Origin of the sequence: Collinsella sp. TM05-37, assembly GCF_003436455.1 — a bacterium.
GTDB lineage: Bacteria > Actinomycetota > Coriobacteriia > Coriobacteriales > Coriobacteriaceae > Collinsella.
In genome coordinates, this window is the sequence record NZ_QSPN01000015.1 from 3,563 (window position 1) to 47,911 (window position 44,349).

At 58.4% G+C, this 44,349-nt stretch carries 42 protein-coding genes and 1 tRNA gene; 29 read left to right on the plus strand and 14 right to left on the minus strand.

The window, feature by feature from the left end:
• The first annotated feature begins 240 nt into the window (after nt 1–240).
• The 10 genes from DXD48_RS07860 to DXD48_RS07905 all read left to right on the plus strand — a co-directional run bounded on the left by DXD48_RS07860 (nt 241) and on the right by DXD48_RS07905 (nt 10,471).
• A complete protein-coding gene (locus DXD48_RS07860; RefSeq protein ID WP_233502324.1) occupies nt 241–1,047 on the plus strand; it encodes a double zinc ribbon domain-containing protein in 807 nt (268 codons plus the stop codon).
• A 10-nt stretch (nt 1,048–1,057) separates the two neighbouring features.
• Nucleotides 1,058–2,167 carry a hypothetical protein gene (locus DXD48_RS07865; RefSeq protein WP_117564740.1) on the plus strand — a complete coding sequence of 370 codons (1,110 nt, stop codon included), beginning with the start codon at nt 1,058–1,060 and terminating at the stop codon, nt 2,165–2,167.
• A gap of 750 nt (nt 2,168–2,917) precedes the next feature.
• Nucleotides 2,918–3,910, plus strand: a complete 993-nt coding sequence (locus DXD48_RS07870; RefSeq protein ID WP_158548962.1) for an ABC transporter substrate-binding protein — start codon at nt 2,918–2,920, stop codon at nt 3,908–3,910.
• A 316-nt stretch (nt 3,911–4,226) separates the two neighbouring features.
• Nucleotides 4,227–4,811, plus strand: coding sequence for a ribosome hibernation-promoting factor, HPF/YfiA family (gene hpf, locus DXD48_RS07875; RefSeq protein WP_035137685.1), 585 nt, complete (start codon nt 4,227–4,229; stop codon nt 4,809–4,811).
• 79 nt (nt 4,812–4,890) lie between these two features.
• Complete coding sequence (locus DXD48_RS07880) at nt 4,891–5,844, plus strand: DegV family protein (RefSeq protein WP_089572413.1); 954 nt, start codon at nt 4,891–4,893, stop codon at nt 5,842–5,844.
• A 98-nt stretch (nt 5,845–5,942) separates the two neighbouring features.
• Nucleotides 5,943–7,022 carry an NAD(P)-dependent oxidoreductase gene (locus tag DXD48_RS07885; RefSeq protein WP_117564742.1) on the plus strand — a complete coding sequence of 360 codons (1,080 nt, stop codon included), beginning with the start codon at nt 5,943–5,945 and terminating at the stop codon, nt 7,020–7,022.
• Nucleotides 7,023–7,027: 5 nt separating this feature from the next.
• The gene (locus tag DXD48_RS07890; RefSeq protein ID WP_055310425.1) at nt 7,028–7,456 is read left to right on the plus strand and encodes a hypothetical protein; all 429 of its coding nucleotides are present in this window, start codon (nt 7,028–7,030) and stop codon (nt 7,454–7,456) included.
• Nucleotides 7,457–7,471: 15 nt separating this feature from the next.
• A complete protein-coding gene (locus tag DXD48_RS07895) occupies nt 7,472–8,170 on the plus strand; it encodes a HEAT repeat domain-containing protein (RefSeq protein ID WP_117564743.1) in 699 nt (232 codons plus the stop codon).
• A gap of 6 nt (nt 8,171–8,176) precedes the next feature.
• Nucleotides 8,177–9,262, plus strand: a complete 1,086-nt coding sequence (locus DXD48_RS07900) for an isocitrate/isopropylmalate dehydrogenase family protein (protein ID WP_117564744.1) — start codon at nt 8,177–8,179, stop codon at nt 9,260–9,262.
• Between the two features lie 126 nt (nt 9,263–9,388).
• A complete protein-coding gene (locus DXD48_RS07905) occupies nt 9,389–10,471 on the plus strand; it encodes a hypothetical protein (protein WP_117564745.1) in 1,083 nt (360 codons plus the stop codon).
• Nucleotides 10,472–10,583: 112 nt separating this feature from the next.
• Here DXD48_RS07905 and DXD48_RS07910 read toward each other — a convergent pair whose 3' ends face one another.
• Together DXD48_RS07910 and DXD48_RS07915 are read right to left on the minus strand one after the other, a co-directional pair.
• The gene (locus DXD48_RS07910) at nt 10,584–10,820 is read right to left on the minus strand and encodes a helix-turn-helix transcriptional regulator (RefSeq protein WP_117564746.1); all 237 of its coding nucleotides are present in this window, start codon (nt 10,818–10,820) and stop codon (nt 10,584–10,586) included.
• Nucleotides 10,821–10,829: 9 nt separating this feature from the next.
• Nucleotides 10,830–11,468 carry a DUF2975 domain-containing protein gene (locus DXD48_RS07915; RefSeq protein WP_117564747.1) on the minus strand — a complete coding sequence of 213 codons (639 nt, stop codon included), beginning with the start codon at nt 11,466–11,468 and terminating at the stop codon, nt 10,830–10,832.
• 700 nt (nt 11,469–12,168) lie between these two features.
• Here DXD48_RS07915 and DXD48_RS07920 point away from each other — a divergent pair.
• From DXD48_RS07920 to nagA, 8 genes are all read left to right on the plus strand, one after another.
• Nucleotides 12,169–12,612: a PTS fructose transporter subunit IIA gene (locus tag DXD48_RS07920; RefSeq protein WP_117564748.1), complete on the plus strand. Its 444-nt coding sequence runs from the start codon at nt 12,169–12,171 to the stop codon at nt 12,610–12,612.
• Nucleotides 12,612–12,893 carry a preprotein translocase subunit YajC gene (gene yajC, locus DXD48_RS07925; protein WP_117564749.1) on the plus strand — a complete coding sequence of 94 codons (282 nt, stop codon included), beginning with the start codon at nt 12,612–12,614 and terminating at the stop codon, nt 12,891–12,893. Before DXD48_RS07920 ends, yajC begins: the two co-directional genes overlap by 1 nt.
• A gap of 36 nt (nt 12,894–12,929) precedes the next feature.
• Nucleotides 12,930–13,412 (plus strand): PTS N-acetylgalactosamine transporter subunit IIB, encoded by a 483-nt coding sequence (gene agaV, locus DXD48_RS07930; protein WP_089572404.1) that lies wholly within the window; start codon nt 12,930–12,932, stop codon nt 13,410–13,412.
• A gap of 90 nt (nt 13,413–13,502) precedes the next feature.
• A complete protein-coding gene (locus DXD48_RS07935; RefSeq protein ID WP_089572403.1) occupies nt 13,503–14,303 on the plus strand; it encodes a PTS sugar transporter subunit IIC in 801 nt (266 codons plus the stop codon).
• Nucleotides 14,293–15,375, plus strand: a complete 1,083-nt coding sequence (locus DXD48_RS07940) for a PTS system mannose/fructose/sorbose family transporter subunit IID (RefSeq protein ID WP_055251210.1) — start codon at nt 14,293–14,295, stop codon at nt 15,373–15,375. Before DXD48_RS07935 ends, DXD48_RS07940 begins: the two co-directional genes overlap by 11 nt.
• A 185-nt stretch (nt 15,376–15,560) precedes the next feature.
• Complete coding sequence (locus tag DXD48_RS07945; protein WP_117564750.1) at nt 15,561–16,292, plus strand: GntR family transcriptional regulator; 732 nt, start codon at nt 15,561–15,563, stop codon at nt 16,290–16,292.
• A gap of 114 nt (nt 16,293–16,406) precedes the next feature.
• The gene (locus DXD48_RS07950; RefSeq protein WP_117564751.1) at nt 16,407–17,573 is read left to right on the plus strand and encodes an SIS domain-containing protein; all 1,167 of its coding nucleotides are present in this window, start codon (nt 16,407–16,409) and stop codon (nt 17,571–17,573) included.
• A 118-nt stretch (nt 17,574–17,691) separates the two neighbouring features.
• Nucleotides 17,692–18,861: an N-acetylglucosamine-6-phosphate deacetylase gene (nagA, locus tag DXD48_RS07955; RefSeq protein ID WP_117564752.1), complete on the plus strand. Its 1,170-nt coding sequence runs from the start codon at nt 17,692–17,694 to the stop codon at nt 18,859–18,861.
• Between the two features lie 75 nt (nt 18,862–18,936).
• Here nagA and DXD48_RS07960 read toward each other — a convergent pair whose 3' ends face one another.
• Nucleotides 18,937–19,521 (minus strand): flavodoxin domain-containing protein, encoded by a 585-nt coding sequence (locus tag DXD48_RS07960; RefSeq protein ID WP_229089801.1) that lies wholly within the window; start codon nt 19,519–19,521, stop codon nt 18,937–18,939.
• Nucleotides 19,522–19,677: 156 nt separating this feature from the next.
• Between DXD48_RS07960 and DXD48_RS07965 the strand changes: the two genes are divergently transcribed.
• Genes DXD48_RS07965 through DXD48_RS07980 form a run of 4 tightly spaced genes read left to right on the plus strand, consistent with a single transcriptional unit; the run spans nt 19,678 to nt 22,232 of the window.
• Nucleotides 19,678–20,559 carry an aldose 1-epimerase family protein gene (locus tag DXD48_RS07965; RefSeq protein ID WP_117564753.1) on the plus strand — a complete coding sequence of 294 codons (882 nt, stop codon included), beginning with the start codon at nt 19,678–19,680 and terminating at the stop codon, nt 20,557–20,559.
• Nucleotides 20,560–20,618: 59 nt separating this feature from the next.
• Nucleotides 20,619–21,554 carry a hexose kinase gene (locus DXD48_RS07970; protein ID WP_117564754.1) on the plus strand — a complete coding sequence of 312 codons (936 nt, stop codon included), beginning with the start codon at nt 20,619–20,621 and terminating at the stop codon, nt 21,552–21,554.
• Nucleotides 21,555–21,558: 4 nt separating this feature from the next.
• Nucleotides 21,559–21,726, plus strand: coding sequence for a hypothetical protein (locus tag DXD48_RS07975; protein WP_199407932.1), 168 nt, complete (start codon nt 21,559–21,561; stop codon nt 21,724–21,726).
• A 32-nt stretch (nt 21,727–21,758) separates the two neighbouring features.
• Nucleotides 21,759–22,232 carry a YhcH/YjgK/YiaL family protein gene (locus tag DXD48_RS07980; RefSeq protein WP_117564755.1) on the plus strand — a complete coding sequence of 158 codons (474 nt, stop codon included), beginning with the start codon at nt 21,759–21,761 and terminating at the stop codon, nt 22,230–22,232.
• A 135-nt stretch (nt 22,233–22,367) separates the two neighbouring features.
• On the opposite strand, the gene DXD48_RS07985 is transcribed toward DXD48_RS07980, so the two are convergent.
• Together DXD48_RS07985 and DXD48_RS07990 are read right to left on the minus strand one after the other, a co-directional pair.
• On the minus strand, nt 22,368–22,733 hold the full coding sequence (locus DXD48_RS07985) for a hypothetical protein (protein WP_117564756.1): 366 nt from the start codon (nt 22,731–22,733) through the stop codon (nt 22,368–22,370).
• A 780-nt stretch (nt 22,734–23,513) separates the two neighbouring features.
• Nucleotides 23,514–23,589: transfer RNA gene (locus DXD48_RS07990), tRNA-Thr, on the minus strand.
• Nucleotides 23,590–23,805: 216 nt separating this feature from the next.
• On the opposite strand from DXD48_RS07990, the gene DXD48_RS07995 reads away from it, so the two are divergent.
• Both DXD48_RS07995 and DXD48_RS08000 read left to right on the plus strand, forming a co-directional pair.
• Nucleotides 23,806–24,288 (plus strand): PTS sugar transporter subunit IIB, encoded by a 483-nt coding sequence (locus tag DXD48_RS07995; protein ID WP_117564757.1) that lies wholly within the window; start codon nt 23,806–23,808, stop codon nt 24,286–24,288.
• Between the two features lie 455 nt (nt 24,289–24,743).
• The gene (locus tag DXD48_RS08000; protein WP_158548963.1) at nt 24,744–26,009 is read left to right on the plus strand and encodes an ATP-binding protein; all 1,266 of its coding nucleotides are present in this window, start codon (nt 24,744–24,746) and stop codon (nt 26,007–26,009) included.
• A gap of 194 nt (nt 26,010–26,203) precedes the next feature.
• Here DXD48_RS08000 and DXD48_RS08005 read toward each other — a convergent pair whose 3' ends face one another.
• Complete coding sequence (locus DXD48_RS08005) at nt 26,204–27,256, minus strand: aldose epimerase family protein (RefSeq protein ID WP_117564759.1); 1,053 nt, start codon at nt 27,254–27,256, stop codon at nt 26,204–26,206.
• Between the two features lie 206 nt (nt 27,257–27,462).
• Here DXD48_RS08005 and DXD48_RS08010 point away from each other — a divergent pair, with 206 nt between their 5' ends.
• Nucleotides 27,463–28,227: a DeoR/GlpR family DNA-binding transcription regulator gene (locus DXD48_RS08010; RefSeq protein WP_233502325.1), complete on the plus strand. Its 765-nt coding sequence runs from the start codon at nt 27,463–27,465 to the stop codon at nt 28,225–28,227.
• Between the two features lie 110 nt (nt 28,228–28,337).
• On the opposite strand, the gene DXD48_RS08015 is transcribed toward DXD48_RS08010, so the two are convergent.
• The 4 genes from DXD48_RS08015 to DXD48_RS08030 all read right to left on the minus strand — a co-directional run bounded on the left by DXD48_RS08015 (nt 28,338) and on the right by DXD48_RS08030 (nt 32,473).
• Complete coding sequence (locus tag DXD48_RS08015) at nt 28,338–28,643, minus strand: type II toxin-antitoxin system RelE/ParE family toxin (RefSeq protein ID WP_117564760.1); 306 nt, start codon at nt 28,641–28,643, stop codon at nt 28,338–28,340.
• Complete coding sequence (locus DXD48_RS08020) at nt 28,633–28,899, minus strand: type II toxin-antitoxin system Phd/YefM family antitoxin (RefSeq protein ID WP_117564761.1); 267 nt, start codon at nt 28,897–28,899, stop codon at nt 28,633–28,635. Before DXD48_RS08020 ends, DXD48_RS08015 begins: the two co-directional genes overlap by 11 nt.
• A 297-nt stretch (nt 28,900–29,196) precedes the next feature.
• Nucleotides 29,197–30,618 (minus strand): 6-phospho-beta-galactosidase, encoded by a 1,422-nt coding sequence (gene lacG, locus DXD48_RS08025; RefSeq protein ID WP_199407933.1) that lies wholly within the window; start codon nt 30,616–30,618, stop codon nt 29,197–29,199.
• Nucleotides 30,619–30,694: 76 nt separating this feature from the next.
• Nucleotides 30,695–32,473 carry a PTS lactose transporter subunit IIBC gene (locus DXD48_RS08030; protein WP_117564762.1) on the minus strand — a complete coding sequence of 593 codons (1,779 nt, stop codon included), beginning with the start codon at nt 32,471–32,473 and terminating at the stop codon, nt 30,695–30,697.
• Between the two features lie 283 nt (nt 32,474–32,756).
• Between DXD48_RS08030 and DXD48_RS08035 the strand changes: the two genes are divergently transcribed.
• Nucleotides 32,757–33,758: a LacI family DNA-binding transcriptional regulator gene (locus DXD48_RS08035; protein ID WP_117564763.1), complete on the plus strand. Its 1,002-nt coding sequence runs from the start codon at nt 32,757–32,759 to the stop codon at nt 33,756–33,758.
• A 173-nt stretch (nt 33,759–33,931) separates the two neighbouring features.
• Here the strand turns inward: DXD48_RS08035 and DXD48_RS08040 are convergent, their stop codons facing one another.
• Together DXD48_RS08040 and lacG (DXD48_RS08045) are read right to left on the minus strand one after the other, a co-directional pair.
• Nucleotides 33,932–35,692 carry a PTS lactose transporter subunit IIBC gene (locus DXD48_RS08040; RefSeq protein ID WP_117564764.1) on the minus strand — a complete coding sequence of 587 codons (1,761 nt, stop codon included), beginning with the start codon at nt 35,690–35,692 and terminating at the stop codon, nt 33,932–33,934.
• Between the two features lie 175 nt (nt 35,693–35,867).
• Entirely contained in the window at nt 35,868–37,316 is a 1,449-nt protein-coding gene (gene lacG, locus DXD48_RS08045) for a 6-phospho-beta-galactosidase (protein WP_006234822.1), read from the minus strand.
• Nucleotides 37,317–37,660: 344 nt separating this feature from the next.
• Between lacG (DXD48_RS08045) and DXD48_RS08050 the strand changes: the two genes are divergently transcribed.
• Complete coding sequence (locus DXD48_RS08050; protein WP_055310566.1) at nt 37,661–38,689, plus strand: LacI family DNA-binding transcriptional regulator; 1,029 nt, start codon at nt 37,661–37,663, stop codon at nt 38,687–38,689.
• Between the two features lie 267 nt (nt 38,690–38,956).
• Here the strand turns inward: DXD48_RS08050 and lacG (DXD48_RS08055) are convergent, their stop codons facing one another.
• On the minus strand, nt 38,957–40,396 hold the full coding sequence (gene lacG / locus DXD48_RS08055) for a 6-phospho-beta-galactosidase (protein ID WP_117564765.1): 1,440 nt from the start codon (nt 40,394–40,396) through the stop codon (nt 38,957–38,959).
• 66 nt (nt 40,397–40,462) lie between these two features.
• Nucleotides 40,463–42,238 carry a lactose/cellobiose PTS transporter subunit IIB gene (locus tag DXD48_RS08060; RefSeq protein ID WP_117564766.1) on the minus strand — a complete coding sequence of 592 codons (1,776 nt, stop codon included), beginning with the start codon at nt 42,236–42,238 and terminating at the stop codon, nt 40,463–40,465.
• A 356-nt stretch (nt 42,239–42,594) separates the two neighbouring features.
• Between DXD48_RS08060 and DXD48_RS08065 the strand changes: the two genes are divergently transcribed.
• Complete coding sequence (locus tag DXD48_RS08065) at nt 42,595–43,599, plus strand: LacI family DNA-binding transcriptional regulator (protein WP_117564767.1); 1,005 nt, start codon at nt 42,595–42,597, stop codon at nt 43,597–43,599.
• 214 nt (nt 43,600–43,813) lie between these two features.
• Nucleotides 43,814–44,152, plus strand: a complete 339-nt coding sequence (locus DXD48_RS08070) for a PTS lactose/cellobiose transporter subunit IIA (RefSeq protein WP_055252615.1) — start codon at nt 43,814–43,816, stop codon at nt 44,150–44,152.
• Nucleotides 44,153–44,349: the final 197 nt, after the last annotated feature.

Sequence of the window (44,349 nt, forward strand, 5' to 3'; positions counted from 1 at the left end):
GAGGATCGCGGTGGCGAGGGCTCGGCCGACCAGGGTCAAAAGCGCCGTCGTCGTCGCCGTTCCCGCAAGCCGCGCCAGGATGGTGGCGAGGGCTCGACCCCGTCTTCGGCCGCACCACAACCGCCCGCCGGCGAATAACGCCCGCGAGCGGATTTAACCCGCCTTACCCCAATCGCGTCGGGGTACCATAGCGCTGAATCAACAACCCTCCCTGCGACCGAATGTAGGGAGGGTTGTGTCTTGAAGAGCCATCTGAACAAATTGAGCCGTCTGCAGGGTGCCGGCGCCCTACCGTTTGCGGACGAATTGCTGCCGTTTGCCGAGCGGGCGGCACGCGAGGCACTCGAGGCATTGTCGCCAACACGATGTGCCGGCTGCGAGCGCGCCGGTGCGCTTATTTGCCAAGACTGCCTGGCCGCGCTCACGCTCATCGACCCACGTCATAGCTGCACCCGATGCGGCGCCCCGTTTGGGGATTTGCTGTGCACTGAGTGTTCGGTCGAGGGCACGTCCTCGGCAATGGCGGAGGCGCTCGACCGCTGCCTGGCGTGCTCCGTCTATGCGCATCCGCTGCCGCGCATCATTAAAGCGTACAAGGACGCGGGCGAGCGACGCCTGGCGCCGTATCTGGCGGAGCTGCTCTACGACACCGCCCTGCATGCCCAGGTCGTAGCGCCCGATCGCTTAGGAGGTGTGCTGTCCGGTGCGGATGCGGTGGTGTTTGTGCCTGCGACGGCGGCAGCGTTTCGGCGGCGTGGCTTTGATCATATGGAGGCCATTGCGCGCCCATTTTGCGAGCTGTCGGGCGTTCCCCTGCTCGATGCCCTCGTCAAGTACGGGCATGGCGACCAGCGCGAACTCGGTCGTGAGGAGCGTCGCGAGCGTGCCCAAGGCATGTACGAGACGGTTGAGGACGTGCGCGGCCGCCGTCTACTGCTTATCGATGACGTTATCACCACGGGCGCGACCATGGCAGCGGCCTCGGCGGAGCTCAAGCGTGCCGGCGCTGCGGCAGTCGATGGCCTTGCTATCGCACGTGTTTGGTAGGGGTGGTTTTGTGGCAGTGAAGATTGAGCGGCGCAACGAGCCGACAGGCGAACAGCTAGCGGCTTCCGTAATCCTAACAGGCGCTTCAGCGCTGCGCATGATGCGCGCCGAGCGCCGGCAGATGGGCTATATCAGCTGGAAGGACCTTAATCCCGATGAAGAGCGCCGTGTGCTGCGCACGTCGTCGCCCTCGACCGAGGATATCTATCTTCCTGACTTGGTGCGAATTGGAGCCGCAAGCGGCGAGGTGCAAGAGGATTTGTGCTTGCTGGTGGGATCTGCGGCGCAGCGCCGCCGCATGCCTAGCGTAGGCTGGTCCGTGTGTTCCGGGTTGCCCGCCGGCTCGATTCTAGAGGTGGAACCGGGGGTGTACAGCTTGTCTCCCGAGGCCCTCTGCCTTGCCGTTGCGCGCGAACTTGGCTGTATCCAGGCATTTGCCCTGGCCCAGGAGCTGTGCTCTAAGATTTCACTGAGCGACCGCGGGAAGTATCTGCCTCCCTACACCTCGCCTGTTACGAATAAACTTGCAAAGGACAAGGACCAGCCAGCAGACGTGGGCTACTTTGAAGTCGAGCCGGTGCTGATGCCCGATCGTCTGGCAGATTACCTTGCGGCATGCAAGGGGAATGTGGCCAAACAGCTGCTGCGTCTGTGTCCCTATCTTTCGGAAAACCTGCTCTCGCCCATGGAGTGCATCATGCTCGCCCTGTTTTCGCTTCCGTTTTCCTATGGCGGGTTTGCCTGCGGACCTTTTAAGACCGACTACAAGATCGAGTTCGATGACCGTGCGCAGGCAATCTCGGGGATGCCCCATGCAGTTTGCGATGCATATCAGGAGGCAGCCCGGTTTGACCTGGAATACAACGGTGAGCTGGGCCATTCCTCTCGGAGGGGACGTATCCATGATGAAAAGCGCAACACGGGCTTGATTACTATGGGAATCGAGGTCGCGACGGTCAACAACGAAATGCTCTGTGACATGGAAGCGATGGAAGCGCTCGCATGGCGCATGCACCAGCGTATGCGAAAGCGGTACCGGAATCGTGTCGATGCCCGCAGGAAGAAGCAAGAGGCGTTGCTTAATACGCTGCGGGCGTGTTTTGGGCTTAAGCCGGTCTAATTCACGTCGAAAATAGGGGGTTAATCATATGCCCTGGCCAAAATATGGCAAATATGAGTACTGTCACTAAATCAGTAACAGCAAAATCAAGGAATTTAGGACTCGGAGGCGTCATAAAGTAAGAAGATAATAAACAAATGTAGAATAACTAAGCATCAGGTTGGCGACACTGAGCGCAAAATCTGTCCGAGAGGCTAAAACTGCCTGTTACTAAATTGGTGACAGTACTCATATTTGCCATTTTTTGGCCACAGCACCCTAGGAAGGGTGCCCCGGAGCTCCCCATAGGGGAGCTCCGGGCTTCACAGGGGCACGAATAGCCCACTCCGACCTGCGAAATCTGTACTCGCGATGCGAATGACGCCCCTAACCTTAAACTTTAGCTTGAACTTAGCTATAATGCGCTACGTTCCTACCAGGCTGTGGTTGCGGACGGACGAAATGCCCGTCCTAGTCCAAGACAGACGCGGTCAAAGGGATCCACGTAAGCGACCGCGTGCGCGCGGCGCGATCATGGCGCGTCCTAGATGTAAGCCGCACCGTCCGTTCTACTTTCTTTGGGGCAATACCGCCTCGCGGGCGAGCGGGCCAGTCGTGAAGGTGGCTGCGGCCTCCCGAGCAAACACCCCGGTGCGCAAGTGTGGGGTCAAATACCAGGTCAGCTGGTGGGAACAATCTGATATTCCGCGCATCGCACGGATCGTATACGACACAGAAGGCAGGGTAGTGGACATGGTGAGGGGCAGCTTGATGCACGCGGCTCGGTTAGGTGCTGGGACCGCAGCGGTCATCGCCGTTTTGGGTCTGAGCGGATGCGCGTTCAACCCGCTGTCTACGTTCACGACTCCCACGATCGACCAGATCGAGTACGAGACCGTCACGCCCACGGTGTCGGATGATGCCCTGGTCACCCCCGGTACCCTGACGGTCGCCCTCGATACTTCCGATGCGCCGCAGGCCATGCAGGGCACCGACGGCGAGCTCACGGGGTATGCGGTCGACGCCGCCCGCGCCCTCGCAAGCCGCATGGGCCTTAAGGTCGCCTTTGTCGATGCGTCCTCGGCAGGTTCCGCGCTCGGCGACAAAAAGGCTGATATCTTTATCGGCGAGATCAACTCCACGGACGGGGACGTTAGCTCGCTCGGCACCTGCCTGTACGATGCCGCTTCCGTGTTCGGTAGAACCAGCGATGGTGGGTCGCTAAACGTTTCCACCGATACCCTTAACACGTCTACTCTGGGTGTCCAGATGTCCTCGGCCTCGCAGGAGGCGCTTGCTAAGCAGAGCATCACCGCCAACCAAAAGACCTACCCCAACATCAACGAGTGCTTTGAGGCGCTCGAGTCCGGCGAGGTCGACTATGTGATCTGCGACTCCACGGCCGGCGGCTACCTTGCACGCCTGATGAGCGAGATCTCCTATGTCGGTGCGCTCGAGGCGCCCTCGACGCTTGGTGTTGCGGGCCTCTCGTCCAATGACGAACTGTGCCGTGCCGTGAGCGATGCCCTCGACGGCATCACGGTCGACGGTACGCTCGAGGCGGTCCACTCCGTCTGGTACGGCACGATGCCCTATGACCTCACCACCAAGACGGTCTCGGGCGCCGACGTGCAGCCGACCGACACCGGATCCAGCGAGTCCGCATCCTCCGATTCGAGCAGCGATGGTGCATCCTCCGAGGATAAATCGTCCAGCCAGGAGGGCACTATCACCGACGACGACATTAACAAGCTCAATAGCTAGTTATTGCTAGGGGTGGCGTCTCCTATGCGCTAGGAGGGACGCCTCTTCACGGTTTCAACACGCATCGCCGGGCTCTCCCAACAGGGGAGCCCGGCTTTTTCGTTTCCATAAAACCAGCAGGTCAAAGACATTTTTTAGGTGCAAAACCAAAGTCGCCTCGCTCTTCCATAGCGCACTTTGCCACAGAAAAGTGCGAGACTTCGGTATGCGGTATCAAGCAGTCGTTATTCGGGTCTTTAGGAATCCGCGTGATTAAATGCACGGCAATGGGTACATAGCCAGTACAGTAAGTCCCCGAGGCAGATTGGAGCCACGTATGGATATCAAGGTTTCTGGACGCAAGACGACGGTAACCGATGCTCTGCGTGCGCATGTGGATGAGAAGATCGGCGAGGCGCTCAAGGTTTTCGATATCGAGCCCATGACGGTCGACGTTGTACTTCGTTATGAGAAGAACCCCTCGAACCCCAACCCGGCAATCGTCGAGGTTACGGTTCGTGCCCGCGGTTCGGTGATTCGCGTTGCCGAGCACGGTGCAGATATGTACGCCGCCATCGACCTCTCCGCCGATAAGGTCACCCGCCAGCTGCGTAAGTTCAAGACCAAGGTCGTGGACAACCGCCAGGGCGGTGCCAGCGCCGCGGATGTCGCACCGGTCGAGCGCGTCGAGGATCTGGCCGACCTGCTGCTGCCCGAGGAGGAAGACGACCTGCTCGTCCGCGAGAAGGTTATCGACGTCACTCCGATGACTGAGGAGCAGGCGCTGGTGCAGACCGATCTGCTCGGTCACGACTTCTACGTGTTCGAGAACGCGACGACCGGCCTTATCAATGTGGTGTATCACCGTAAGAATGGTGGATATGGCATCATCAAGCCCCGCATCGAAACACTTGACGAGTAAAATACGTTAACTTGCATGAGTTAACGGCTGGCGGCCATCCCATGCGGGTGGCCGCCTTTTTACGTAAGGAGTCGCTTTGATGGACAAGGCCGCATCCGCCGGTCATTCGGACCGTTGCCGCATCGTCGTCGATACCTGCTGCGACTTTAGCCCCGAGGTCGCCGCGAACCTCGATGTCGATATCTTGGGTTTCCCCTTCATTATCGATGGCGAGGAGCGCACGGATGACATCTGGTCGAGCATCACACCCAAGGAGTTCTACGACCGCATGCGCGCCGGTGCCCGCGTGTCCACCTCGGCTGTGTCGCTCGGTCGCTATATCGAGTTCTTTACCGAGTGCGCCAAAGAGGGTACGCCCACGGTCTACCTGTGCTTTACCTCGGCGCTGTCGTCGAGCTACAACTCCGCGTGCCAGGCGGCGGACGCCGTGCGCGCCGAGTATCCCAACTTTGAGCTGTACGTGGTCGACAACGCTCTGCCCTGCGCGACCGGCGAGCTCCTGGCGCTCGAGGCCGTGCGCCAGCGCTCGGCGGGACTGACTGCTAAGCAGCTGGTCGATTGGGCAAACGAGGCCAAGACCTACGTGCACGGTTACTTTACGCTCGAGAGCTTCGATGCGCTGGCTGCCGGCGGCCGCATTCCGCCCGCGGCGGCGCAGCTCACGGCAAAGCTCGACGTCAAGCCCGAGCTCTCCTACGACCTGGCCGGCTCGCTGTCGCTGATCGGCGTCAACCGCGGTCGCAAGAAGGCGCTCAAGTCCATCCTCAAGTCGTTCCGCGAGAACTACGTGCCCGATCGCACCATGCCCATCGCCATTATGACGGCCGATGCCGAAAAGGACGGCGACTGGCTCGAAGCCGCCATCCGCAAGGAGGAGGGTTGCGCCGACGTCACGATCATTCGCAGCTCCGTCGGTCCTACCATCGGCTCGCACGTGGGCCCCGGCATGGTGGCCTGCGCGTTTTGGGGTAAGAACCGCGCCGACAAGGCGTCGCTTTCCGACCGTATCGCCCGCCGCGTGCGCGGTCAGTAGGCAAGTAACGCGGCCGTAATCGATCCCAACTCACAGCCCAAACGCTGGCACCGAGTATTCAACCTGGTAATAACACCCAACCCAAAAGGAAAGGCTTCATGGCAAACAAGCTCTCTGTCGCATTCATCGGCGCCGGAATCATGGGTGCCCCCATCGCCGGCCACATCCTGGATGCCGGCTATCCCGTCACGGTCAACAACCGTACCAAGTCCAAGGCCGCCGCGCTTATCGAGCGCGGTGCCGTTTGGGCCGATACGCCGGCAGATGCCGTGGCGAACGCCGACGTCGTCTTTACCATGGTGGGTTATCCCTCCGAGGTCGAGGAGCTCTACCTGGCGGGCGACGGCCTGCTCGCGTGCACTAAGCCCGGCGCGGTCCTGATCGACCTCACCACAAGCTCGCCCGAGCTGGCGCGCGACATTGCCGAGGCCGCCCAGGTTTCCGGCCGCATGGCGTTTGACTGCCCCGTCACCGGCGGCGAGTCGGGCGCTATCGCCGGTACGCTCACGGCTATCGTGGGCGCTACCGAGAACGACATCGCGCCGGTCCGCGACATCCTTGCCACCTTTGCGGCCAACATCTGCTGCTTCGACGGCGCCGGCAAGGGCCAGGCTGCCAAGCTCGCCAACCAGGTGTCGCTGGGCGCCTGCATGGTCGGCATGGCAGACGCCATGGCATTTGCCGAGCTGAGCGGCCTTGACCTGGAGAAGACCCGCCAGATGATCCTGGGCGGTACCGGCAAGTCCGGCGCCATGGAGAGCCTGGCTCCCAAGGCGCTTGACGGCGACTACAAGCCCGGCTTTATGGTCGAGCACTTCATTAAGGACCTGCGCTTGGCGCTCGCTTACGCCGATGACCGCGAGCTCGCGCTGCCCGGTGCCGACGTCGCTTTTACGCTCTACGACATGCTCGACGCCATCGGTGGCGCCAAGCTGGGCACCCAGGCCATCACGGTTCTCTACAAGGAGGAGGCCGACGCCATCGCCGCCGGTCTGGACTGGTCGCAGTATCGCCCCGAGGAGCATGGCGCTCACGAGGAAGGTTGCGGTTGCGGCGAGCACGGCGAGGACCATGAGTGCGGCTGTGGCCATCACCATGGCGAGGACCACGAGTGCTGCGGCGGCCACGGCCATGACGACGGCCACGAGTGCTGCTGCGGCCACCATCACGGGGAGTAGCGCCCATGAGCTGGACGTTCGTGGTGCTTGCGCTGGTACTCTTTCTCTTTGCGATCTACATCGGCTTTCTGTGCGGCCAGTGGGCGTGCGAAAAGCGTGTCATCACCAAGCGCGACTACTGGATTGCCAACTTTGCAGGAGCGGCGGCGGTCGTCCTACTGACCTGGGTGTTCTCGCTGTTCCCGCTGGTGCAGTTTGCGCCGATCGGCTGGCTCGGCGGCTTTATCGCCGGCCTTAAGATGAGCTTTGGCGAGTCCGTCGGTCCATGGCGCAAGCACGACGAGGTTTTTAACGTCAACAAGGCTCATCGCGCCGCCGCCGACGCGGGCGACGCCGAGGAGCGCCGCCGTGCACGTCGCAATGGCGCGGCCGACCGGCAGCTCATCTCGGTCACCGATGACAGCAAGGGTGCTGGCAAGCACGCCAAGAAATAAAAAGAAGAGGTAACTATGGCAGAAAACAAAGACGAACAGCTCACCGACGAGGAGCTGGCACAGCTCCAGCTGGCGGAGGAGAACGAGAACGCCGTCGACCGTCTGGTCCAGGAGCTCGGCTGCCCCACGCGCCGCATCCGCCAGTTTGCCGCCCGCGTGCTGCACCTGCTTGCCGAGCGCGATCCGCAGCGCGTCGTGCCCTGCGTGCCCGCGTTGATCGAGGCGCTCGACCGCCCCGAGGCGCAGACCCGCTGGGAGGCCCTCGATGCCCTGACGGCGCTCGCCACCACCTGCCCCGAGCAGCTGGGCGATGCCTTTGAGGGCGCCGAGACCGCACTGTTCGACGAGATCTCCTCCACGCTGCGCTATGCCGCCTTCCGCCTGCTGTGCGTGTGGGGCGCCACGAGCGTCGAGCGTTCGCGCGAGGCTTGGCCCATCCTGGACGAGGCCATCCAGTGCTACCACGGCGACCTTGAGTATCGCGACATGCTCGGTTGCCTGTACGAGTTTTGCCAGGGCGAGATCGACGCCGAGGTTGCCGAGAAGCTTGCGCTGCGCCTTAAGTTCGATGCCGAGAACGGTAAGGGCAGCTATCTTAAGGCCCGTTCGAGCGAGATTTGCGAAATGCTTGTTAAACGTTTTGGCCTGGATCTCTCCAAAAAGAAGAAGCGTGCTAGCGTAAAAAAATCTGACGACGCCGAAGACGAGGAGTAACAGATTATGGCGCACGATGTAGTCCTGATTCCCGGTGACGGTATCGGTCCCGAGATTACGCAGGCCATGCGCCGCGTGGTCGAGGCCACCGGTGTCCAGATCAACTGGAACGTCCAGGAGGCCGGTGCCGGCGTCATGGACGAGTTTGGCACGCCGCTGCCCCAACATGTGCTCGATGCGGTCGCCGAGACCAAGGTTGCCATCAAGGGCCCCATCACCACGCCGGTCGGCACGGGCTTCCGCAGCGTTAACGTCGCCCTGCGCAAGCACTTCGACCTGTACGCCTGCGTGCGCCCCTGCCTGTCGCAGCCGGGCGACGGCTCGCGCTTCCGCGACGTCGACCTGGTCATCGTGCGCGAGAACACCGAGGACCTCTACGCCGGCATCGAGTTCGATGAGGGCGCTGCCGAGGTCGAGGAGCTCTCGCAGCTTGTCGAGCGTTCGGGCCAAAAGACCTTCGCCGCCGATTCCGCGATCTCGATCAAGCCGATCTCCATCGCCAAGAGCCGCCGCATTGTGGAGTATGCCTTTGAGTATGCCCGCCGCTGCGGCCGCAAAAAGGTGACGGCCGTGCATAAGGCCAACATCATGAAGGCGACCGACGGCTTGTTCCTGCGCGTAGCGCGCGAGGTGGCCTCCAACTATCCCGATATCGAGTTCAACGACAAGATCGTCGACGCCACCTGCATGGGCCTGGTCCAGAACCCCAACGACTTCGATGTCTTGGTGCTGCCCAACCTGTACGGCGACATCGTGAGCGACCTGTGCGCCGGCCTGGTTGGTGGCCTGGGTATGGCTCCGGGTTCCAACATCGGTGCCGATTGCGCCATCTTTGAGGCAACGCACGGCTCCGCGCCCGATATCGCCGGTCAGGATATCGCCAACCCCACGGCCGAGATTCTCTCTGCTGCGATGATGCTCGATCACCTGGGCGAGAACGACGCCGCCAACCGCATTCGCGCCGCCGTCTCCGCCACGCTTGGCGAGGGCGAGCAGGTTACCGGTGACGTGCGCCGTGCTCAGACCGGCTCCGTCGAGGGGGCCGTGGGCACGCAGGCCTTTGCCGATGCCGTTATCGCGCACCTGGCCTAAGGTACGCACGCTGCAAACGCCTAAATAGTACTTAAGTGTTTGCGTATAACCTAAGAATGAATACGCCCGGCGCCTCGTCGGGCGTATTCTATTGGGGACTATGTTTCCTAACAAGGAGTAATTGATATGGGTCTGATTCAAAAGAAGGACGAGAAGGACGAGATCGACGGCATCCAGATCATCGAGCGCGGCGAAGGCCCCGACGGTGACGAGGACGAGAAGATCGACCTGGTCGCCGGCACGTCTGCCGAGCACATTGCCGCCGGCACGACGGCCGAGGAGGAGGATGCTCGCCTGGAGGCAAAGATCGCCGCGGACGCCGCCGACGAGAACCTCATGCCCGAGGAGCAGGACGAGGACGACTCCGATGCGGACGACCATGCATCCAAGCACAAGAAGACGATGATCGCCGCCTTTGTGGTCGCCATCGTGATTGCTGCGGTGGTCGGCTTCTTTATTGGCAATGGCGGCTTTGGCGGCAAGGGTGTCGGCTCGTCGACCCTGACCGAGGACCAGCTCGATTCGACCGTGGCAAGCTATAGCTACAACGGCAAGAAGAGCGATATCACCGCGCGCGAGGCTATCGAGAGCCAGTACAGCCTCGACACCGTCAAGGATAGCGATGGCAACTACACCGCTCCGTCTGCCGACGTTATCCTGTCCTATGTGCGCAACAAGATCCTGCTCGACGCTGCCGAGGACGAGGGCATTACCGTCTCTTCTAAGGAGATGAAGAAGTACGCCGAGGATTCCATCGGCACTTCGGACTACAAGACCATGGCCACGCAGTACGGCGTGTCCAAGGACCAGGCCAAGCAGATCGTCCGTCAGTCCGCGACGCTGCAAAAGCTCTACAAGAAGAAGGTGGGCGATAGCTCTGCAAGCATGCCGACCGCCCCGACCGAGCCTGCTGACGGCAACGAGGAGACCGCGAGCAAGGACTACGCCGACTACATCATCAAACTTGCCGGCGACGAGTGGGATAGCTCGAAGGGCACCTGGAAGGACGCCGACAGCACCTATGCTAAGGCCTTCGCCGACGATGCCTTTACCGCCGATAGCGCCACCTATAAGCAGGCCATGACTGCCTATTACACTGCTTACCAGCAGTATTCTTCGCAGGCTTCGAGCGCCAGCTCCAAGTGGACCGAGTATGCCAACGGCCTGTACGCCAAGGCCAACATCAGCATCTACGGCCTGTTTGCGTAAGATTTGCCCGAGCTACCGAGCGCGAAGCTGATATATCTGATTAAGCCCGCTAGAACGGATGTCGTTCTAGCGGGCTTATTGCGTTTAGGCGCTGGTGGCTAAATTATGTCTATTAATCTTTAAGTCCAAAGAGGTTATCGGCTTCATCGTCAGGCATATATTCCAGTACATCGCCCGGTTGGCAGTCGAGTGCCCGGCATATCGCGTCAAGAGTTGAAAAGCGCACGGCAGAAACCTTGCCCGTCTTGATGCGCGACATATTGACCTGGGAGATACCCACGCGTTCCGCAAGCTCTTTGGATGAAATCTTGCGTTCGGCAAGCATGCGGTCGAGCCGCAGAATAATCATGGATTCCCCCTAGAGCAACTCGTCATCTTGTTTTTGCAGGATACACCCGTACTGGAAGATGCTGGCAATCAGGCTAATAATTAGGCCTGCAAAGAGCATAGAGAGGTCGAGATGCTGCCCGCCAAGCGCATCCGTAAAGCTACCGCCAAATCCTGAGAGTATCAGCCCTGTGACTATGGCACCAAAAAGTTTCACGGCAGCGCCGCCGATAAGGAACAAATGTCCTATTTGACGTAGTATGCGGATGCATTCGAGGTCAAAGGGCCTGCCCGCCTTTTCAATGGCGGAGAAAAACCTGTATGCGCTTAGCGCGATGGCAAGCGCGAGGCATGCCATCATGGCGCTCCCTATGGCAGTATGACCGTCGTGCGCGACAAGCATAAGAGGAGTCTGTTCATTGGTGCCGACGAGAGCGAGAATTGGCCCTTCGCTAGCCTCAAGCTCTACGGATTGGAGACAGAACCCTTGGGAGAGGCTAGGCAATATGACTAGATCTTCGATTGCAATGACTGCGAGGAGTGCCAGAGCGAGCGCCACGATGGTGCAGATTGTGCCCCATTTGCAGTAGCGAGTGAGCTTCCTCAGTTTGGCTATTGCCTGTTCACGGTCGATGGCTTCATTCGATTTGGATACGTTCCAGCGGATCATAGCTCCTCCAACCAATGTCTTGGATGATACTTGTATCTTATATCATACTTAATGATAAACGATAAACAATTACAGATTAGAGTAAGTAATGTTTGTGAGACGAATAGCGAGAGCTATGGCATATTCAGGGAATGGGAGTTTGGAACGCGGGGGATGGACGAGTATTGAAATACCCTGCAACCGCGCAAGTGCTTCATCGAGTCTCCCCAATTCATCTAGGAAAAAGGCTGCAAACGATTGAAATTCTCCGGTGAACGGTCGAAAACTACCGTTCACCGATAATTTCTAAACTGGTTCTAACTGGTATTAAGTCAAAAAGACCAATTCACAAATCTTCACAATGACCTGCACTTTTTCTACACGCTATATTTAGCCACCCTGTGTTGTTTAGACACGAAAATAGTTGTGATCGATTGCCAAAGCATTTCGAAACGGTTTCAAAACTGCAGGTAGAAGTGTTAATGAGCGGTAAACGGTCGATTTATCACCGTGAACGGTGCAAAAACGTTTTACTGTATGAATCAGCGAAAGCGACCTCTTCTGGGGTGATATAGTGACAACAACACGTCACGTGGTTACTACCAGTTGAGAGACCACTGGTCTTCAAAGAACGCTTTCCAAGAAGCTTTAAGGGCGTCCGCCCGCTGGCTTCCGAAAACATCGGACTCAGATCGTACACACCTTCGGAAGGGAAATTTGAATGGTTGGCTTTATTCTTACCGGTCATGGACAGTTCGCACCCGGCCTCGCAAGCGCTATCGCTATGGTCGCCGGTGATCAGCCCGCTTTTACCGTCGTTCCTTTCGAGGGCGACCAGGCTGCTTCCTACGGTGAGGATCTCCGCGCCGCTATCACCGCCATGCGCGAGGAGTGCGATGGCGTGCTCGTCTTTACCGACCTGCTTGGTGGTACCCCGTTCAACCAGGCAATGATGATTGCCCAGGATGTCGACAACGTCGAGATTCTGACTGGCACGAACCTTCCCATGGTTATTGAGCTTCTGTTCCTCCGCGGCAACGCTACGCTCGCCGAGCTTGGCGAGCAGGCCGTGACCGTTGGCCAGACGGGCATCACCGCCCAGACGGTTGCCTCCGTCGCTGGTGCCGAGGAAGAGGATATCTTCGGTGACGAGGACGGCATCTAATGGCCGATTTCGGAGCCAGCGTCCTGAGCTCCTCGGTCGCTCTTTTAGGCCTGCTTGTCGTCATGGGCTTGATTTACACCATCTGGTCGCAAATCAACATGAAGAAGAAGCAGAAGTACTTCAAGGAGCTACACACCGAGCTCAAGCCGGGTCAGGAGGTTCTTTTCGCCGGCGGTATCTACGGAACCGTCAAAGGCATCGAAGGCGAGAAGGTCCAGATCAAAGTCCGATCCGGCGCCGTTGTAGATGTTTCGCGTTACGCGATTCAGGAGATCAAGTAACTGTCGTCAGCAAATAACGAAAGGAAGCTGATCAACATGGCAGAACCCAACATTCTTCTTACCCGCATCGATAACCGACTGGTCCATGGTCAGGTCGCTACCCAGTGGAACTCCACCTTGGGCTCCAACCTCATTCTCGTCGCCAACGACGATGTGTCGACCAACACCATGCGCCAGAACCTCATGAAGATGGCCGCTCCCGCCGGCGTCGCTACTCGTTTCTTCTCTCTGCAGAAGACCATCGACGTCATTGGCAAGGCGAGCCCGCGCCAGAAGATCTTCATCGTGGCCGAAACACCGGAAGACGTGCTTACGCTCGTCAAGGGCGGTGTGCCTATAAAGAAGGTAAACATCGGCAACATGCACATGTCGGAAGGAAAGCGCCAAGTCGCCACCTCCGTCGCAGTTAACGACGAGGATGTCGCTGCGTTTAAAGAGCTGCAGGAATTGGGGGTGGAGTTGGAGATCAGGCGCGTTCCGAGCACGCCTGTTGAGGACACGAGCAAGCTCTTCTCGTAATCCTCATGATCCACGTTGTCAGGAATGAAACCCTGACATTCTGTACGTGAAATCCAAAGTGCGTACATACATTTTGAAAGGAGGAGCAAGATGGAATACTCGATCATCCAGGTCGCTCTGGTCTTCATCGTCACGTTCGTCGCGGCAATCGACCAGTTCAACTTCCTCGAGTCTCTCTATCAGCCCATCGTCACCGGCGCCGTCATCGGTCTTATCCTTGGCGACCTCAACACCGGTCTTCTCGTGGGTGGTACCTATCAGCTCATGACGATCGGCAACATGCCGATCGGAGGCGCTCAGCCGCCTAACGCCGTCATCGGCGGCATCATGGCAGCCATTCTCGCTATCGCTACGGGCCTCGAGCCCAACGCGGCAGTCGGCCTTGCCATTCCGTTCGCTCTGCTTGGTCAGCTCGGCGTTACCCTGGTCTTCACGCTTATGTCGCCGCTCATGTCCTCTGCGGACAACATGGCTCACAACGCTGACACCAAGGGTATCGAGCGTCTGAACTACTTCGCCATGGCTCTGCTCGGCCTGATCTTCGCCGTCGTCGTCACCCTGTTCTTCATCGCTGGCGCCACCATCGGTCAGACCATCGCTTCCGCCATCCCGACTTGGCTGCAGACCGGTCTCTCCGCTGCAGGCGGCATGATGCGCTTCGTCGGCTTCGCCGTCCTGCTCAAGGTTATGATGAACCGCGATATGTGGGGCTTCTTCCTCATGGGCTTTGGCCTCGCGCTCATCACCGTTGCCAACGATTCTCTGGCAACCCCTGCTCTGCTCATCCTCGCTCTCATCGGCTTCGGCATCGCTTTCTGGGACTTCCAGCAGCAGACCGAGCTGAAGGGTGCAGCTGTTTCTGACGGAGGTGACTTCGAAGATGGCATCTAATGAGTATGTGATCCCAGAGCACTACGAGGATCTCACTCCTGCTCCGCAGCTCGACCAGAAGACCCTCAACAAGATGGCCTGGCGCTCCTGCTTCCTGCAGGCCTCGTTCAACTACGAGCGTATGCAGGCCGCCGGTTGGCTCTACTCCATCATCCCCGGTCTGGAGAAGATCCACACCAACAAGAACGACCTCGCGGCTTCCATGAGCCACAACCTGGAGTTCTTCAACACCCATCCGTTCCTTGTCACCTTTGTTATGGGCATCGTGCTTTCGCTCGAGCAGAACAAGGTTGACATCCCCACGATCCGCGCCGTCCGCGTCGCCGCAATGGGCCCGCTCGGTGGTATCGGTGACGCCCTGTTCTGGCTGACGCTTGTGCCTATCACGGCCGGCATCACCTCCAACATGGCCATCAACGGCAATGCCGCTGCGCCGATCATCTTCCTGGTGATCTTCAACGTCGTCCAGTTCGCTCTGCGCTTCTGGCTCATGAACTGGTCCTACAAGCTTGGCACCAGCGCTATTGACGCTCTGACCGCCAACATGCAGGCCTTCACGCGTGCCGCTTCCATCATGGGCGTCTTCGTCGTCGGTTGCCTGGTCGTCACCATGGGTGGCACCCAGATCAACCTCCAGATCCCCAATGGCACCACCCGTGGCCTCTCCGCTACTACCGTGATCGTCTCCGAGAAGGAGGCCGAGAACTTCACCGGTATGGAGGGCATCGATACCGAGACCGCTGAGGCCGGTACCATCGCCATGACCGATAAGGACGGCAACGCCCTTACCGCTTCCGATGCCGACGGCAACGCTGTCGAGTGCGGCGTCACCGATCTGGGCAACGGCATGGAGTCCGTTACCTACGGTACCGTCACCGAGGATCCGGTCAACTTCTCTGTTGCCGACACCCTCAACACCATCGTCCCCAAGCTCGTCCCGCTTATGCTTACGCTGCTGCTTTACTACATGTTCGCTAAGCACAGCTGGACCCCGACCAAGGGCATTCTCCTGCTCTTCGTCCTTGGCATCCTGGGCGCTGGCCCGCTTGGTCTCTGGCCGAGCATCTGGTAAGGCTCTAGCTTGAGGGGTGTGTCCCTACGCGGCTCACACCCCGACCCCTTAAGCCATGTGTATGTTAAAAGCCGCGTGCTCGAAAGAGCGCGCGGCTTTTGTTTTCTTGATGATTCGGGTGTGGCAGACAGATAATGCTTAACACCCTAGGTAGTTAGCCGAATTCGAGCAAAAGGGAGGTTAGGATGGCGATCGGAGCGCGTAAGCAACCGCTGTACGATCAGCTGGTCGATATTCTGACCGAAAAGATTGACCATGAATATCGCGCCGGTGACATGATTCCTTCCGAGCGCGAACTTTCGGAGCGCTATGGTCTCTCGCGCACTACGGTACGCCTGGCTCTGCAGGAACTGGAGCGTTTAGGACTGGTGGTTCGGCAGCACGGTCGCGGTACCTTTGTGACCGACCGTTCGGCAAAGGCAACCAATCTTATGCAGTCCTACAGCTTTACCGAGCAGATGCGCGCGATGGGTCGTGACCCCGAGACCACGATTCTCGAGTTTTGCGAGATGGAGGCCGATAAGAATCTGGCCGAGCATATGGGATTGCGTATCGGTGATCGCATTTTTAAGCTCAAGCGCCTTCGTTCTGCCGACAACATGCCCATGATGGTCGAACGCAGCTATCTACCGGTTCGTCAATTTCTGTCCCTAAAGCGACCGCTGCTGGAGCGTAAGCCGCTTTACGATGTGATTGAGCAAGACTTTCAGCAAAAAATACGTGTGGCCGAAGAGGAGTTCTATGCGAGCATAGCCCGTCCCACCGATGCCCACCTTTTGGAAATTGTCGAGGGCTCGCCTGTGCTCGATTTGGTTAGGACTACGTATAACGAGTCAAACGAGGTTGTGGAGTATACGCTCTCGGTTGCTCGTGCCGATCAGTTTAAATACAAGGTTTACCACCAGCGTAGCGACTAGTGTTGGCGTCGTTTCCATATGATGATTCTTTGTATTTAACTGGTTACTACCAGATAACCAACCGAAGTGTATAATTGCACGTCAGAGGATTACTTCTAGAGAGAGGTATTAGAAATGTTCGAGAAGAGTGTCGAGAAGCTCACCGAGCTCGGCGCCCAGATCACCACGGCCGAGATTGCTCAGCAGCCCGAGCTTTGGCGTGATACGCTCAACATCTATCGCGAGAACAAGGAGGCCATCGAGGCCTTTCTGGCCGAGGCTCGCGCTATGGGCGAGGGCCGTCTGTCCGTTGTCTTCACCGGTGCCGGTACGTCCGACTATGTTGGCGATACCTGCGCCCCGTATCTGCGTCACGCCGGCAACACTGATCTCTACGACTTTAAGCCCATCGCCACGACCGACATCGTGAGCGCCCCGCGCGACTTCCTGCGCGCTGAGGATCCCACGCTCGTGGTTTCCTTTGCCCGCTCTGGCAACAGCCCCGAGAGCCTTGCCGCCGTTGCCGTTGCCAAGGAGCTCGTCCACAACGTCAAGTTCCTCAACATCACCTGCGCGCCCGAGGGCAAGCTCGCCGTCGAGTCCGCCGATGATCCCAATGCGCTGACGCTGCTCATCCCGCGCGCCAACGACAAGGGCTTCGCCATGACCGGCTCCTACACCTGCATGACCCTGCTCTCTACTCTCATCTTTGACGAGGCTTCCGACGAGCAGAAGGCCGAGTGGGTCGAGACCATCGCCAAGATGGGCGAGGAGGTCATCGCTCGCGAGTCTGAGGTTGCCGACTACCTCGCTGGCGACTTCAACCGCGTGACCTACCTTGGCTCCGGCTCCTTTGGCGGCCTTGCTCAGGAGAGCCAGCTCAAGATCCTCGAGCTTGCTCATGGCCTGGTTGCCACTTCCTACGACACCTCCATGGGCTATCGTCACGGACCTAAGTCCTTCGTCGACGATAAGACGCTCGTCTTCGTATTCGTCAACAACGACGCCTACACCCGTCAGTACGACATCGACATCCTCAACGAGATCGGTGGCGACGATATTGCTCAGCACACCGTTGCCGTTCAGCAGGATGGCGCTACTGTCTACGAGGGTGAGTCCTTCACCTTTAAGGGCTATGAGGCACTCCCCGAGGGTTACCTTGCTCTGCCGTTCGTGATGTTTGCCCAGGCAATCAGCCTGCTCAACTCCGTGCGCGTGGGCAACACGCCCGATACGCCGAGCCCCACCGGCACGGTCAACCGCGTGGTCAAGGGCGTGACGATTCACCCCTTCACCGCTTAATCGCGTCCCCCCTGTAAGGGCGCCCGTCCGCTCATAACGGCGGGCGGGCGCTTTTTGTTTTACGTGAGCTGGGTATAAGCATCACCACAGTCAACTGCTTTAGAAGCAAGGAGTGCATATGAGCACGTACGCAATTAAGGCTGACAAGTTCTTCTTGCCGGCAGGCCCGCAACTGGGCGGCTATCTTATGGTCGAGGATGGCGTCTTTGGCGCCTGGCAGGCCGACGAGCCCTCTTGCGAGATTAAGGATTACACGGGATCGTGGATCGCACCGGGTATGGTCGACACCCACATCCATGGCTTCTATAACCACTCGACTACCGATAACGATCCCGAGGGCATCGATATCAGCTCGACCGAGCTCGCCCGTCGCGGCACCACCAGCTGGCTGCCCACGACGTTCACCGATGGCGTCGAGCAGATTAAGGACGCCTGCGCCGCCATCGCCCAGGCGGACGAGGGTCGCGGCCCCGACTTCTGCGGTGCTCGCATTCAGGGCATCTACCTGGAGGGCCCTTTCTTTACCATGAAGCACGTGGGCGCGCAGAACCCCGCTTATCTGATCGACCCCTCCGAGGAGGTCTTCGATCAGTGGCAGGAGGCTGCGGGCGGTCGCATCGTTAAGAGCGCCATGGCGGCCGAGCGCGACGGTGCCGCTGCTTATGCGGCTGCTCTGAACGCCAAGGGTGTGGTGACCAGCATCGGTCACTCCGACGCCACCTACGATGAGTGCATCGCCGCCATCAACGCCGGTGCCAGCTGCTTTACGCATACCTATAACGGCCAGCGCGGGCTGCATCACCGCGAGCCCGGTGTCGTGGGTGCAGCCATGTCCACGCCCGAGACCTACGCCGAGATCATCTGTGACGGCAAGCACGTAAACCCTGCCGCCATCAAGGCGCTGCTGCAGGCAAAGGGCTGGCAGCATACGGTGCTCATCACCGACTGCCTTGGCTGCGGCGGCATGCCCGAGGGCAGCTACACCAGTGGCGGCATGGACGTCATCATGAAGGACAACCTGTGCTGGCTCGCCGATGGCAAGAGCATTGCCGGCTCTGTGCTCACGCTTGCCCAGGGCGTCAAGAACGTTGTCGACTGGGGCATCGCCAGCGCCGATATCGCCATTCGTATGGCAACCGAGGTGCCGGCGCGCTCTGCGCACATCGAGGGTAAGTGCGGCAGCATCATGCCGGGTCGCGACGCCGACTTTGTCGTCTTCGACCATGAGCTCACCCTCGTCGAGACGTATGTTGGCGGCCAGAGCGTCGGCAACGCCTTTACCGAGTAACGATAGAAAAAGACGGCGGGCCCGAATCTGCTCGGACCCGCCGTATGGGTTAAACGCTCAAAAGCACCTTTACAGTTACAGCTTGTTAGCGATCTTCTTTGCCGTGCGCTTGACGCCGGCCACAAGACCTCCTGCAGGATGCTCCTTCTCGTAGGCTAGACGCTTCTCGCGCTTGGCGTACTCTTCGACGATGATGTCGCCATACTCGTCTTCGATCTTGTCGAAGAAATCGACGGCGCCCTTAATTTCCTCAGCGGTCGGGTGTCCCTTTTGGACACCGCCGGTGAGTTTGAACGGCCCCCACGTATCAAAGCCGGGGCAGCCGTAGACACCCATAAAGATGGCCTGCCTCATGCGGCAGATGCCATCGATATCCTTGCCGTACCACTTGTTTTTGCCACCGTAGGTCATAAGGCCAAACACCTTGTCCTGCGGCTGCAGCACATTGGTGAGCACGCGTGCCATATCTTTGTCGATCTCGGAGTAATAGATGCCCGTGGCAACGCCGATCAGATGATATTCGTGCAGGTTGGGGTACTCGTTTTTACCGAGTGACTTCACGTCGAGGGTATCGATTTCGGGGTGCGCCTCGACGATGGCGTCCACGAGCTTTTTCGTATTGCCGTGGTGGCGCGAGGCATAAAGGATGATGGTTCGCATAAGAAGGCCTTTCAGCTGTAATTGCATCAATGTCTGTATGGTACCCCGTTGTATGGCTGGGAAACCGGACGCATCGATGAACGTGCGGGTTTGTCCTTTGGTCAGGGCCGAGACGGGTACTTGCGAGCAAAAAGCAGTTGTCCGAAAGGATGGATAATGGAATACGCTCTTTCCAACGATTCGATTTCTATCAAGGTTTCCACGGCCGGCGGCTCGTTTACCTCGATTGAGGCTAACGGACGCGAGTATTTGTGGCAGGGTGACCCCGCAGTGTGGTCCGGTCAGGCGCCGGTCTGCTTTCCGATTTGCGGAGGCCTGCGCGACGGTAACGCCATGACGTTTGCCGGGCATCATGTGAAGCTCGCCCGCCACGGCTTTGCGCGTAAGCAGGAGTGGAAGCTGTTGAGCCAAAGCGCAAACGAGCTGGCTATGTGCCTGGCATCCGAGGATAACGCCGCGCTGCTGAGCGATTATCCGTATCCGTTTAAGCTTGTCGCCCGCTATACGCTCGAGGACGCCACTGTGCGCGTCGCCTATGAGGTTACCAACGAGGGCACCGAGGACATGCCGTTCTTTATCGGTGGACATCCCGGCTTTAGGTGTCCGCTCGATGAGGGCGAGGCCTATACGGACTACGAGTTGCGCTTTGAGAAGGACGAGGCTGCGGAGCTTTGCACCGCCGTGCCCTCGACCGGATTGATTGATGTAGCTAATCGTTCAAAGAACCCCATGGTGGGAAAGACGCTGCCCCTGTCGCATGAGCTCTTCGATTTTGCGGAGACCATCTTTGACGTGCTTGAGAGCCGTCAGGTCACGCTTTCCAAGAAGGGCGAGGACAAGGGCGTCCGCCTGAGCTTCGAGGGCTTCCCGTATCTCATTGTGTGGAGCAAGCCCGAGGGCGATTTTGTGGCAGTTGAACCCTGGGGCGGCCTTTCGACCTGCTCCGATGAGGACGACGTGCTTGAGCACAAGCGTGGCTGCCTTATCGCCAAGCCCAAAGAAACCATCGTACGCTCGTTCACAATCGAGATTCTGTAGTCGCATGTAGCCAATTCGTTTTGCAAGGCATAAGGAGCCTGCGAGATAAGGAGCTAGAAATGATCCTCACCGTTACGATGAACCCGTCCGTCGATACGCGCTATCAGCTCGATGAGCTCGTCATCGACGACGTCAACCGCGTGACGCCCGAAAAGACCGCCGGCGGCAAGGGCCTCAACGTGGCCCGCGTCCTGGGCCAGCTGGGCGACGACGTTGTGGCAACCGGCCTGCTTGGTGGTCATATGGGCGCCTATATGGCCGAACTCATGGACGCCAATGGCATTAAGAATGATTTTGTGCCCATCAAGGGCGAGACTCGTATTTGCCTCAACATCCTCCACGCCGGCAACCAGACCGAGCTGCTCGAGAGCGGTCCGACGATTGCCCCCGAGGAGCTCGATGCCTTTACCGCCAAGTTTGCCGAGCTTGCGAGCAAGGCCGATGTCGTTACCATCTCGGGTTCGCTGCCCCGCGGCGTCGAGGCAGACTACTATGCCAAGATCACGGGCATTGCCGAGAATGCCGGCGCCAAGGTGCTGCTCGATACCTCGGGTGCTTCGCTCGAGGCCGCCCTTAAGTCCGAAATTAAGCCCGAGCTGGTCAAGCCTAACCTGACCGAGATCAACGGCCTTCTGGGCACGAGCTTTACCACCGACGATGTGGACGAGCTCCGCGCCGCGCTCGCCTCTGACGCCCGCTTCTCCGATATCCCCTGGGTCGTCGTATCCATGGGCGCTGCCGGCTCCGTGGGCTTCCACAATGGCCGTGCGTTCCGCGCGAAGACGCCCGATATCCCCGCCGTTAACGCTACGGGCTCTGGCGATTCGACCATTGCCGGCTTCGCACATGCGATTGCTGCTGGCGCGGATGACGAGACGGTCCTGCGTACCGCCAACACCTGCGGCAAGCTCAATGCCATGGATCCCATGACTGGCCACTTGGTTATGGATCGTTGGGACGAGGTTTACAACGGCGTTGTCGTGACCGAGCTGTAAGAGCATGGGCGTCGGCCCCGGCATCGCTTGCTTGCTTGTGGTTAGGGCCGATGACAAGTGCGGTAGCATTATGCCGGGGCGCGACGCCGACTTTGTCGTGTTCAATCCCGACCTTAGCCTGGTCGAGACGTATGTGGGTGGCAACAGCGTCGGTAACGTGTTTGCCGAGTAGCCGCCAAAGAAACGATCCGAGAGGGGATTTAGATGATTTACGGTGCACTGGGCGATATCGAGGAATACCGCGGAATGCTCAAGGGCCTCGACGTGCTGATTGACTGGCTCGAGGAGAACGACCCGGCGGAGCTCGAGGTCGGCAGCCATCCGATTCTGGGCGACAAGGTCTTTGCGAACGTCATGGCTCCCACGACGCGTCCCGAGGACGAGGCTCACTATGAGACGCATCAGCGCTATCACGACCTGCAGATTGACGTCGAGGGTCGCGAGGCCTTTAAGGTCGCTACGGGTAGCCTGACGCTGGTCCAGGAGTTTGACGAGAAGGACGACTACGATTTGGTCGATTCCGACGCTTCAATCGCCGGCGATCTTGCCGACGACAAGTTCGCGCTGTTCGTTGCCGGTGAGCCTCACATGCCCACGCTCGAGTTCCCGGGCGATGGCGCACAGCCGGTCAAGAAGATTTGCTTTAAGCTGCTTGCCGACGCCTACTGGCAGGAGTAACGGGCTGCTCGGCTGAGCTGTTCGTCTGATGGCGTGATTCCCCTAGGGAAATCACGCTAGGACCCCGCCAAACGGGTTTTCCCTAGGGAAATCACGTTTGGCGGGGTTTTCTGTTTTTGAATAGGGAAGCCTCATTTATTTGCGAAGAACATCGGCTAGCCGCAGGATTGAAATCATCGACCGATAAGTGAGTTCCACTTTTTCGCCCGCAAGCAGTCGTTTCGAGCCAATCTCATCTAGCCCCACAAGCCGAGAAAACAGCGGGCCGCTCATCGTGCCATCGTCAATTGACTCCCTTATGGTCTTCAAAACGTCCGTATCATGAAGCGATGCCGAGCTGTAGGGGGCAACACGAGCGGAACTCTCAATTAACGACGAGACAAAAGGATGGAGATGCTTTGGACATAGTCCATCAAACACCACATCCCCATTGTCGTTCGAGCCGACCAGGCGCCAAGTATAATGATCGACCCAGTCATCTCCGTCATATATGGCGTCCATGAGCAACTTCCCGTCTAGAGAGAGAAACCTATTTGGACATCGGGGCGCAAGACCGCAATCCATATCGGACCTGCAGCAGCTCCAACCCAACGCACCACTTAGGTTCCCTTTCGTACATGTGTATCAATCTGCCCCGAAATGCCGGCGAATGCAATTCCAGACCCGTTTGTCGGATAGCAATCGACGTATTTTTGTTTTCCGCTCACAACCTTGTATGGATAAATCGTTCCAGCAAAAGAGAAGGGATCGTTCGCAATTTTGTCCGGAAGAACTTGCCACCTCAAAATCCCGCTACCAATATGGTCAAGCTTGACCGTTCCGCCGTCCCCCTCAAAGTGGCAAGGGGATTTACCCCAGACTGAGAGTCGGCATCGCCCTCCTTAGCAGTTATCAGCAGGCTGCCCGTATAAGACTGCTAAGGCTCACCTTCAGGACAGGCAGCCTTGGCCCAAGAAGGGCCACTCAGGCAGAACAGTCCGAGCAGCATCAATACCAGCAAAAGAAAACCCTTAGTTCTTTTCATCTATATCGCCAATATCTCTCGACATTTGTATATTGTGACTATTTTAGATCTATATGGCCAATTTGAGCCCTCACCATGGCAATTGTTGCAGCTGGGTTTCTTTTCATTAAGATTTCACTTTGGTAAATCCCCGCCCCTAAGCATTAAACCCGAAGTCCACCGAGTGGGCCGCCGTTGACGTGGCGATGTTTGGATTGGCGCGCACGCACTCAAAATCGGCAACAAAAAAGCCGCCCGAAGGCGGCTATCTTGTGTAATGGAGCCAGCGACCGGGCTCGAACCGGTGACCCCCGCTTTACGAGAGCGGTGCTCTACCAACTGAGCTACGCTGGCGGCCATATGATGACGCAACTGAGGCATCAACGGGTGTCTATGATACGGGACATCGCACATCCGCGCAAGTGTTCTGACGGCTTTTCTCACTTTAAATGCACTAAATGCACTAATATTAGAGGCGTGATGTCTGCAGTGCCCATTTGTTACTTGACCTGCTGTTGAGTTGGTGGCCGACGTCCCGCTCGTATGGGTCTCAAACAGAATGGGGCAGCCATGGCTCAACCCAAGATTCTTCTTACACGTATCGATGACCGGTTTATTTACGGGCAAGACGTTGAGCTGTGGAACGAAGCCGTGGGCTCCAACCTTGTTCTGATCGTCAACGATGAGATCGCGGCGGATTCGCGCCATTGGGCACCTATGAGGGTGGCGGCGCCAGAAGGCGTCTGGACGCGGTTTTTCTCGGTGCAAAGGGCTATCGACATCATTCATACCGCAACGCCGCGTCAATGGATTCTGGTCATGGTAGCCTCACCTGCCGACGCGCTCGCGCTGGTTAAGGGTGGTGTGCCGATCACCAAGATTAGCATCGGCCATATGCAGGCAGGGGAGGGCAAGCGTCCTGTGACGCCCGCGGTTGCCATTGACGATGCAGACGTCGCCGCCCTCAAAGAACTCCAAGCGCTCGGCATAGAGCTGGAAATCCGTTATCTCCCCAGCTCCGACCCAGATCCTATCGAGAACCTGCTCGCGTGATTCCTTGGGGACGGAGGAAAACGGATCGTATTTTCCCGTGGAGGAGCGGCGAGATGCCCTCGGCCAGGAATTGGGGCCATCTACTACTTTTGGTCGCTTACCTCGAACAACGATGAAAATCTCAATATTAAAACCGCAGGTAGCGAACGTGCGATTTTTGAAAATAGGGGCGTATGGTCAGGGGTGCGGGAGTAAAAGCAGTAGATGGGCGCAATCTGTAGCGCGCCGATTTCAGGCATGTTGGCGCATGTGTCGGAGCTATGAAAAGAGTGTCCCTTTCGACTAGTCTTTTAGAACGTCAATGACTGCACCACAGCTTAAGCCGTTCGCAAAAACGGCTCCTAAATCTGTTTCGTTAATTGAATTGCGTAAATATGGTTAATCAGATAACCGAAATTTGGTTAAATGTAAACTGTAAATTTGGTTAAACGCGCTGATAAACAATGGTGAAAAATATGCCAAAAAAGTACTACACTCGAATTATCGAAAATGAGCTCGACCAGATGCTAGGGATATTCGGTGCCGTTCTCATCGAAGGACCGAAATGGTGTGGAAAGACAACCACGGCCGGGACCCGTGCGGCGTCCAGGCTCCTTCTCATGGATCCGTCGCGCAACTTCGAGAATCGCTTGCGTGCCGAGACGGACCCGGCACTTGCCGTTGCAGGCGAGGTGCCGCGGCTGATCGATGAATGGCAGGAGGTTCCGAAACTTTGGGACGCGGCGCGGTTTGAGTGCGACAATCGCGGCGGCGAGCCTGGCCAGTTCATATTTACGGGGTCGGCGACGCCGCGAGACAATGAACGGCCGATGCACAGTGGCGCTGGAAGGTTCGCTAAATTGCGCATGGATACCATGACGCTTTTCGAGCTTGGGAAATCCAGCGGTGCGGTTAAGCTGTCGGGCATTATTTCTGGCGAAAAGTTCAATGGCGCTTTCGGATCGTTGGATTCTGCCTCGATTGCCGAGTGCGTTGTCCGTGGCGGATGGCCCGCGGCGGTCGGTCGCGATGCGCTGGCTGCGTCGGCGATGGCGAAACGTTACATCGGCATAGTCGCCGAAGAAGATTTGTCTCGTGTTGATGGCTCTCGACGCGATCCCGAAAAGGTCAAAGCCGTCATCGAATCGCTTGCGCGAAATGAATCCACTTTGGCGACACTCAAGACGCTCGTAGCCGATCTTGGCGGAGAGGTGTCGAGACAGACGGCGGCATCATATATATCTCTTCTTGCTCGGGTTAGTTTCGTTCGCGATATTCCCGCGTGGAACCCTGCAATGAGATCTCCGGTGCATTTAAGAGACTCAAAGAAGCATCACCTCGCCGACCCGTCGCTGGCGGCCGCTGCGCTCGGGGCGACTCCGGAGACCTTGCTGCTAGATTTCAAGACGCTCGGACTACTTTTTGAATCGCTGGCACTCCATGATTTGTGGGTTTATGCGCGAGCAAACGGAATGAGCCTCTATCACTATCATGATTCTCGCGATCTAGAAGTCGATGCGGTCATTGCGGCTCCCGGCGGAACGTGGATTCCGGTCGAAGTTAAACTCAGCTCTGCTCAAATCGAAGAGGCGTCTGACAGCCTTGTTGCTGTCGAGAAGCGCATGGTTGCCGCCGGAAACAACCCGCCGGTTTCGAAAGTCGTGATCATCGGGTTTGGTTCGCAAGCCTATGTTACCGAGCGTGGCGTCCAAGTTGTTCCGCTGGATGTTCTCGCGCCGTAACGCGACGGTCGAAGCGGGACGGACGCCACCATTGCGCGCGAGGACACGGCATCATCGATGATGCGGCGGCCACATTCGGCAAAGAGTGTCCCCAACGACTAGTCGTTTAGGAACGCCCCCAATGACTAGGTAGAAAAACGCCCGTCGGCGGTGGTGCCGGCGGGCGCTGCTGTGCGATATGTCGCGTTGTGGGCTTAATGCCTCATAAAGTGGTACTCGATCACATTGCTGTAGGGGTGACCCGGGCCCACAATGCCCTGCGGGAACAGCGGCTGGTGCGGCGTGTCGGGGTACATCTCTGCCTCGAGGGCAAAGCCGGCGCCCCAGCCATAGTTGGCATCGTCCTTGGCGTGCTCGTCACCCAGCCAGTTGCCGGTGTAGAGCTGCACGCCCGGGGCGGTGGTGTAGTAGTCCAGCTCACGGCCGGTCCACATCTCCTCGACGTGCATCGCGCGGCGCAGATTACGGCCGTACTGATAGCCATCGATGCACAGACAGTGATCGTAGCCACGGGCGTGCTTAATCTGCGGATCGTCGGCCTCCATGCCAGGCGCGACGGGGCGCAGCTCGCGAAAGTCAAACGGCGTGCCCTCGACCGGAGCGATCTCGCCGGTGGGGATGCTCTGCTCGTTGATGGGCAGGTAGTGGGCAGCGTTGGCAACAAAGAAGTGCTCACAGTCCATGCCGGCGTTATGACCGGCAAGGTTAAAGTACGTGTGGTTGGTCATGGACACGTAGGTGGCGCGGTCGCTCTCGCAGCCATACTCGATACGGAAACGTCCGGTGCGTGTAACGGTAAACACGGCCGTAAAGGTGCGGTTGCCGGGGAGACCCAGCTCGCCATCCTCAAGCGAGGTGGTCATGCGCACGGCGTTGTGGACCTCGTCGAGCTCAACATCCCACACGCGCTTGTGCAGGCCGTGCTCAAGATCGCTGTGCAGGTTGTTGACACCTTCGTTGGCCGGCATATGCCAGTCCGTGCCGGCGATGGTGATCGTGGCGCCCGCGATGCGGTTTGCCACGGGGCCGATGGTCGCGCCAAAGCAGGCGGGGTTGTCAAAGTAATCCTCGAGCTTATCGAAGCCCAGCACCACATCACGCACGTTGCCGGGGATGTCGGGCACGTCGATGCCCAGCACGGTGGCGCCATAGTCCATAATGCGAACGCAGATCTCGGGCCCGTTGAGGGTGTAGCGATGAACGGGGGTACCGCACGGCGCGGTGCCGAAAAGCTCGGAAGTGATCATTTAGTTCCTAACATCGAGGTATTTCGGACAAACTGTAGCGCGAACAGGCAAGATTATCACTACACCCCACTAAAGCAGGGGGTATTTTTCTCAAAAAAGTGATGATTAGGGCTGCGTGGGCGTTCATTTTTGACGCGTACGAGTCTGATACAATTTGTTCGTTACTGTTTGAATGATATGCGCGCAGAGAACGGCGAGGATTCATCGTGATTAAGGCAGAGCGACAGGATAAGGTTCGTCAGCTGCTCGAGGAGCAGGGCACGGTCTCGGTCAAGGAGATTTCGGATGCGCTGGGCGTTTCGGACATGACGATTCGCCGCGACCTCGAAGAACTTGCGAGTCTGGGTGAGATCGAGCGCGTGCACGGCGGCGCCCGCAGTGCGCAGGGTCGTCCCCACGCTATGTTGCGCCATGAGTATTCGCACAGCGAAAAGCGCACCAAGCATGCCGAGGAAAAACTGCAGATCGCACGCCGTGCTGTGGAGCTTATCGAGGAGGGCTCTACTATCTTTTTGGGCACGGGCACCACGGTTGAGCAGATGGCCTCGATGCTGCCGACGTTTCGCCTGCGCATTGTGACCAATTCGCTTTCGGTGTTTAACCTGCTCGAGGCGCGCGAAGACTGCGAGCTGTGCCTCGTGGGCGGTATGTACCGTCGCCGCACCGCCGCTTTTGTGGGACCGACGGCCGAGGATACCCTGCGTGCGCTGGGCATCGATGCGGCGTTTATCGGCGCCAACGGCATTCTGGATGGCGACGTGTCTACGTCCAACATGGACGAGGGCCGTATCCAGCAGCTCGCTTTTAGCAAGGCCGACTCGCGCTATCTGATCGCCGACTCCAGCAAGATCGGCAAGCGCGACTTCTACACCTTCTGCCGCCTGGACAGCCTGGATGCCGTGGTGTGCGAGCCGGGTATCTCGGTCGAGGACCGCGCCGCCATCGAGGAGCACACGCAGGTCATCTGCTAGCTAACGCCGCAGACGATACTTCTGTCCTCTGCCGGCGCGGGGATTATCGCTTCACAATGACGCGCAGAATGATATGCATATGCGCTCGGGCCAGGTATTCAGCTTGTGGGCTAGACCAGGCGGGCGTAGTTCTGTGACTGATGAAAGATGTGGGCGATATAGATTGTTTCGTGCTCAAACTTGTATAGACACACGTAGTTGTTGACGGGAAACGATCGGTAATTACGTGCCGCTAGCTCTTGCATGTGCGAGAGGGGACGTAAAAGCGGCTGCTCGCGAAGCAGATCAAGCTGATATTCAAACTCAGCGACAAAATTGCCCGCTGCACGCGGATTCTTGAGGATTTGAGCAAGGTATCCGACAATACTCTCGTACTCATATCGTGCGCTTTTGAGGATTACGACGTTATAGGTCATATTTGTCTCGTATCGAAGCCGCGAAGGATTCGTAGTCGCTGTAGTCGCCTTGCGATATTTCGTCTTCTGCCAACATCATACGAGACAGCAGTTTTGCCTTGGCGATTTCTTCTTGCATGAGGCGATACTGGTCGCTGCTGATGCAGTGCATGGCCTCGTAGCCGTTCTTAGTTACGGTGACGTCGCGCTCAGACTCAACAAGCGTGGTGAATGCAGCAGTGTCCTTCATATCTCGGACGGGCACACAAGCTGACATGGGTACCTCCTTTGCGTCGGGACACAATTGTACCACGGTATGTTAAAACGTCGGCGTCGTTGGATTATCTCAATCTGTAACAGTTGGGAGTAGAAAACCGGGTTAGATGTTACAGATCGAGATATTCTGCTTCGGGCTACCCGTTTGTCTCGATCTGTAACAGGTAGGGCCGAAAACCCCTGCTAGATGTTACAGATTGAGACAAACGGCCTGTTCGGACCGAGCCAAAATAAAAAAGGCCGCATGCGAACCCGCGGAGGGATTCGCATGCGGCCGACAGGGGGTATGCGGTGGAAACTAGGCCATGAGCAGGCCGGTCTCTGCGACGTTCTTGTACCAGTACGCGCTCGCCTTGGGATAGCGCTTCTGGGTCTCAAAGTCGATGTAGAACAGACCATAGCGCTTGTTGTAGCCGTTGGTCCAGGAGAACTGATCCTGCAGCGACCACACAAAGTAGCCGTCGACGTTCACGCCGCCGTCGATTGCCTTGAGGATCCACGCGAGATGCTGGCGCATGTAGTCGATACGAGGGGCGTCGTCGATAAAGCCGTCCTCGAAGTCGTCCTTATAGCCCATGCCGTTCTCGGTGATGTAGATCTTCTTGTAGTTGGGGTAATCGTTTTTAATGCGGAGCAGCAGATCGTACAAGCCCTCAGGATAGATGATCCAGTCCCAATCGGTGGTGGGAACGCCTTCGCGCACGCATGACTCGCCCACGCCCTTGAGGAACCAGCGCGAGGAGCCCTTGTCGCCGGTGCCATTGTGGTTGATGTCGTTTTCGCCCTCGGCGGCACGCAGGAACTGGCACTTGTAGGTGTTGACGCCCAGGCAATCGTTGTAGGGGAGCGCGGCGGTCAGCGCGGCGATGTCCTCATCGCGGACGTCGAGCTCGCCGCCGGCGATATGGGCCAGCTTGGTCGCAGCCTCCATGGTGTCGGCTGCATAGTGGCCGCGGAAGGTGGCGTCGAGTACCCAGCGGTTGTTGATGACGTCGGCCATGCGAGCTGCCTCACAGTCGGCAGCGCTGTTGGGGTTGAGGGGATACTTGGGCTCCAGGTTCTGGACGATGCCGATCTCGCCCTCAAAGCCGCCCTCATGGAAGGCGACGACAGCCTTGGCGTGGGCCACCATCATGTTGTGCATGAGCTGGAAGGCCTTGTCCAAGCGATACTTCTCGCCGTGCGGCCAGTTGCCGACGATAAAGCTGCCCTCGGCGGTCGCGGGAATCTCGTTAAAGGTAAACCAGTGCTTGACCTCGGTGAACTCGGCAAAGCAGAACTTGGCGTACTCGACGAAGGCATCGATGGTCGTGCGCGTCAGGAAGCCCTCGCCGCCGTCCTGATAAAAGGCCTCGGGCGTATCGAAGTGATCGAGCGTGACATAGGGGATAACGCCGGCATTGTTGCAGGTGGCAAAGAGCTCGTGATAGAAGGCGACGCCCTCGGGGTTGATCTCGCCAGTGCCGTTGGGGAAGATGCGGCTCCAGGCGATGGAGACACGGATGCCGTTGATGCCGAAGCGCTGGCACAGGTCGATATCGACCGGATATTTGTTGTAGAAGTCGCTTGCAGGATCGGGGGAGAAGCGACCCTGAGCAGCCAGGAAATCGTCCCAGGGCACTTTGCCCTTGCCGTGTGTACGGGTCTCGCCTTCAACCTGGTAAGCAGCGGTGGCGCCGCCAAACACAAAGCCGTCGGGGAACTGCATGGGGTTGGTCATGAGTCATCCTTTCTGTGGGATACGAATAGGGAGAGGTGCCCGAACTGGGGATTCGGGCACCAACAGAGGGAGGTAACTAGTCGAGGTTCTCGCGGAGCCACTTGATGGCGCCAGCGGGGTCACGGGTAAGGTCGATATATTCCTTACCGCGCGGGGCGAGCAGCTTAATGCCCAGACGATCGGTGTCGGCCTTCATGTCGTTGTAGTAGCTACGGACCTGCGGGGCAAGCACGATAACGTCGTACTGATCCATGATGGCAGTGTGCTGACCATAGGCGCCTGCGGAGGAAGCAATATTCTCTCCGGTCTGTGCGGCACCTTCCTTGATGGCGTTGGCAAGCATGGCAGAGGTGCCGGCGCCGGCGCACAGGACGAGGACCTTCAGGCCGTCGACATCCTTCTTGGCGGATGCGTCGGCGGCAGGCTCGGGCTGATCGGCGACAGGCTTGCTGTCGGTGGCAGCGGCGGTCGTCTCGACGGAAGCGGTAGTCTGCTCGACAGCGGGCGCAGAGGCGTTGGGGGCGATGACGGCAGCACCATCGGACTCAAGACCCAGCTCGGCGGCGCGCTCGGCCTCCTGGTCGCAGAGCAGCTTATCGTATGCCTTCAAGAACGGCAGGTAGATGATGGCGTCCAGCAAGATGATGATCGCGACAAATACCAGGGCAATAAGCTGGAAGTTCGTGGTGATGAAGATGCCGATGGGGGCAGGGGTAGCCCAAGGCACCACGAAGGAGAAGCCGTTCATGCCCACGTTATCGATAAAGAACTTGGCAACACTCACGTTGACGCAGCCGGCGGCAACAAAGGGGATGAGCATGTAGGGGTTAAGGATCATCGGCGCGCCAAAGAGCAGCGGTTCGTTGACGGCGAAGGCAACAGGAACGATCGAGGCCTTGCCGACGGCTTTGAGCTGCTTGGATTTCATAAAGAGAATCAGCAGAAGCGGCACGATGAACGTGGCGCCGGTGCCGCCGAACTCACCCACGAGCGACATGTTAAAGGTGAGGGAGTGGGCGGGGTGGCCGCCTGCCAGCAGAACCTGCAGGTTTTCGGCCTGGTTGGCAAGACGGATGGGGTCGATGCCCGGCTGGACGATCGAGGGGCCGTGGACGCCGATGAACCAGAAGAACGCGGTGGCTGCCTGGATAAGGATAAGGCCAGGATAGGTTTCTGCAGCGGTGAAGAGCGGGGAGAGCAGTTTGATAAGCAGCTCGGAGAACGGAACGCCCATGAGGTTGCGCACGACGACATCGATGATGCCGCAGATGATGACGGCGCCGCCAAAGGGGATGATGTCGCGGAAGTTCTGAGCGATGGCGCCCGGAACCTCCTTGGGCAGCTTAATGGTCAAATCGCGCGAAACGCAGAATTTATAGACCCACACGGTAATGAACGCGGCGATATAGGCCGAGAACAGACCGCGCGTGCCCATGCTGGTGCAATCGAAGACCGAAAGTTCGGAGCCGTTGAACTTGGTGGTGAACTGCGTGACTGCGAGCAGCAGCATGCTGCACTGGGCGGCCACCATGGTGGAACCGTCGTTGAGCACTTTGCCGGCGGGCATACGACGGTTCATGGATGCCGTGAAGTTCTTGGCGGTGGTGCCGGCAACCATGATGCCCATGACGCCCATGGTGAAGTTGTAGAGCTTGTTGCACCAGTCGATGAGCGGCTGGGGCAGCGTGATGCCGACTACGCCGGGAAGGGTGGCAATGAGCAGAAAGATCGAAGAGGTGAGGACAATGGGCATGCACCCAAGGAATCCGTCCTTGATGGCCTGGAGGTATATGTTCCTCGAGATCTTCTCAAAGAACGGCTGATGCTTTTCGAGCATCTTTACGATGGCGTCCATAGAGCTCCTTTGCTACTTGATGCGCGATGCATGTGGATGGAACTGGTCGTCGATGGATGGTCAGGACTGCCCGGAAACCTTCCTGTTTAAGGAAGGCATTGCGAAATGACAACGTTGTCATTTCGTTAATGACAACGTAAGACATTTTTGGAAGAGCAACAAGGATATACGGGTGAGTGGTCGATATTGTTCGGTAAACGGTTGATTTATCAGTCAGGCAGGTAGTGTATGCTAGAACGCAAAAACAAGCGATGTAAAACCGACTGGAGAAGCAGTGGCAACGATGGACAAGAAAAATGTCTCAATGAATGATGTGGCGATTGCCGCTGGTGTTTCTCTCAAGACGGTTTCGCGCGTGATTAACGAGCCCGATAGCGTGCGAGAGTCGACACGCGATAAGGTTCATTCGGCCATGGAGGCGCTCGGGTTTCGAGCCAACTTTGCCGCGCGTTCGCTCAAGTTGGGCCGTTACGGGTGCATCGGCGTCGTGCTGTTCCACTTGTCGGGCGGTGCCGTGGACATGATCGACGGTATCGCCGATGCCGCCGAAGAACGCGGCTTTGCGCTCACGATGATTAAGAAGCGCGCAGGGGAAAAGATGACCCTTGCCGATGCGGCGCGTAGGATGTCGCAGCTGCCTGTTGATGGCATGATCTTTAACCTGCGTCAGATGGTCGATGACTTTGATACCTTCGAGGCTCCGAAAGACCTCAAGACGGTGATTATCACACCGATGGAGCATCCTACCTGCTCTACCGTCAGTGACGATCAAGAGGGTGGTGCGCGCATGGCGTGCGAGTACTTCTTGAATCACGGGCACAAGAACGTGTACTTCGTTTCGGGTAAGAAAGAGTCGCTGTCGAGTCAGTGCCGTATGAAAGGTTGGCGTGCGGCACTCGAGGCGCGTGGCATTGAGCCGCCCGAGCCTCTGCAAGGCGATTGGAATGCGGATAGTGGCTATGCCGCGGGCCTTGTGCTTGCCGATAAGCCCGATTGCACGGCGGTCCTCGCTGCTAACGACTGCATGGCAAACGGCGTGATGATGGCTCTACGTGACAAAGGGCTCAATGTGCCCGACGACGTGTCCGTGATCGGTTTCGACGATGAGCTCTACAAGACGATTCCCAACTCGATTCTGACGTCGGTGAAGTTTCGCCACCGCGAGCTGGGCATCCGTGCGCTTAACGAGGTCGTCGCAGGTCTGGAAGCCCCGAGCTCCAGAAGCCGTACGCTCGTCTCGGGTGTGTTGGTCGAGCGCGCGAGCGTGCGGGATCTGCGGGCGTAGACGTGCTCGGCCTGCTCGTCTAAATCTGTAACAGGTGGGACCCGAAAACTCGGCTAGATGTTACAGATTGAGATGAACAGGAGGACGGGTGCGGTCTAAACAAAATGGCCCGCGCATCACACATCGATGCACGGGCCATTTATTGTCTGCGAGCGGCAGGTGGTGTCAGCGTCTTATGCCTCGAGGTTTTCCTCGATCCAGGCGACGGCACCCTTGGGATCCTTAGTGAGGTCGATGTACTGTTTGCCCTTGGGCGACAGCAGCGTGATGCCCAGGCGGTCGGTGTCGGCCTTCATCTCGTTGTAATAGGTGCGAACCTGCGGAGCCAGGACGATGACGTTGTACTGGTCCATGATGGCGTAGTGACTGCCGTAGGCACCGGCGTTGGCGGTAATGTCGATGCCCAGCTCGTCGGCGCCTTCCTTAAGCGCGTTGGCGAGCAGTGCAGAGGTGCCGGCGCCAGCGCACAGAACCAGAACCCTCAGATCCTTGCCCTTAAGGGCGGACGGAGCTGCGGAGGCCTCAGTGGCAGAAGCGGTCTCGACAACAGGAGCCTCAACGGCGGGGGCGTCAGCGGTCTTGACGGTCTTGGTCTCCTCGGCCTCTTCTTCGGCCAGGGTCTCGGCCTCCTGCTTGCACAGGACGTTGTCGTAGGCCTTGCAGAACGGGTAGTAGATCAAGAAGTCAACGACCAGCAGGACGACAACCAGGACCAGAGAGATCGGCTGGAAGTTGGTGTCGATGAAGGTGCCGATCGGTCCGGGGAGTGCCCACGGCATGGCATAGATAAAGCCGTTCATGCCCAAAAAGTCGATGAAGAACTTACCAATGAGGACGTTGGCCACGGGGGCAAACAGGAACGGGATCAGGAAGTACGGGTTGAGGATGATGGGCGCGGCGAACAGCAGCGGCTCGTTGACGGCGAACATCACGGGTACGACAGAGGCTTTGCCGACGGCCTTGAGCTGCTTGGAGCGCATAAAGAGCAGGAAGATGATCGGGACAATGAACGTGGCGCCGGTGCCGCCGAGTTCGCCGATGTAGTTACCGAAGTTCTCGGTCAGGGCGAGGGCGGGGTGACCGCCGGCCTGCAGCGTGGCGAGGTTAGTGGTGATGTTGCCAAACAGCGCGGCGTTGAGGGCAGGCTTAACGACCGAGGGGCCGTGGATGCCCATGAACCAGAACAGCGGGATCATGAACCAGATGAGGGCGAGGCCGGCGTAGGAATCGGCAGCGGCGAACAGCGGGCTCACCAGCGTGGAGATGACGTTGGCAAACGGGACGGCCAAGCAGGTGCGGCAGATAACGTCGATGACGGCGACAAACAGGATGGAGAAGCTGAAGGCGAAGATGTCGCGGAAGTTCTGGGCGATGGCGCCGGGGACTTCTTTGGGCAGCTTGATGGTGATGTCTCGCTTAATGCAGAAGGCATAGATGTTGACCGTGGCAAATGCGGCGACAAAGGAGCTCAGCAGGCCCTTGGTGCCCATGTTGTCGGTAAAGAACACCGAGACATCGGCGCCGTCGATCTTGGCACTCGTCTGGGTAACGGCCAAGATGAGCATAGCGCACATGGCGGCGACCATGGTGCTCGTGGCGTTGATGGCCTTGCCGGCAGGCATGCGGCGGTTCTTGGAGCCGGTCAGCGCGCTTGCGGTGGTGCCGGCGACCATGATGCCCACGACGCCCATCGTGAAGTTGTAAACCTTGTTGCAGAAGTTCACGACGTCGACGTTCCACCAGTCGGGCAGCGTAAAGCCGCCGACCGTGGCGACAACGCCCGGCAGGGTCGAAATAAGCAGGAAGACAGAAGAAGACAGGATGATGGGCATTGCTGCCAAAAAGCCGTCTTTAATGGCCTGAAGGTAGATGTTCTTAGAGACCTTGTCGAAGTACGGCTGACCTTTCTCCAAGAACTTAACGATCGATTCCATAGTTCACGCTCCTCTTTGCATGAAATCTTAATGGCATGGACGTTGAAAACCTATATGGTCTCCCGCTTGCTAAAAGCCCGGGTGCAGGCGGGGTCGGTCCCAGGGGGAGAGAGGGGAGCGGCTGGGTTTGTATCGCATGGGGCCGCTCCCCCTCGGGGGAAAGCGAGGCGATGCGCTACTGCGCGTCCGCCATAGTGTCGGCGAGCTCCTTGTACCAGAGTGCCGACTGCTTGATGTAGCGTTTTTGCGTGTCGAAGTCGATGTAGAACAGGCCGTAGCGCTTGTTATAGCCATTGGCCCACGAGAACTGGTCCTGCAGGCTCCAGATAAAGTAGCCCTGGACGTCGACGCCCTCGGCACGCGCCTGGAGCACCTTCTCCATGTGCTGGTCGACAAAGTCGATGCGCTCGGGATCGGCGACGATGCCGTTTGCGTCGGGCTCGGGGTCCTTGTGGCCCAGGCCGTTTTCGGTGATATAGATGACGGGGAGGTTGGGATAGGTGGCGCTGATGTGCTTGAGCGTGTCGTAGAGGCCTTGCGGGTAGATGAGCCAATCCCAGTCGGTGGTGGGGATACCCGGCATATCGACCTGCTGCCCGACGCCCTTAAACTTAAAGCACGAGGTGCCCTTGTCTCCGGTGCCGTTAAAGCTGTTGGTGGACTCGCCATCGTAGGCGGCGATAAACGCCGACTGATAGTAGTTGAGGCCGAACATATCGTTGCGGGGCGCCGCCTTGGCGAGCTCCTCCATGTCGCTGTCCTCAACCGTAAGCGTGGCGTTGTTGGCACGCAGAATCTCGTTGATGAGTGAGAGGGTGCGCGCGGAGTAGTGACCCAGGAAGGCGCCGTCCATGATGAAGTCGGTGTAGAAGGCGTTGTACAGGTCGGCGGCGTGCTGGTCGGCGGGCGAGTCTGTGGCAGGATATGCCGGCGTCAGGACGTTGACCATGCCAATGCGTCCGCCCAGGTGCTCGGTCTCGTCAAGATCCTTATACAGGTTGACGGCGCGGGCGTGGGCAACGAGCTCGTTGTGCTGGCTCTGGATGCCGCTCGTCACATCAAAGTGATGGTTGGGCGGGAAGTTGCCTTGGATGTATTGGGAGTGCGAGAGGCTGATGAGCTCGTTGATGGTGAACCAATTCTTGACCTCGCGGAACTCGCGGAAGCAGAACTCGGCATAGCGCACATAGGCGTCGACGGTCTTGCGGTTGAGCCAGTCGCCCTGGTTGAACAGGGCGGCGGGGGAGTCAAAGTGATGCAGGGACACATAGGGCTCGACGCCATACTTTTTGCAGCAGGCGAACAGCTCGTGGTAGTGCTTAACGCCCTCGGCGAGGGGCTCGGCATCGTCGCCGTTGGGGAAGATGCGGGTCCAGGCGATGGACACACGGATGGCGTTGAGTCCATGCTCGGCAGAAAGGCGGATATCCTCCTCGTAGCGGTTGTAGAAATCACTGGCCGGGTCGGGCAAAAAGCGACCCTGGGCGACAAGGTAATCGTCCCACATGGTCTTACCCTTGCCTGCCACCTTCGTGGAACCTTCCGTTTGGTACGCGGCGGTTGCGGCGCCCCAAACAAAGCCCTTCGGCAGCTGCTGTACGCGGTTTAGCAAAGACATATGCATACACCCTCTCGTCTCGCTGTTCGATATTGTGCGTTTGCGCTCAGGAGGCTCCCTGGTTAGCGTTCAGCGGTGAAAAAGCCCGATAAACACTATCTTAAAATGATTAGAACCAAAATGAGCACGTGAACATTTGACAATGAGCACGTTAACATCCGGCTGGGATGTATAGAAACAAAACAACTTCAAACAGCCGCGAACGGTTGTATTTGTTCGGTAAGCGGTTTTGATTGACAGAAGTTTTCATGTTGTGGTATATGGCTCGGGTATCATGAGCACGTTATCAATGTATGTACGATGCGCCATGGGCGCGGGGAATAGTTGGGAAGCAGGTTAGCGTGGAAGGCATGGCTCAGCAGACAAGGAATGGTCATTCGGCGAGCGCGGCAGAAGTTGCGGCGCTCGCTGGCGTGAGCCGCCAGACTGTGTCTCGCGTGGTCAACGGTATGCCCAACGTGACGGAAAAGACGCGCAAGCGTGTGCTGGCCGCCATGGAAGAGCTGGGCTTTCGTCCCAATTTTGCTGGAGCGGCGTTGCGCGGCGGGTCGTATCGTTCTATTGGCCTGTGCATGTACAACATCACACGTGTCGGTAACCTGGCGACGCTCGAGGGTATCATGCAAGCGGCGCGCGAGCACGATTTTGCCGTCACTATGATCGAGATGGGCGGCGACAAGCCCTATACACTTGCCGATGCCTCGCGCCGCATGGTCGAGCGACCCGTCGACGGCATGATTCTCAACATGAACCGCATGGCTCCCGATTTTGAGGAGTTTGTTCCCCAGCCGGGAGTGCGAACGGTCATCCTGTCCATGTATGCGCATCCGCGCTGCACGACGATCGACTCCGACCAGTATGGTTCGTGCGAGCTGTTGACCAATTATCTGCTGGAACATGGTCACTCGAATATGCGGTTTGTGGCGGGTCCGGAAAACTCGATTTCCTCGCGTTTTCGTGAGGCCGGTTGGCGCGATACGCTGGGTCGTGCTCATGTCGATGCCGCTCCGATGCTGCGTGGCGATTGGAGTGCGGACAGTGGGTACGCCATGGGCGAGCGGATTGCGGCCGAGGTGCTTGCCGGCGGGTCGCAGGCGCCGACTGCCGTGCTTGCGGCAAATGACCAGATGGCGCTGGGCGTTATCGCCGCGCTCGAGAACGCGGGCCTGTCCGTGCCCGACGACGTGAGCGTGGTTGGTATCGACGACGCACTCGAGGGACTTGTTCCTCACAATCGACTGACGACGCTGCGATTTGATTTGCGCGGTGTCGGTAAGCTTGCGTTTGAGGCGGCGATTGGAGAGAGCTCGTCTATCGAGGCGATTCATGTGCCGAGTACGCTGGTCGAACGCTCGACTGTTAGGGACATACGGGGTTAGGTCCTACTCCGTTTGTCTCGATTTGTAACAGGTAGACGGTCAAAAGCGGGCTACGTGTTACAGATTTAGATTCTTCGGAAAGAGCAATCCTGTTCGTCTCAATCTGTAACAGCTAGGACCAAAAAACTCGGCTAGATGTTACAGATCGAGACAAACGGCTCCCGACCAGCCCAAAAACAAAAAGACCGGGGGCGGCGCGCCGTGTGACGTGCCGCCCCCGGCTGAGAAATGGGGACAGGTTGTGTGAGCGGGCAACCCCGCCAGCCACTAGTCCAGACGACGGGTCTGCGCCACGTGCTTGTACCAGTAGGCGCTTGCCTTGGGCGTGCGCTTCTGGGTTTCAAAGTCAACGTAAAAGAAGCCGTAACGCTTGTTGTAGCCATTGGTCCAGGAGAACTGATCCTGCAGGCTCCACAGGAAGTAGCCGCCCACGTTGACGCCCACCTCCATGGCCTTGAGCAGCCAACGCAGGTGCTGCTCGATGTAGTCGATGCGCGGCTGGTCGTCCACAAAACCGTTCTTGTAGGGGTCCTTGTAGCCCATGCCGTTCTCGGTGATGAAGATCTGCTTGTAGTTGGGGTAGCGCTGCTTAATGTAGACGAGCAGATCGAACAGGCCCTCGGGATAGATGATCCAGTCCCAGTCGGTGGTGGGGATGCCAGGCTTGTTCACATGCTCGCCAATACCCTTAACGCGCCAGCGGCCGGTGCCCTTCTCGCCCGTACCGTTGTGGTGCAGGTCGTTCTCGCCGTCGTAGGCCTTCAAGAAGCGGCACTGATAGTTGTTAACGCCCAGGTAGTCGTTGTAGAGCGCTGCCTCGCGCATAATCTCGAGGTCCTCGTCCAGGATCTCGATGGTGCCGCCCGAGACGGCAGCCAGGCGGTTGGCGCACTCGAGGGTGTCGGGCGCGTAGTCGCCGCGGAAGGTGGCGTCGAGCAAAAACTGGTTTTGCAGCACGTGCTCGTTGTTGGCGGCTTTGATGTCGGCGGGGTCGTTTTCGTTGAGCGGGTACTTGAACTCCAACGACTGAATGACGCCGATTTTGCCCTTAAAGCCGCCGTTGTGGAAGGCCAGCACTGCCTTGGCGTGGGCGAGCATCATGTTGTGCTCGCACTGGAAGGCCTCGGCAAGATGCGCCTTGACGCCACCGGGGAAGGTGCCCTCGATGTAGGTGTTGGAGGCATCGGCCCAGATCTCGTTAAAGGTGAACCAGTAGGTCACCTGGTCGGCGTACTCCTTAAAGCAGAAGGTGGCAAAGTCCACAAAGGCATCGATGGTCTCGCGGTTGAGGAAGTCGCCCTTCTCAAAGAGGGGAAGCGGCGTATCGAAGTGATGCAGCGTGACAAACGGCTCAACGTGGTGCTTGTGGCACTCGGCGAAGAGATCGTGGTAGAACTGCACGCCCTCGGGGTTGATTTCGCCGGTGCCGTTGGGGAAGATGCGGCTCCAGGCGATGGAGAGGCGAATGCCGTTGATGCCAAACTCCTCGCACAGCTCCAGATCGACGGGGTACTGGTTGTAGAAGTCCGAAGCGGGATCGGGGGAGAAGCGCCCCTGGGCCTCCAGGAAGTCGTCCCAGGCGACCTTGCCCTTACCGTGGGTACGGGTCTCGCCCTCTACCTGGTAGGCAGCAGTGGCGCCGCCAAAGATAAAGTCCTCGGGAAACTGCGCGGGCGGGTTGGTGACGCTAACAGGGTTAACGGACATGATGATCCAATCGTCTAAATCGAAGGGCCAGCCGGCTGTTGATGGTCGACTGGCCCTGGGCGTTAGTTACTTCGAGAGTTGCTCGCTTACGAAGGCGAGAGACTTATCGCCGTTCTGGGAGAGCTCGATGTACTGCTTGCCGCGGCAGGCGACGCACTTGTTGCCCACGCGCCCGCAGTCCTTCTGCAGGTCTGCCAGGTAGCTTGCGGCCTGCGGGGCCAGGACGACCAGGTCAAAGTCGGGGAGCATATCCACGTGGTTGCCATAGGCCTCGGCAGCGGTTTCGAGGTTAATGCCGCGCTCCTTGGCAGCCTTGGCCAGCGCGTTGGCGAGCAGACCCGAGGTTCCGCCACCCTGGCAGAGCACGAGCACGCGCTTGCCGTTGAGGTCGCTGGCGGTCGTTGCCTCGGCAGCGGGTGCTGCAGAAGCGGCAGGGGCGTCGGCCTTCACGGCCTCGGCTGCGGCGCCGGCGGCAACGCTCTTGGCATCGGCCTTGCCCTGGAAGGCGTCGTTGAGCTTGGCGGCCTTCTCGGCGTTCTTGGCGGCGAGCTCCTCCTGGGAGATCTCGGCCTCCTCGGCGCACTTCTGGGCGTCATAGGCACGGAAGAACGGATAGTACAGGACAAAGTCGACGACCAAGATGAGGGCGAGCATCACAAAGGCGAGCGGCTGGAAGCCCAAGCCCATGATGGTGCCGATGGGGCCGGGGACAGTCCAAGGCAGGGTGTACATAAAGCCGTTCATGCCCAAGAAGTCGATAAAGATCTTGAGGATCCAGATGTTGGCGATCGGGGCAAAGACAAACGGGACAAAGAAGACGGGGTTGAGCACGATGGGTGCGGCGAACAGCAGCGGCTCGTTGACAGCAAAGCAGACCGGGACGATGGCGGCCTTACCGACGGCGCGCATCTCCTGAGACTTGGCCAGGAAGCAGAACATAAAGACCAGGACGAGCGTGGCACCGGTGCCGCCCATGCAGACGACGAAGTACTGGGCACCCTGGGTCAGGACAGCGGAAGCGTGCTGACCGGCCTGGAACGCAGCCAGGTTGTCGGTCATGTTGGCAACGAGGGCGGCGGCGATGGCGGGCTCGACGATCGAGGGGCCGTGGACGCCCACGAACCAGAAGAGGCTCATGGCGCCGTAGATTACAGCGAGGCCGATGTAGCCGTCGGCAGCGGTGAACAGGGGCTGGAACACCTGGATGACGCCCTGGGCAAAGCAGAAGCCAAAGGCGGCGCGGAAGACGATGTCAAAGACCCAAAAGACGGTGATGCAGACGGAGAAGGGGATGATGTCCTTAAAGGTCTGCGAGATGTTGGGCGGAACCTGCTCGGGCATCTTGACGGTGATGTTGCGCTTGATAAAGAACTTGTAGATGATGCCGGTCACAAATGCAGCGATGAAGGCAGTCAGCAGGCCTTTGGAACCAAGATAGGTGGTGTTGAAGCCGCTGGCGGCGTCCGTGGCGATCGTGTCGCTCGAAAGGAGCAAGAAGCCGATGATGGCCGCGCACATGCACGAGATGAAGTTGATCTGGTTGTTCTTGGGCAGGTCGCGATTCTGGGCGTCGGCGAAGTGCTTGGCGGTGGTGGCGGCACAGGCGATGGCCAGGATGCCCATGGAGTAGTTGTAGCACTTCCACAGGGCGTTGTTGATGTCATCGGGCCAGTAGAAACCCCAGATGTTGGGGACCGAAGCTACCAGGCAGAAGATGGACGAGAAGATGATGATGGGGATGACGGAGATAAAGCCGTCGCGGATCGCCTTGAGGTACTTGTTGCGGGCGATCGCGTTGAAAAAGGGCTGGCCTTTTTCGATGGTGGCGATGAGTTGCTCCATGCAAAGCTCCTAAGAGTCGGTGGGTTAGCAACGATAGTAGCTTTTGACGTTTGGTTGCCAAAATGTTGACGTTGCCATTTTGCGACACAAAAAAGGTGCGAACCGGTGGCCCCTGTGCCTGCGGACCGTCGATTCCTTGCGTGTAAACGTGTGAGCCGCCCGGTGGCTCTGTGTTTGCGCAATGGCAACGTTAACATTTGGGAGCCAAAAGCCGTTTGGGGAAGCAAAAATGTCGGTGAACGGTAGGTTTTGGGTGGTGAGCGTATGGTGGGGGAGGCGTTGGATATACTTGAAGGCGTTAAAAATGACTGCGTAGGGTGCCACCAATGGCATCGTCGACATAGAAAGATCGACCTATGGCCGCTGTTAAAAAATCGGTTTCCGTTAAGGATGTGGCGCGTCTCGCGGGCGTCTCGGAGCAGACGGTCTCGCGTACGGTGCACGATTCGCCCAGCGTGCGCCCCGAGACCAAGGAGCGCGTGCGTGCCGCCATGCGCGAGCTGGGGTATCGCCCCAATTTTGCCGGTCGATCGCTGCGCCGCGGTAAGTTTAAGACCGTCGGCGTCGCTATGTTCAACATTACCGGCACCGGCAACCTCGACCGTATGGAGGGCTTTGCCGCCGCCGCCGACAAACACGGCTACGCCATCACCCTCACTAAAGTAGATGGGCATCCGTATACCCTCGAGAGCGCATCGTCGCGTATGAGCGCACTGCCGGTGGACGGTATGGTCGTGATTATGAACCGCATGCCGGCGGACTTTGGCACCTTTGAGCCGCTGCCCGGTATGCAGACGGTGCTCGTTACCATGCTGGAGCACCCGCTGTGCTCGACGGTCGATAACGACCAGTTCGATTGCTCGCGCCAGGTGGTCGAGTACTTGCTGGAGCAGGGGCACAAGACCGTGCACTTTATCTCGTGTCCCGAGCGCTCGCTTTCGGGCATGCGACGCGAGGAGGGCTGGCGTGAGACATTGCGTGCGCATGGTATTGAGCCGCCGCGACTCGTCCGTGGCGATTGGACGGCACAGAGCGGATATGCCGCCGGCCAGGTGCTTGCGGATGATCCGACCTGCACGGCCATTTATGCATCCAACGATGCCATGGCCTACGGCTGCATTCGCGGACTCGAGTCGCGCGGAAAGCGCGTGCCCGAGGACGTGAGTGTGGTGGGTGTTGATGACAGCCTGGGCGATATCGTGCCCGACCGTCGCCTGACCACGGTGCGCTTTGACAACAAACGCGTCGGCATGTGGGCGGTCGACAAGATTGCCGGCGCCGAGGGCGCTGCACCCGGTGTGGAGCACATGCTGTTTCCGGGCGTGCTCGTCGAGGGCGATACGGTGCGCGATGTACGCTAGGGCGCGGGTCTGTTTGGGTTGCCGCTAATTGTGTTCGATATTGTTCAGATTGGTTTAAAAACCGTTCACGGACGAATAGTGACCGTTCATAGCTCAAAATTACGTTTTGCGCTGTTCTTTTTTGTTTGAATGTTATTGTTTCTGTCATACACAACGCAGCGCGTATGCCCGGACGCGATGCTCTCCATTGGTTCATATGTGAAAGGAACGCAATATGGCAACCAAAGAAGAAATCTCGATGGTTGGATTCGAGATTGTCGCATACGCAGGTGACGCCCAGACCGATCTGCTTGCAGCGCTCGATGCTGCTCGCGAGGGTGACTTTGAGAAGGCCGAACAGCTGCACAAGGATGCCAGCGATGCACTTATCGGCGCCCACGACACGCAGACCAAGCTGCTTTCGCAGGAGGCCGGCGGTGGCGAGATGGAGATGACCTTCATCATGGCTCACGCTCAGGACACTCTCATGACCACTATGATCCTGGAGAAGCAGGCCCGCTTTACCATCGATGCCTACAAGCGCATCGCTGAGCTCGAGGCCAAGCTCGCCTAACGAGCCCTCACAACCAAGTTCCCTTCCAAAAGCCCTGCCGCACCCGCGACAGGGCTTTTTCTGTCCTCCTCCAAGTTGCGGTGAAATAAGGACTGAATAGGGGCCGGCGGGCGCAAAACAATCCCTATTCCACCGCAACTCATCCCGAGATAGTCATTGGGTGTTCCTATAGTTTTGTCAACCGTCGGGGCTACTCC

Bases quoted from the DNA above. Each gene is read 5' to 3' on its own strand.
- DXD48_RS07935 (WP_089572403.1), top strand. From the start codon at position 13,503: ATGGAATACTCGATCATCCAGGTCGCTCTGGTCTTCATCGTCACGTTC.
- DXD48_RS08005 (WP_117564759.1), bottom strand. From the start codon at position 27,256: ATGATCACTTCCGAGCTTTTCGGCACCGCGCCGTGCGGTACCCCCGTT.
- DXD48_RS07880 (WP_089572413.1), top strand. From the start codon at position 4,891: ATGGACAAGGCCGCATCCGCCGGTCATTCGGACCGTTGCCGCATCGTC.
- hpf (WP_035137685.1), top strand. From the start codon at position 4,227: ATGGATATCAAGGTTTCTGGACGCAAGACGACGGTAACCGATGCTCTG.
- DXD48_RS08035 (WP_117564763.1), top strand. From the start codon at position 32,757: ATGGACAAGAAAAATGTCTCAATGAATGATGTGGCGATTGCCGCTGGT.
- DXD48_RS07900 (WP_117564744.1), top strand. From the start codon at position 8,177: ATGGCGCACGATGTAGTCCTGATTCCCGGTGACGGTATCGGTCCCGAG.
- yajC (WP_117564749.1), top strand. From the start codon at position 12,612: ATGGCCGATTTCGGAGCCAGCGTCCTGAGCTCCTCGGTCGCTCTTTTA.
- DXD48_RS07975 (WP_199407932.1), top strand. From the start codon at position 21,559: ATGGGCGTCGGCCCCGGCATCGCTTGCTTGCTTGTGGTTAGGGCCGAT.
- DXD48_RS07910 (WP_117564746.1), bottom strand. From the start codon at position 10,820: ATGATTATTCTGCGGCTCGACCGCATGCTTGCCGAACGCAAGATTTCA.
- agaV (WP_089572404.1), top strand. From the start codon at position 12,930: ATGGCAGAACCCAACATTCTTCTTACCCGCATCGATAACCGACTGGTC.
- lacG (WP_117564765.1), bottom strand. From the start codon at position 40,396: ATGTCCGTTAACCCTGTTAGCGTCACCAACCCGCCCGCGCAGTTTCCC.
- DXD48_RS08020 (WP_117564761.1), bottom strand. From the start codon at position 28,899: ATGTCAGCTTGTGTGCCCGTCCGAGATATGAAGGACACTGCTGCATTC.
- DXD48_RS08065 (WP_117564767.1), top strand. From the start codon at position 42,595: ATGGCCGCTGTTAAAAAATCGGTTTCCGTTAAGGATGTGGCGCGTCTC.
- DXD48_RS07885 (WP_117564742.1), top strand. From the start codon at position 5,943: ATGGCAAACAAGCTCTCTGTCGCATTCATCGGCGCCGGAATCATGGGT.
- DXD48_RS08030 (WP_117564762.1), bottom strand. From the start codon at position 32,473: ATGGACGCCATCGTAAAGATGCTCGAAAAGCATCAGCCGTTCTTTGAG.
- lacG (WP_199407933.1), bottom strand. From the start codon at position 30,618: ATGACCAACCCCATGCAGTTCCCCGACGGCTTTGTGTTTGGCGGCGCC.
- DXD48_RS07980 (WP_117564755.1), top strand. From the start codon at position 21,759: ATGATTTACGGTGCACTGGGCGATATCGAGGAATACCGCGGAATGCTC.
- DXD48_RS07905 (WP_117564745.1), top strand. From the start codon at position 9,389: ATGGGTCTGATTCAAAAGAAGGACGAGAAGGACGAGATCGACGGCATC.
- DXD48_RS07995 (WP_117564757.1), top strand. From the start codon at position 23,806: ATGGCTCAACCCAAGATTCTTCTTACACGTATCGATGACCGGTTTATT.
- DXD48_RS08015 (WP_117564760.1), bottom strand. From the start codon at position 28,643: ATGACCTATAACGTCGTAATCCTCAAAAGCGCACGATATGAGTACGAG.
- DXD48_RS08050 (WP_055310566.1), top strand. From the start codon at position 37,661: ATGGCTCAGCAGACAAGGAATGGTCATTCGGCGAGCGCGGCAGAAGTT.
- DXD48_RS07945 (WP_117564750.1), top strand. From the start codon at position 15,561: ATGGCGATCGGAGCGCGTAAGCAACCGCTGTACGATCAGCTGGTCGAT.
- DXD48_RS07950 (WP_117564751.1), top strand. From the start codon at position 16,407: ATGTTCGAGAAGAGTGTCGAGAAGCTCACCGAGCTCGGCGCCCAGATC.
- DXD48_RS07870 (WP_158548962.1), top strand. From the start codon at position 2,918: ATGCACGCGGCTCGGTTAGGTGCTGGGACCGCAGCGGTCATCGCCGTT.
- DXD48_RS07970 (WP_117564754.1), top strand. From the start codon at position 20,619: ATGATCCTCACCGTTACGATGAACCCGTCCGTCGATACGCGCTATCAG.
- DXD48_RS08040 (WP_117564764.1), bottom strand. From the start codon at position 35,692: ATGGAATCGATCGTTAAGTTCTTGGAGAAAGGTCAGCCGTACTTCGAC.
- DXD48_RS07920 (WP_117564748.1), top strand. From the start codon at position 12,169: ATGGTTGGCTTTATTCTTACCGGTCATGGACAGTTCGCACCCGGCCTC.
- nagA (WP_117564752.1), top strand. From the start codon at position 17,692: ATGAGCACGTACGCAATTAAGGCTGACAAGTTCTTCTTGCCGGCAGGC.
- lacG (WP_006234822.1), bottom strand. From the start codon at position 37,316: ATGCATATGTCTTTGCTAAACCGCGTACAGCAGCTGCCGAAGGGCTTT.
- DXD48_RS07960 (WP_229089801.1), bottom strand. From the start codon at position 19,521: ATGCGAACCATCATCCTTTATGCCTCGCGCCACCACGGCAATACGAAA.
- DXD48_RS07895 (WP_117564743.1), top strand. From the start codon at position 7,472: ATGGCAGAAAACAAAGACGAACAGCTCACCGACGAGGAGCTGGCACAG.
- DXD48_RS08060 (WP_117564766.1), bottom strand. From the start codon at position 42,238: ATGGAGCAACTCATCGCCACCATCGAAAAAGGCCAGCCCTTTTTCAAC.
- DXD48_RS07985 (WP_117564756.1), bottom strand. From the start codon at position 22,733: ATGGACGCCATATATGACGGAGATGACTGGGTCGATCATTATACTTGG.
- DXD48_RS07940 (WP_055251210.1), top strand. From the start codon at position 14,293: ATGGCATCTAATGAGTATGTGATCCCAGAGCACTACGAGGATCTCACT.
- DXD48_RS08070 (WP_055252615.1), top strand. From the start codon at position 43,814: ATGGCAACCAAAGAAGAAATCTCGATGGTTGGATTCGAGATTGTCGCA.
- DXD48_RS07965 (WP_117564753.1), top strand. From the start codon at position 19,678: ATGGAATACGCTCTTTCCAACGATTCGATTTCTATCAAGGTTTCCACG.
- DXD48_RS07915 (WP_117564747.1), bottom strand. From the start codon at position 11,468: ATGATCCGCTGGAACGTATCCAAATCGAATGAAGCCATCGACCGTGAA.
- DXD48_RS07890 (WP_055310425.1), top strand. From the start codon at position 7,028: ATGAGCTGGACGTTCGTGGTGCTTGCGCTGGTACTCTTTCTCTTTGCG.
- DXD48_RS08000 (WP_158548963.1), top strand. From the start codon at position 24,744: ATGCCAAAAAAGTACTACACTCGAATTATCGAAAATGAGCTCGACCAG.